The sequence below is a fragment of the Flectobacillus rivi genome (assembly GCF_030056655.1).
In the GTDB taxonomy this organism is placed as follows: Bacteria; Bacteroidota; Bacteroidia; order Cytophagales; family Spirosomataceae; genus Flectobacillus; species Flectobacillus rivi.
The window spans coordinates 1-57,671 of record NZ_JASHIE010000021.1; the positions used below are offsets into that span (position 1 = coordinate 1).

General features: G+C 37.4%; 36 protein-coding genes (1 of these 36 running past the window's edge). 17 read left to right on the top strand and 19 right to left on the bottom strand.

All coding sequences use genetic code 11. The annotated features are described in order from the left end of the window. Positions 1–88: 88 nt before the first annotated feature. The gene (locus tag QM481_RS23035) at positions 89–379 is read right to left on the bottom strand and encodes a hypothetical protein (protein WP_283383524.1); all 291 of its coding nucleotides are present in this window, start codon (positions 377–379) and stop codon (positions 89–91) included. 239 nt (positions 380–618) lie between these two features. Between QM481_RS23035 and QM481_RS23040 the strand changes: the two genes are divergently transcribed. Both QM481_RS23040 and QM481_RS23045 read left to right on the top strand, forming a co-directional pair. Beyond that, positions 619–1,374: an SDR family NAD(P)-dependent oxidoreductase gene (locus QM481_RS23040; protein ID WP_283383525.1), complete on the top strand. Its 756-nt coding sequence runs from the start codon at positions 619–621 to the stop codon at positions 1,372–1,374. A gap of 76 nt (positions 1,375–1,450) precedes the next feature. Next, positions 1,451–2,365 carry a helix-turn-helix domain-containing protein gene (locus QM481_RS23045; protein ID WP_283383526.1) on the top strand — a complete coding sequence of 305 codons (915 nt, stop codon included), beginning with the start codon at positions 1,451–1,453 and terminating at the stop codon, positions 2,363–2,365. Between the two features lie 268 nt (positions 2,366–2,633). On the opposite strand, the gene QM481_RS23050 is transcribed toward QM481_RS23045, so the two are convergent. Continuing rightward, positions 2,634–2,957, bottom strand: a complete 324-nt coding sequence (locus QM481_RS23050; RefSeq protein WP_283383527.1) for a hypothetical protein — start codon at positions 2,955–2,957, stop codon at positions 2,634–2,636. 251 nt (positions 2,958–3,208) lie between these two features. On the opposite strand from QM481_RS23050, the gene QM481_RS23055 reads away from it, so the two are divergent. Beyond that, a complete protein-coding gene (locus tag QM481_RS23055) occupies positions 3,209–3,334 on the top strand; it encodes a hypothetical protein (protein WP_283383528.1) in 126 nt (41 codons plus the stop codon). Positions 3,335–3,409: 75 nt separating this feature from the next. Here QM481_RS23055 and QM481_RS23060 read toward each other — a convergent pair whose 3' ends face one another. From QM481_RS23060 to QM481_RS23085, 6 genes are all read right to left on the bottom strand, one after another. Then, a complete protein-coding gene (locus QM481_RS23060; RefSeq protein WP_283383529.1) occupies positions 3,410–3,574 on the bottom strand; it encodes a hypothetical protein in 165 nt (54 codons plus the stop codon). A 466-nt stretch (positions 3,575–4,040) separates the two neighbouring features. Continuing rightward, a complete protein-coding gene (locus QM481_RS23065) occupies positions 4,041–4,259 on the bottom strand; it encodes a hypothetical protein (protein ID WP_283383530.1) in 219 nt (72 codons plus the stop codon). Between the two features lie 137 nt (positions 4,260–4,396). Next, positions 4,397–5,035: a hypothetical protein gene (locus QM481_RS23070; RefSeq protein WP_283383531.1), complete on the bottom strand. Its 639-nt coding sequence runs from the start codon at positions 5,033–5,035 to the stop codon at positions 4,397–4,399. Positions 5,036–5,419: 384 nt separating this feature from the next. Continuing rightward, complete coding sequence (locus QM481_RS23075) at positions 5,420–9,016, bottom strand: VCBS repeat-containing protein (RefSeq protein ID WP_283383532.1); 3,597 nt, start codon at positions 9,014–9,016, stop codon at positions 5,420–5,422. A 559-nt stretch (positions 9,017–9,575) separates the two neighbouring features. Next, positions 9,576–11,372, bottom strand: coding sequence for a RagB/SusD family nutrient uptake outer membrane protein (locus tag QM481_RS23080; RefSeq protein WP_283383533.1), 1,797 nt, complete (start codon positions 11,370–11,372; stop codon positions 9,576–9,578). A 64-nt stretch (positions 11,373–11,436) separates the two neighbouring features. Further along, positions 11,437–14,619 carry a SusC/RagA family TonB-linked outer membrane protein gene (locus QM481_RS23085; RefSeq protein WP_283383534.1) on the bottom strand — a complete coding sequence of 1,061 codons (3,183 nt, stop codon included), beginning with the start codon at positions 14,617–14,619 and terminating at the stop codon, positions 11,437–11,439. A 1,851-nt stretch (positions 14,620–16,470) separates the two neighbouring features. Here QM481_RS23085 and QM481_RS23090 point away from each other — a divergent pair. From QM481_RS23090 to QM481_RS23105, 4 genes are all read left to right on the top strand, one after another. Then, positions 16,471–19,257: a DUF1553 domain-containing protein gene (locus tag QM481_RS23090; protein WP_283383535.1), complete on the top strand. Its 2,787-nt coding sequence runs from the start codon at positions 16,471–16,473 to the stop codon at positions 19,255–19,257. Between the two features lie 75 nt (positions 19,258–19,332). Then, a complete protein-coding gene (locus tag QM481_RS23095) occupies positions 19,333–20,814 on the top strand; it encodes a DUF1501 domain-containing protein (protein ID WP_166550595.1) in 1,482 nt (493 codons plus the stop codon). Between the two features lie 248 nt (positions 20,815–21,062). Next, positions 21,063–22,136, top strand: coding sequence for a twin-arginine translocation signal domain-containing protein (locus tag QM481_RS23100; protein WP_283383536.1), 1,074 nt, complete (start codon positions 21,063–21,065; stop codon positions 22,134–22,136). Positions 22,137–22,377: 241 nt separating this feature from the next. Beyond that, the gene (locus tag QM481_RS23105; protein WP_283383537.1) at positions 22,378–23,829 is read left to right on the top strand and encodes a c-type cytochrome domain-containing protein; all 1,452 of its coding nucleotides are present in this window, start codon (positions 22,378–22,380) and stop codon (positions 23,827–23,829) included. A gap of 248 nt (positions 23,830–24,077) precedes the next feature. On the opposite strand, the gene QM481_RS23110 is transcribed toward QM481_RS23105, so the two are convergent. After that, positions 24,078–24,605 (bottom strand): hypothetical protein, encoded by a 528-nt coding sequence (locus tag QM481_RS23110; RefSeq protein WP_283383538.1) that lies wholly within the window; start codon positions 24,603–24,605, stop codon positions 24,078–24,080. A 478-nt stretch (positions 24,606–25,083) separates the two neighbouring features. On the opposite strand from QM481_RS23110, the gene QM481_RS23115 reads away from it, so the two are divergent. Then, positions 25,084–25,770: a DUF4397 domain-containing protein gene (locus tag QM481_RS23115; protein ID WP_283383539.1), complete on the top strand. Its 687-nt coding sequence runs from the start codon at positions 25,084–25,086 to the stop codon at positions 25,768–25,770. Between the two features lie 244 nt (positions 25,771–26,014). On the opposite strand, the gene QM481_RS23120 is transcribed toward QM481_RS23115, so the two are convergent. From QM481_RS23120 to QM481_RS23155, 8 genes are all read right to left on the bottom strand, one after another. Beyond that, positions 26,015–26,239 carry a ferredoxin gene (locus QM481_RS23120; protein WP_283383540.1) on the bottom strand — a complete coding sequence of 75 codons (225 nt, stop codon included), beginning with the start codon at positions 26,237–26,239 and terminating at the stop codon, positions 26,015–26,017. Further along, the gene (locus QM481_RS23125) at positions 26,232–27,479 is read right to left on the bottom strand and encodes a peptidase U32 family protein (protein WP_283383541.1); all 1,248 of its coding nucleotides are present in this window, start codon (positions 27,477–27,479) and stop codon (positions 26,232–26,234) included. The genes QM481_RS23120 and QM481_RS23125 overlap by 8 nt, the downstream gene beginning before the upstream one ends. Before the next feature lie 325 nt (positions 27,480–27,804). Then, complete coding sequence (locus QM481_RS23130) at positions 27,805–33,174, bottom strand: T9SS type A sorting domain-containing protein (protein ID WP_283383542.1); 5,370 nt, start codon at positions 33,172–33,174, stop codon at positions 27,805–27,807. A 52-nt stretch (positions 33,175–33,226) separates the two neighbouring features. Further along, a complete protein-coding gene (locus QM481_RS23135) occupies positions 33,227–38,638 on the bottom strand; it encodes a T9SS type A sorting domain-containing protein (RefSeq protein ID WP_283383543.1) in 5,412 nt (1,803 codons plus the stop codon). Positions 38,639–38,804: 166 nt separating this feature from the next. After that, positions 38,805–39,932, bottom strand: a complete 1,128-nt coding sequence (locus tag QM481_RS23140; RefSeq protein ID WP_283383544.1) for a lactonase family protein — start codon at positions 39,930–39,932, stop codon at positions 38,805–38,807. A 240-nt stretch (positions 39,933–40,172) separates the two neighbouring features. Beyond that, positions 40,173–40,790 (bottom strand): PepSY-like domain-containing protein, encoded by a 618-nt coding sequence (locus QM481_RS23145; RefSeq protein WP_283383545.1) that lies wholly within the window; start codon positions 40,788–40,790, stop codon positions 40,173–40,175. A 104-nt stretch (positions 40,791–40,894) separates the two neighbouring features. Next, positions 40,895–42,133, bottom strand: a complete 1,239-nt coding sequence (locus QM481_RS23150) for a metallophosphoesterase family protein (protein WP_283383546.1) — start codon at positions 42,131–42,133, stop codon at positions 40,895–40,897. Between the two features lie 80 nt (positions 42,134–42,213). Next, on the bottom strand, positions 42,214–43,035 hold the full coding sequence (locus QM481_RS23155) for a DUF3667 domain-containing protein (protein WP_283383547.1): 822 nt from the start codon (positions 43,033–43,035) through the stop codon (positions 42,214–42,216). A gap of 577 nt (positions 43,036–43,612) precedes the next feature. Between QM481_RS23155 and QM481_RS23160 the strand changes: the two genes are divergently transcribed. From QM481_RS23160 to QM481_RS23200, 9 genes are all read left to right on the top strand, one after another. Further along, positions 43,613–44,815, top strand: a complete 1,203-nt coding sequence (locus QM481_RS23160; protein ID WP_283371991.1) for a pyridoxal phosphate-dependent aminotransferase — start codon at positions 43,613–43,615, stop codon at positions 44,813–44,815. Positions 44,816–45,048: 233 nt separating this feature from the next. Beyond that, positions 45,049–48,825, top strand: a complete 3,777-nt coding sequence (locus QM481_RS23165) for a DUF3857 domain-containing protein (protein WP_283383548.1) — start codon at positions 45,049–45,051, stop codon at positions 48,823–48,825. A 152-nt stretch (positions 48,826–48,977) separates the two neighbouring features. Then, positions 48,978–50,267: a sodium:proton antiporter NhaD gene (gene nhaD, locus QM481_RS23170; RefSeq protein ID WP_283383549.1), complete on the top strand. Its 1,290-nt coding sequence runs from the start codon at positions 48,978–48,980 to the stop codon at positions 50,265–50,267. A gap of 344 nt (positions 50,268–50,611) precedes the next feature. Next, complete coding sequence (locus QM481_RS23175; RefSeq protein ID WP_166550578.1) at positions 50,612–51,310, top strand: ABC transporter ATP-binding protein; 699 nt, start codon at positions 50,612–50,614, stop codon at positions 51,308–51,310. 88 nt (positions 51,311–51,398) lie between these two features. Continuing rightward, positions 51,399–52,334 (top strand): HlyD family secretion protein, encoded by a 936-nt coding sequence (locus QM481_RS23180; RefSeq protein WP_283383550.1) that lies wholly within the window; start codon positions 51,399–51,401, stop codon positions 52,332–52,334. Continuing rightward, entirely contained in the window at positions 52,331–53,470 is a 1,140-nt protein-coding gene (locus QM481_RS23185) for an ABC transporter permease (RefSeq protein WP_283383551.1), read from the top strand. The genes QM481_RS23180 and QM481_RS23185 overlap by 4 nt, the downstream gene beginning before the upstream one ends. A 391-nt stretch (positions 53,471–53,861) precedes the next feature. Then, entirely contained in the window at positions 53,862–55,184 is a 1,323-nt protein-coding gene (locus QM481_RS23190) for a TolC family protein (protein WP_283383552.1), read from the top strand. 5 nt (positions 55,185–55,189) lie between these two features. Continuing rightward, entirely contained in the window at positions 55,190–55,594 is a 405-nt protein-coding gene (locus QM481_RS23195; RefSeq protein WP_283383553.1) for a hypothetical protein, read from the top strand. A gap of 180 nt (positions 55,595–55,774) precedes the next feature. Then, the gene (locus QM481_RS23200) at positions 55,775–56,428 is read left to right on the top strand and encodes a MarR family winged helix-turn-helix transcriptional regulator (RefSeq protein ID WP_166550573.1); all 654 of its coding nucleotides are present in this window, start codon (positions 55,775–55,777) and stop codon (positions 56,426–56,428) included. A gap of 272 nt (positions 56,429–56,700) precedes the next feature. Here QM481_RS23200 and QM481_RS23205 read toward each other — a convergent pair whose 3' ends face one another. Both QM481_RS23205 and QM481_RS23210 read right to left on the bottom strand, forming a co-directional pair. Next, positions 56,701–57,348 carry a hypothetical protein gene (locus QM481_RS23205; RefSeq protein WP_166551628.1) on the bottom strand — a complete coding sequence of 216 codons (648 nt, stop codon included), beginning with the start codon at positions 57,346–57,348 and terminating at the stop codon, positions 56,701–56,703. A gap of 255 nt (positions 57,349–57,603) precedes the next feature. After that, positions 57,604–57,671: the end of a c-type cytochrome gene (locus QM481_RS23210; RefSeq protein WP_283371980.1), read on the bottom strand. It continues 355 nt past the right edge of the window; 68 of the gene's 423 nt are visible here — the last part of the coding sequence; the start codon falls outside the window, past its right edge — the gene reads right to left on this strand; the stop codon is at positions 57,604–57,606.

Below are 57,671 nucleotides of genomic sequence, written 5' to 3' on the forward strand. Positions count from 1 at the left end.
ACACCCTTCTTGGGCTTCGTTCCGCTACGCTACACTCAGCCCAAGAAGGGTTAAAAACATAATCAAAGTAGACAGATTATGTATATTTTTAAACTGTACTAAAAATGGGAAGCCGACAATCTTGTAAAGTTTTTTCATCATATACATAAATACGTAATTGCTTTGTAGATGACGTTGAAAACATACTATCCCAATATCGAGAACCACCAATTGGATGAACATATTCACTATGAGGTTCTCTTCTGGGGTAGAAAGTAAATTCAGCGTTTTTATTTAATGGATATTTTGCATCATTAAATAATATGTCAAGCTCTTCATTAGTCACAACAAAGAACAACGTAACATCGCAGCTATTTTTAATGGTTAATCGAGTATCCATAGTCTCGCAACCAATCAAAAAGGAAAAGCTTAAGACTAATATCAATAGGTTATTCGAAATTCGATACATTTTGCTAGATGATTAGAATACTTTAACAAGATACTGCATGACAAAAAGAGATTGATGGTATTATAATTGATTAACATCGTGTAATTCATTTTGAACACAAACAACTCCATTTTGAACACATCCCAACTCTTTACACTTCAGACCTTTGTACCTCACAAATAAACAAAGCAATGAATAATAAATTAGAAAACAAAGTGGTAGTGGTAACGGGTGCATCTAAAGGAATCGGTGCTGGAATTGCCAAACAAATGAGTGCATCTGGAGCAAAAGTAGTAGTAAATTATGCTTCGAGTAAAGAAAGTGCTGATGCAGTGGTTGCCGAAATAGTTAGCGCGGGCGGCAATGCGGTTGCCATTCAAGGAGATATGTCAAAGCAGCGCGATGTAAAACGTCTTTTTGAAGAAACCATAAATCTTTTTGGTGGTTTAGATGTTTTGGTAAATAACGCAGGTGTTTACGAATTTGCCTTATTAGACTCATTCTCTGAGGATTCGTACCGACGAACTTTCGACCTAAACGTTTTAGGTGTACTTCTCTCATCTCAAGAAGCAGTCAAGCTTTTTGGAGAAAACGGCGGAAGTATCATTAATATCAGTTCATTTGCGGGAACAAGACCAGAGCCTTACTCAGTTGTTTATGCGGCTTCGAAAGGTGCGGTTGATTCCATTACTTATGCTCTTTCACAAGAATTAGGTTCAAAAAAGATTCGAGTTAATTCTATACGTCCAGGGGGTGTTTGGACAGAAGGAGTCGCAAAATTAGGACCTACCAAAGAGTCAGAGTCGATACAGTCTGTTGTTGACAGAAGTGCTTTGGGACGCATGGCTACTCCAAATGATATTGGAAGTATGGCCGTATTTTTTGCTTCAGATGAATCGAGCATTATCACTGGACAAACGGTTGAAGTTTCAGGTGGTTTTAAGTAAAACAGTATTAAAAGTCAGAATGCGATAGCAATAGAGAAGTCTCATCGCTTCTCTATTTTCCTTATCATTTTACAAAATGGAAAAAAGCCACAGAAATATTCAAATCATCAATTCTGTTTCGGAATTGCATCGTTTGATGTCATTGCCCAAACCTTTACATCCTCTCATTACCTTTATTGACCATTCTACAGTTACGGCTATACGTGATGAAGAAAAGCCAAATTTGTTACTCAATTTTTATAATATTTCCATTAAAAGAAGTTTTAAAGGACAGTTAAAATACGGCAAAAACTACTATGATTTTGATGAGGGGACAATGTCATTTATGGCACCTAACCAAGTAATCAACATTGATAATGAGGAAGATAGAAATAAAGATGGCTGGTCATTATTATTCCATCCTGATTTAATTAGAGAATACCAATTAGGAAAACTTATCAAAAACTACGGCTTTTTTTCATACTCAGTCAATGAAGCGCTACATCTTTCGGACGAAGAAGAAATGACTGTTGAAGCGATTATTCAGAATATTCAAAAAGAGGTAAATGCAAGGGTAGATAATTTCAGTCAAGATATTATCGTATCAAATCTCGAATTGCTTTTGAGCTATTGTAACCGTTTTTATAGTCGTCAGTTTATCACTAGAAAAATGGCTACGAATGACCTTCTAACCAATTTTGAACGCCTATTAGAAAACTATTTTGCTGATAATAAAGATATGACATTGCCAACCGTCGACAAACTTGCAAGTGAACTGAATGTATCCTCCGCCTATTTGAGTGATATGCTTAGAAATTTGACGGGACAGAATACCCAGCAACATATTCACAATAAATTGATTGAAAAAGCCAAAGAGATCCTCATAATGACCGATTTAACCGTAAGCGAAATAGCTTATCAATTAGGATTTGAATACTCACAATCCTTCAGTAAGCTATTCAAAAGTAAAACTAATTTCACACCGATTGAATACCGACAGAGTTATAATTAGGAGATATCCTTTTGAAGAATTAAAGCTATGTTTGAAAACATCTTCTTTAACTAATAAAATTTCTGTCCTTGATAGGATTGGAAACCTTAGATGAAGTAAGTACTGGCTTGGAAGCTAGTACTAGCGGGGTCTGCTTTAAGTAAAGAACCAGCCTTACTTACACATATTAAAAGATTCTGGCGGTTGAATCCAGTCAATAAATATTTTTTTGCCTTTCTCTATTAGCATATTATCCTTAGAGTAAAAAAAACAGCTATCTGCTCTTTCTTCATAAATCTCCTATGTTTAAGGTATTCATGCCTGTTGATTTAACTATTGCTCTTTTGTTATCAATTATACACAAGTAATCATCAAGACTATCTGATGGATTAAATCTTTCAATATCAGAACTAATCAAATCTAAACAAATATATCCAGAGTTATGATCAATCTCTTTTTTTGCAATTATTCTACCTCGAAAATTAAATTTGTAAGTACTCAAATAGTAATCACTATTTTTTTTCTCAGGAGCAATAATCAGAAGATATACACAAACATAAAAAAAGCATATGATAGCTATTATCCAATTATATTTTTTTAAAAAAATTATCATGATTTTCTTTTTTTAGATATCCCCAATACTAAAATCCTAATAAGTTAGATACAGGATTAAAATGCATTAGATGCATTTCGAATAATATCACTCCATGAACGCTGAGAAGTTGGAATTATTGGAGTTAAAAGTTGTGAGATTCCCCCAGTTACAGCTAATCCAAATTGCCCCCCAAAGCCAACTCCTACACCTGCTCCAAAGACTACATTCCCTCGCTGGTCTAAGTGAAAAACACTTAGACCAGCGAGGGAATGCTACGCTTAACCTACGACTTGACGGAAGCCCTATCTGTACCTTTTGTTTGTGGTGTACTTCATCCTTTTTGTGTTGCTGACGCATGTGTTGTTGGTCTTGACGCCCCCGTGAAATACTACTAACAAAGGCGAAGTAACGCTTTGTATTTGAGTGCAGTCAAAGACTGCTTTTATTTGTGGGTCTAAGTGAAAAAACACTTAGACCAGCGAGGGGAGAGTCATCGTAATTACGATATTTCCATCTTTATCTTGTTCTCTAGTAATGGTACAATCTTTACCAGTTGGGTCGTTCAAAATAATTGGATTATTAGCCATATAACTATATCCAGACAACGGGTAAAATTTTTCCGCTAATGGATCCACTATTAATAATTGAGGTCACTGAGACCAGTGCGATTATTACTTATTTATACCCAAATAAATACCATAGCTAATAATAAAAAAGTATGAATATATTAAATAGATTATTGCTATCATGGATAAAATTATTTTCTTCGTTTTTGATAAAGCAAGAATAATTTGGTCTATCTTTTCAAATGGCATGTGTCTAAAATACCGTATGTATAAAGGTATCCCAATTATTAGAGATATTCCAAAAGCTATTAATAGTTGATTCAATCTGCTTTTAATCATGAATTCAATTATTGCATATTTAGTCATTGAAGAATGCAATAATACTACTATTAGCATTACATTCATTAGAACTGAATTAACCATTAATATTAAACCACTTCCCTTAAAGGTTTCTTTTTCTCTATTTTTATAAAATAGGCAACATATATAATAAATACTATCTAGAACAATCATAAATTCTTAATTAAAAATATTTCTAATTTCCAACTGCTTTTATATTCTCTATAAGCATCTTTCCATTTATATCTATAGCTGCAGAATCGATATGTTGACCAATGTCTTTACCAGTAGTTAAAATTGTAGCGCTATTAAGTAAAAAATACCCCCCTGCAATAGCTGTACCAAATCCTAATAAAGCTAAGCCAGACATAGCCAAGTCTAAAGAGTTAGAAATTGAAACGCCATTTACAGACATATCAACAACTGAAGTTGCTATACCTAAGCTTCCTATAGTTTTACTTGCATATTTTAATACAGTACTTATTTGACCTGCCCCTATAGCATTTATTGTCTCTAGAAGTAAGTATTGGAAGCTAGTACCAGCGGAGGATATTATCTTTTATTGTTTATCGCCAGCTTTTGGGTCACTAGAACAAGTGAACCTTGTAAAAATGAATATACAAAATCTGTTTTTTGAGTACTTGCTTCTAAACGATAGGGGATAAATAAGGTATCTATTTGTAATAATGCCTTGGTGATTTTACGTGATGATTGCTCTGTAATTTTAATTGACTCGTTTGACTCTGTATTGCCCAAATAAATCAATTTTCCTTTTTGCAAATTCTTTTTTAAAACCTCAAAACCTCCTTTTCTAAACAATTGATTTGATGTGTACATTCCACTCACTGTAAATGAGGTTTTGCTGTATTCATTAAAAATTATTAAACTATCCAAAAAACTAAACCGAATAGTGTCATTATCTGCAGAAATAAATATCATGTTCTTATTAAACTTCTTATTCACATCAGGCTTAAATAACATTGCTATTTTTTTATTTGTCTTGTTGGTAAATCTCAAGCGTATAGGAAACATAAGTACTTCGGGAGGAAACATAATACTGTCCACTTCTAGCTCTAACATATTCGCTTCGTCATAGTAAGGCGCTGTTACTACACTTCTGTTTTTATTACAATTCCAAAGAAGAATCATCAACAAAGGAAACATTGATATTAAAGTACCTTTAATTTTCATAATCTCTAAGTGTTTTTATAAACCATTATTGGGGAGCAGGAGATGGTTTGCTGACAAGTTTTATAATTCATCTGCAAACTAATCACCTTTGCATATTCATTATTAGGCATACCCAACCTTTTTTATGGTGACTTCCAACTTCTTGGGCATAAATGATTTGCCAAATTCGTTTTTTAGATTCTTGACTTATCCTATTAGAATGAGTATACTTTTGATTGTCATATATCAAAGTATTGGTAAATTCTTTGGTATCTCCTGAATAGGTAAACATACTGTTATTATAACCAAACTTTGAAATATCGTATAAAAAAAGGCGTTCGAAATGAATTTCTCGAACGCCCTTTTCTATAAACGGTAAATAAACTCCTAGCATTTGAGTACTTTTTAGTAAACTCTCTTTTGATGATGGTAGTTGGTAATCTCAATTTGTTTTACGCTTGAGTTAAGATACAGATTACGAGCCGATTGAGACAAATAAGTATTACCATAATAAAACTCTTCTTTTCGCTTTTTACCATTTTTCAACCAAACAATAGCCGATTGGTCTTTGGCTTGTAAAGGAATGATTTTCGTTGGTTTTTGTGATAAAAGCACTTCCCTTAAAGCTCCTCTATTTTGCGAACTCAATAATCCTATTTGCGCCTTCGCTGTTGGAATCATTACCAAAGCTTTGGTATCTCCATCAAGACATAAGCCTGTTTTGGCTAATGGTAAAGTACTAAAGTTGCCCTTCCCATCTCCTAGTAATACTTCTCCCATCCCTGCATCTAATCTACCAATACTGATTTCATTGCCATAATCATTGCCACTGAGTAATAAGTCCAAATTACCATCGGCATTCCAGTCGGATACTAACATGGCATTGACACTCGAAAATTGCGCTACATTTGGTAAAGCTTTCAGCTTGAAAGAGCCATTACCCAAGTTTTCAATGTAACTTGTTTTTGTCCAATTAGCAGTCAATATCGTAGCGGTACTCAATTCGCTTGGGGTAAGTACTTCATGGATAGTAGCTTTGGCATATTTATGATACTTATCAAACCGTTTTCGAGTCTGAATCATCTGTTTCACCATATCATCACGTGTATTAAATGGAAACTCTTGACGCTTGCCCAAGGTGTCTTTGAGATATACCGTCGGAATAGCATCATAACTTCCATCAGTATTAAAATCGCCATGATATAGCCTTACTGGCATATCGTCGCTAGCGCGATAGAGGGTATTTTCACCTTGGTTTCCTAATACATAATCCGTATCACCATCATTGTCAAAGTCACCAGCTACAATACTATTCCAAAAGCCTTTATAGTTTGCTAACTCTGTATTCGAAGTATTCTGAAGGCGTCCTTTATTATTTTTCAAAAAGGTTGGCGACATCCATTCTCCTGCTAGTAGCAAATCTTCCCAACCATCATTATCATAATCTGTCCACAAGGCGTCACATACCAATCCTATATCTTTCAAAGCAGGCGCCATGGTCGTTGTCACGTCAGAAAATTTCAATAATGGGGCTTCGTTACGAAGGATGTAGCTATTGGTGGCTTTAGGGTATTTATTGGGTTCAACACGCCCACCAATAAAGAGGTCTAGGTCGCCATCGTGGTCAAAATCACAAGCTTTAACACAAGAGCCACTTTTCAAGAAACTTGGTAAAATACCATTTCCTAGTACAAACTTTCCTTTACCTTGATTAATATAGATATGGTCTTGATAGCCATTATCACCCACAGGCAATTCATTACTTCCACTTACAACATATAAATCTAAATCGCCATCATTTTCTAAATCGAACAATAAGGCTCCCATTTCTTCCCAATTCTTATCAATCGCTTTTTCGGGTAGTAAGTCTTTTTTCTCGAAACTTCCGTCTGGTCTTTGTAACCCAAACACTCCTTTACGACGAAGCGATCCTCCCATATAAAAATCCTCCAAACCATCTTGGTTGACATCGCCAACGGCTATGCATGGTCCCAATTGAGACAATTTATGTGGAATGAGTTTTTGAACATTAAAGTCTATAAAATCCTCCTCTTCATGCACAAAGTCTTTACCGATTTTTTCTTGGTTTTTCGTAAAAAGAAAGTCAGTATTCGGTTCCGATTTTATAGCTGGCTTGGCTTGAGACTCATACACCACAAGTTGTTGATTGGCTGGCACATTCGTTATCGTTTGCACCAATCCACTTGACCAAGTAACTACTAATTGGCCAATTTTTTTATGAGAACCTAGTCCAAAATGCGCACCAGTTTCTACTGAGGATAAATAACCTCGGTAAGGTGTATTTTCATAGAATTGTTGTTCTCCTTTACCATAAATAGCCTTCACAGTCGCACCTAGTCCATTTTTATTAGAAGCATTGCCTACAAATTTGAGACGCAGGTAGTTACTTTTTTCTGGTAATTGTTGGCGTACATTATTACAAAAAACCGAAGCCGAATCATTGATATTGTTAATGATATAATCCAAATCGCCATCGTTATCCAAATCCGCATAGGCAGCGCCATTTGAAAAACTTGGTTCGGTGATTCCCCAAGATTCTGTCACTTCTTCAAATTGTAAATTACCTTTGTTGCGATAAGCTTTATTCTTAACTTTTACCGAAGGAATTAAATCCAACAACTGCACAGGAGCAACATAAGCACCCACTTCAGCACGGTATACCATAAAATCTTGATCAGTAATATCTTGCGGAAAACCATTGGTAATAATTACATCTCGTAACCCGTCATTATCAAAATCGGTCACCAGTGGCGTCCAACTCCAATCAGATTCTGCCAGGCCCGTCAGCAAGCCTACTTCGCTAAATACTGGTCGGTGGGTATAGGGGTTTATCCCACGATTGAGCTGAAGGGTATTGCGAGGATATTGGAATACATATCCAAACTTTTCGTTGTTTTGATAGGCTTGGTAATTGTTACCTAGTGTCATCATCTTTTTACGATAATTATCCTCAGGCATCATATCCAAAGCCAAAATATCAACCAAACCGTCGTTGTTAATATCTGTCACATCATTCCCCATCGCAGAGTGTGAGGTATGCTTAAAATACAAAGCGGCTTCATCTTTAAAACCAATATGTTTACCATTTTCATGCTGGTTGATATACAGCAGGTCATTGGTCAGGTAGTCGTTGGTGATGTAGACATCTTTCCAGCCATCTTGGTTGATATCAGTAATATTGATCCCTAAACCAAAACCTTCAAACAGAATTCCTTCTTTGTGTGAAACATCTGTAAAAACGGCATGCTTCAGCGTTGGATTCCAATCATTGCGATATAATTTATCTGTCAAAGGCGAACTTCCATCTGAAACACGAGGGTGATACATATTAGGAAAACGAACATCCGCCATCTCATTTACGGCGATATACACGTCCAAATCGCCATCATTGTCATAATCAAAAAAAGCGGCTTGGGTAGAATGTGTTGTATCGGCAAGCCCATACTCTTGCGCCATTTCCTTAAAATGCGGAATTCCTGCCCTATCTACTCCCTGATTGACATACAGCAAATTAGCTCGCTGACCAGCGGTTTTTCGAGCAGTTGTACAAACATAAATATCCATCAAATTATCTTGATTGATGTCTACAACCGCCACACCAGAGCACCAGCGACCTTCGCCTGTCACCTTTGCTTCTTTGGTAATATCTTTAAAATGTAGTTGGTTCGTTTTGGAGTCGTTGAGGTATAGCTGGTTAGAAACGTGGTTGCCTGTGAAATACACGTCCACCAAACTATCATTATTAAAATCGGCCATAGCCACTCCTCCCCCATTATTGATATATTCGAAAGTCAGAATATTCATAGTATCATTTTCAGAAATACGATTCGAAAAATGAATACCAGAGTCTTTGGGGTCAATTTTCTTAAAAAGCCCATCTTTTGATGCACTTCCACAAGCATAAAGCCCTAGTAAGCCTAAGCCTACTAGGGTGATTAAATATAGAAAACGGTATGCAGTTACGGTAGAGGTTTGAGGCATATTATAAGTAAAAAAGTTATTAGTTAAATTAGTAGGCAAAATTAAAATAAATTTTACCCGCTTTAAGCTCTAGGCTTTATGCGGTAGGCAAAAAGTTAAATAGTATTTCTCATGAAGTAATAGAAACTTTTTTGCCTAATGCTTACGGCTTATAGCCTAGAGCATATTAATGCAATTTTATTTTGCATTAATACTTAAGTAATCGTGCAGAATAAGATTTAATAAATTTTAAATGTAAGATATTGATAATTAAAGTTTTATATTCACAATTTACAACTCATAATTCAGCACTCATACTTAAGTTTGTACGCAAAATAAAGTTTAAAATTGTGCTTTAAGCTTTCAGGTATCGGCTTTCGGCGGTGGGTTTTGGAAAAAGCATGGCTGTGGGTAATAAAAAACATTTTAACACTCTGTGCCTGTTGCCTTATCCCTAAGACAAAAAACTTAAATATAATTTTGCACTAACACTTGATTAACAATTTTATATACAGTAAAAACAGAGATGGCACAGGGTACCATCTCTGTAAAGACACCATTTTTCAGTTATCAATCCAATCTATTTATAAGCTGGGTCTTGAGTAAGGGTTGGTTTACCATCCTTCTCAGAGCGGTCGATTGCTTCTTGAGGAATTGGGAAAAACTCATGTTTACCTTTTACAAATACACCACCTTTTTTGTAAACACGTTTAGTGCTTTCTACGGCATTGTAAGCATTCAATGTTTCGGCAGCAATACCCCAACGCACTAGGTCGAAGAAGCGGTGACCTTCCATCGCAAACTCCAAGCGAGTTTCGAAACGAACTGCCTTACGAGCCGTAGCTTGATTTGACCAAGCAGATGCATAAGGCTTCACATTGTAGTTGGCAGCAGGAACTGGAGCACCTTTTGAATCAAACACCAATGTGTAGGCATCACGAGTAGCACCTTGCGTAGCCTTCTGAACAAAACCAGCAGGGTTGGCAGCACGAGCACGAATTTGGTTAACCAAGTCTCTTGCTCTTTCAAGGTTACCTAATTCTACCTCACATTCAGCTAACCACAACAAAATCATACTATAACGCATAATGCGGTAGTTGTTACTTGTAAGGTTTGCCCAGCCATTTACACCAGTAAAGGCTTTTGAAGGAATGTGTTTTTTCGGAGAATAAGGACCAGCATACGTTTGGTCACGAATGAAGTCACTACTATGAATTTTGTAGTCAATAAACAAAATACCACGACGGCCAACAGTATGATCTAAACGAGGGTCTAGCATACCTTCATATGGAGTAAATGGATCTTTTATATCAACTCCTTGGTCATTCTTTACGTCAGAATCATTGAAAGTATCCAATAATGGCAAGCCATTAGCATCTGTTTTATAGGCATTTACCAAGTTTTGAGATGGTTGATAAAAACCACAACATCCCCAAGGCGATGTATATGGGTGAGCCAAACCTACACCAGCATCAGCAGCATCACCACTAGCACTTGATGATGCATATTGAATTTCGAAGATAGACTCTGCGTTATTACGAGTATTAGCATCATGGTTGTCTCTGAAATTATCCATCAACTTAAATTTACCACTCGCTACAATCTGATCTAACAATGCTTTAGCTGCTTGTAACTTAGTAGTATTTGCTGCCCCTGTAGAAACATTCCAGCCTTGGTACATGTAAGCTTTTGCCAAGAAAGCCATCGCAGCCCATTTTGTTGGGCGACCAACTTGTGCCTGAGTCGCAGGTAAAGCATCCATCGCAGCCTTGAAATCAGCTTCAATAAATGGCCAAGCATCTTTATCATTTGGTACTTTGGTACTTTCCAAGTCGTTCAAATTATAGATATTCTCGTCGATATATGGGATATTCCTCCACATTTTTTTAGCTTCAAAATGGAAAAGTCCACGTAAGAAACGAGCCTCTGCTACAATTTGTTTACGACGATCATCGCTAACATCCTTTACATTTTTAAGGGTATTTATCACATCATTTGAGCGTGCAACCCCTTTAAACAATCCTCTCCATTTATTTTTGATATGGTTATTGGTAGATTGAAAGTCCCACTTTTCAATGAACGACTGTTCTGGTTGGTCACCCGCATCAGTACCTTTATAGGCATCATCAGAGGCAATTCCACCAAATACCCAGCTTTGAATATCGTTATTCCAAGCATCTTGTCCATCCAAACCTTGGCCATCAATCATGGCATAAGCACCCAAGAGGATACCTTCTACCCCTTTGGCTGTTTGGAGAGACGATGGGCTATATTGACCTTGTGGCTCACGCGTCAAGAATTCATCACTACAAGCCGTAGCAATACCAACAACGAGACCAGCCGACAAGCACAGTTTTATAATATTTTTACGTTTCATATTTTTTCTCTTTTGGTAAAAAACGAACATTAGTTTTCTTACAAATCAGATACCGTCATCGTGCCTAGAATCCTAGATTAACACCCAAAATGAATGTTCTAGAAACTGGCATATAACCACCATCAAAGCCTAAAGTGTTATCTGTTCCTGTTTGAATTTCAGGGTTTAAACCAGTATACTTTGTAAATGTTGCCAAGTTTTGTGCTTGCAAATACACCTGAGCATTGTCAAGACCTAGCTTGCTACCAATTTTACGAGACAAGTTGTAAGTAAGTTGAACGTTTTTGATACGGAAATACGAACCATCTTCGATAAAGTAGCTTGATGGACGGCTACTGATTTGATCGTTAGCATCCATGATAGGTACAGTACCTGACTTGTTGGTTGGCTGCCAAGCATCATACAATGCACGTTTCGAACGGTTACCTTGGAAAGTGTTGAAGTCAGAGAAATAACGAGTATAGTTGAATACATCATTACCCTGAGTACCGTTGCAGAAGATAGTCAAATCAAAGCTTTTATAACCAAAATTGAGGTTCAATCCATACGTAAAGTCCGGGTGTGGATTACCAATAATAGTACGGTCATCCTCCGTGATTTTACCATCGCCATTAATATCTGCAATCTTGAATTTACCTGCCTTATTATAGTCACCATAAGCTGGCCAAGCTTTAGCTTCATCATCAGACTGGAAAATACCCAATACTTTATAACCATAGAAAGAAGAAATTGGTAAACCCGCTTGCGTCACTGTAACAGCAGGTACACGCGAACTATAACCAAGGTAACGTGTGTTAGGGCTAGCATCTAATTTATCTACGTTGTTGCGATACGTAGATAAATTAGCACCAATTCCATAGCGGAAATCACCTACCGAGTTTTTGTAGTTTATCCCGAAATCAATCCCTTTATTTGTCATCTCACCTACGTTAAATGCTGGCGCCGTTGCATCACCTGCTGTAAAGGTAATAGGTGTTGTGAATAACATATCAGTAGTCTTACGGTTCCAAATATCCAATTCAAAAGTCAATTTGCTACCCAATAATGCGGCATCCAAACCTATGTTTGTTGAGGTTGTTGATTCCCATTTTGCATTCGGGTTACCAAACGCACTAGCGTCATAACCAATCGTTGGTGTAACTTGATTTCCATCGATAGGATAACCAGCGTGGTAAATATCAGAGCGATAGGTAGTGTAGGCATTGTACTTACCAATTTTTTGGTTACCTGTTTTACCCCAACCAAAACGCAATTTCAAGTCATTGAAAAACGGTAGTTGATCTTTGATAAATTTCTCTTCAGATAAACGCCATCCAAAGCTGGCCGCAGGGAAAAACGCATTACGTGAAGCAGATAAGAAACGAGACGAAGCATCGTTACGAACAATCAACTGAAGTAAATATTTACCTTCATAAGAATAGTTAAATTTACCAAATTGTGAAGACAATGTATAGTCATTACCTACTGATCCATAGTTAGATACCTTTGTTGGGTCTCCAAGATCAAGATAGCTCATAATAGGCACAACCTCGAAAGCATAACCATTACGACTAGCACCAAAATACTCACCAAATTGCTTGATTGATTCTAACCCAATGTAAGCATCAATTTTGTGAGATTCATTAAAGGTCTTGTTGTACGACAAGGTATTTTGCCATACCCATTGGTAATCATAATTGGTACGTGAGGTAGAGCTATTGTTAAAGCTACCTTCAACATATTCTGGGTTTGCACGACCTAATTCTTTCTTATTCTCAGTGGTAATATCTACCCCAAAGCTAGTTTTAGCAGTAAGGTTTGGCAAAATGTCAAACTCCATAAATACGTTACCAAATCCACGCATACGATACAAACGGTCATCTTTTTGACGGTACAATGTAGCATAAGGATTGGAATTATTCCCCAAATTTAAACCACGGCTACCTGCAAAGTTGCCAGCGATATCGTAAATTGGCAACAATGGGTGGTGTTTGTACGAACCTGAAACAGCGTTTTGTTCTTCATTGTTATTATATCCACCTTTACGGTTATCAATTGATACCGTGAAGTTTTCACCAACTCTCAAGCGTTTTTTCAGGGCTGAAAATTCGGTGTTAGTACGCAATGTATAACGATCATAACCGATGAATTTTACCACACCGTCTTGGCTAAAATAACCCAAAGACAAAGCATAGCGGCTATTATCAGTACCGCCAGATGCGGTTAATTGGTAGTTTGAAATTGGAGCCGTTTGGGTTAGCTCACCCCACCAATAGGTATCTGCTGATTTAGTGATAGCATAAATGTTATCTGGTGTCAGTGAATATAACTTAGGATCTACCTCAGGTGTACCAGCTTTCCCTTTACTTGGATATACATAATCAGGGATTGTTATTTCACCATTTGGACCAAAGGTATATTGACCATGTTGGGGATCTTTATTTGCATATTTATCTGCCAAATATAGATACTGACCTAATTCTTTGGCATTCAAAGATTGTACATCATTCGACACTTTTTGGCTACCATAGTAGGCACTGAACGTAATTTTTGGTACACCTGCTTTTCCTTTTTTCGTAGTGATGATTACTACACCATTGGCAGCACGCGAACCATAGATAGATGCAGAAGATGCATCTTTCAAAATTTGAATAGTTTCAATGTCATTTGGATTAAGGTTACCCTGATTTTCAGTAGGTACACCATCGATAATGAAAAGAGGGTCGTTGTTACCAATCGTACCGAAGCCGCGGATACGAACGGTTGCATTACCTCCTGGCGTAGCATCGTTCACGATACTCAAACCAGAGGCACGACCTTGTAATTGTTGAGCAAACGTAGTTGCAGGAACAGACTGTAAGTCTTTAGCATTCACTGTAGTTACAGCACCTGTAATATCTCGTTTTGACTGTGTACCATAACCTGTTACAACCACCTCTGTTAGGTTGGCTACATCTTCTGATAATCTTACTGTAATATTGGATTGAGATCCAACTCTAACTTCTTGGTTTTGAAAACCCACAGACGTAACAAGTAATACATCGCTAGCTCCTTTAACTGCGATAGTAAACTCTCCGCCTGCACCCGTAGCAACCCCCACCTTAGTGCCCTTTACCATAACTGAAGCTCCAGGTAAACCTTGTCCGTCGGCCGCTGACAAAACTTTACCTGTTACTTTTCTTTCTTGGGCTTGGGCAGTCCAAGTAATCAAAAATAGACAACACAGGGCAATGACCCCCGCTAGTTTTTGTAGTAATTTGTTGTTCATAGAAATAGTGTTTGGAAAAATGTAACAATGATATTGAAGCGATTTTTTGTTGCTTAATATACCTCCTTTCTTTGCTTAAACGTTTAACTGATTATTTATAAAAAAAACTTTTTCAAAAAGCTCTACACCAATGACTCAAAGTGAAACAATAAGTATATACGTAGTCCATCATAGCAAAACAAACGTCTTGCTCAATTATGATAGGGTTGCTGGAAATGTGATTGTATGCTACAGTAGCCTTGGTAACTCTATGATTTAGAATTGGTTTAAATTGTTGGTTTTGAATAAAGCATATAAGTGCCAGTCTGTGCGTATAACACACAGAAACATGAGAGCATTTTATCGATCTCCTATGCTAGAAAGCATACGCCAATAACATAACACCATGACTATCAAGGCATTTGTTACATTCATAAAATAATTTAAAAATTCAGAAGCTAATAGATAAAGACTATCACTCAACGGACATGAGCAAGCCTATGGGAGCTTCACTTTCATATTTGTTTTTTGTGTGGGTATTAGAAGACAGCTTTTGAGCTTTTGTAATGGAAATTATAGAGCAAAAGAGAGCTAATCAATCCAACAACCGATATACATGTTTTTTGGAATAATTGTTTAACATCCACTAAGAGCGGCCCTTCCTAGGAGATTGTTTAAAGTGGGTGATTGTACTTATTTATAGAAAACTGATTTATAACATTCATTTTTTGTGAAAACAACACAGAGATGTGTTAAAGGAGCTTGAGAATTTAACCACGTAAAGTGCAACGACGAGTTAAATAGGTCATATTTCACGGTGTAAATTTTAAAATTATTTCTTAATTAAAAAAATAAAAAATTGTTTTTTTAAGATATTTTTTTGAATCGTACAAAGTTTTTAACAATTGCTAATAAAGCAGGATAGGCTTTATTATGATAAGCCTACTTTGCATTTCTAATATTTGTACTATCGTAGAAATTCTTTTACAAGAAGTGTTCTATAGTGTTATACGTTTCAAAAGTCTGTTATTTTCTTAATAAAAACTTCTAGTTTACGTCTCCAGCTCAAACCCACTCTTTCTAAACTTTACTATCATGCCTTTTAAGGAATAGGCGTGTATTGTCTATCAATTTAGCGTTTATCCATTTTTCTAAAATCTCTCAGTGGTATAGCCATATCTATCGTAAAAACTCAACTATAATAGTCAATTTCTTTGCTTCAGAGTTTGCTGTTTTAAGGAATAGGAGGTTACTCATTCAATTAGATTGCTGAATGATGCTGTAGAAGCTTTTTCCAACAAATCTATCTTTTCTCTGCGATAGTTGTTCCTCCATAATATTATCCATCTTTTTCGTTAAAATTGCTATTTAAATCAAATCATACAAACACTAAATTTGCATTGAAACTAATATCTCTTTTTAAAAAATACGGGTATAAACGCTAATGAATTTTCAGAGAAGTAAAAGATGTAATACACTTATGTCTCTGCTTCTTAATTCTGCTGTAATGAGAATCAAAACCTTGTTATCTTAATAAAAGTCTAAACGCCATTTACAAACAATGTTATTGCTCATATTCAAGTTTATACAATTCCGTAATTTATCCATCTTAAAATTATTTTCTACCTTAAAATCATATTGATAAAAGCCTGTTCACAGCGCTATCACTGCACTTACAGACAGTATTTAAAAATTTTATTTTCTACTTAGAGTATAAAAAAATCATTATTCATTACAATTATGTAAGAGCTATGAGATGATATATTTATTTTTCTCTGACCTTACACTTCTACATCTGTATTAAGCCTTTAAACCCAACATTTACTCACACGCTTATTCCATAAATTAACTCATTACGGAATTATAACTCTTATGAATACCAATAAATTACTCTTCATTAGTGGCATCATTTTAATCGGAGGATACTCTGTATACTCTTTTTGGGGAGGAAACAACACCGTTGATTACAGCACAGAAGTTAAACCGATTTTAAATAAACACTGTATTTCCTGCCATGGTGGTGTAAAAAAGCAGGGAGGATTTAGTCTATTATTCAGAGAAGAAGCATTGGGTAAAACAGAATCAGGAAAGCCTGCGATTATCCCAGGCGATGCCAAACATTCTGAGTTTATCATCCGTCTGACGCATAAAGACCCAGAGGAAAGAATGCCATTGAAGAAAGAACCTCTGAAAAAAGAAGAAATAGAAATCTTGACAAAATGGGTGAACCAAGGTGCTAATTGGGGTGAACACTGGGCTTTTGTCAAACCAGAAATGCCTCAAGTTCCTAACAAAAGCTTTTTTGCAGGTTTGTTTAATTGGTTTTCTCAAAAATGGGAAAAAAATGATATTGACTATTTTATAAAACATAAGCTTGATGAAGAGGGGCTCTCTCCTTCGAAACAAGCCGAAAAATCTATTTTACTTCGCAGAGTTTGCTTAGATTTAACTGGCTTACCTCCTACCGAAAAGCAATTACAGAGCTTTTTGAATGACAACTCAGAAAATGCTTATGAAAAAGTCGTGGATTCTTTACTGGATTCGCCTCAGTACGGCGAGCGTTGGGCTGGTATGTGGCTAGACATGGCAAGGTATTCAGATACCAAAGGTTACGAAAAAGACGAAGCTAGGAATATCTGGCAATATCGTGACTATGTCATCAAGGCTTTTAACAAGGACATTCCTTACAATCAATTTATCAAGGAACAATTAGCAGGTGATTTACTAAAAAATCCTTCTGAAGAACAATACATCGCCACGGCATTTCATCGCAATACCGTCAATAATGATGAAGGAGGTACTGATGATGAAGAATTTAGAAACGCCTCGATGGTTGACCGCGTCAACACGACTTGGGAGATGTTTCAGGGGACTACTATGGCTTGTGTACAATGTCACTCTCATCCTTATGACCCGATTCGACATGAGGACTATTACAAGTCAATGGCATTTTTTTACAATACTCGTGACGAAGATATTCCTGACGATTCGCCATATCTCCGACAATTTAACCAACCAGAAGATAAGGCAAAGCTTACCCAGTTGAAAAGTTGGTTGAAAAGCAATTTTGGCACAGCCAAGGAGCAGGAACTATCCCACTATTTGACTTTTCTAGAACCTAAAATTCACCCACACGCAGGAGACCAATTTATCAATGGCGCTTTAGCAGACAATAAGTATTTGGGCGTTCGTAATGGAGGCTCTGTTCGCTTCAAAGCTCTACCTGTAGAAGGCAAACGACAGTTATTAGTAGCCTATGGCAACAAAACTGGCAGCCCAACTTTTATGGAAATACACCTTGGGTCACTGACAGGCAAACTCCTAACAACTATCAAACTAGATACCACCCAAAAAGGCGGATGGACCAATTCGTGGGATTATCAACTATATGATTTACCTGCCATGAGTGGTCGTCAGGATTGGTATCTTGTTTTTAAAAATGCCAAAGTAAAACCTGATCAAAGTACTTGTGTCATAGGAAGTTTTACTTTACTACCCGAATTTCCTGGAAAAGATAGAGCTGATTTTAGTCAAAGAAAAAAGGATTTTCTAGCCTTAATCAGTGCCAGCACCGAAAACACACCAGTGATGCTAGATTCTCCCAAAGAGTTTACTCGTCAAACTCACGTTTGGGAGCGGGGTAATTGGTTGGCCAAAACACAGGTGGTAGAGCCAGATGTCCCTGCCATATTTGGTGGATTACCTAAAAATGCCCCTAAAAATCGTCTCGGACTAGCCATGTGGTTGGGAAGTGAAGAGAATCCATTAACTGCTAGAGTAGCGGTCAATCGCTTTTGGGAACAAATTTTTGGCATAGGGCTAGTCGAAACCTTAGAAGATTTTGGCACACAAGGATTCACGCCTATGCATCCAGCGTTGTTGGACTATTTAGCAGTGAAATTTATGACCGAGTACGAATGGAAACCAAAGCGGTTATTAAAAGAAATGGTCATGTCGGCTACGTATCAACAAGATTCTAAAGCTACACCAGATTTGTTAGAAAAAGACCCGATGAACCGACTCTTAGCCCGTGGACCAAGAGTTCGTCTATCTGCTGAACAGATTCGAGACCAAGCCTTGCTAGTAAGTGGTTTATTAAGTCCGAAAATGTATGGAAAAAGCGTAATGCCATATCAACCAGATGGGATTTGGAATTCGCCTTATAGTAGCATGGCTTGGAAAACTAGTGAAAAAGACGATCAATATAGAAGAGCCTTATATACCTATTGGCGACGTTCGACGCCCTATCCTTCAATGATTACTTTTGATGGTGCTAATCGTGATATTTGTTTGGCAAGAAGAATCCGAACCAATACGCCTTTGCAGGCTCTTGTCACGCTAAATGACCCTGTGTATTTGGAATGTGCCAAACATTTAGCCCAGAAGATGGACCTGATTCAAGGCTCGTTTGACTCGCAAATTAGTAATACTTATCAATTTGCTATCGGTAAACCCATCTCTGAGAGAAAATTAGCAGTGTTTAAAAAGCTTTATACAAATTCACTACAGGCATATCGAAAGAATAAAAGTGAGGCAGAAAAGCTTCTCAATATTTGTCCTGATGATAACATAAAACCCAAAAATATTCCAGATTTGGCCGCTAAAACCCTTGTAGCTAGTACCCTACTAAATCTGGATGAGTTTATTATGAAAGAATAATATTAATTGGGGATTTGTGATTTCGGAGGTCGGATTTTTTTGAAACCTAAAAGCTTTTGTTCATTGAATAAACGTATGAAAAATTTACAGCAAGAACTTCTTTTTGAAAAACTTCGCTACGAAACCCGTCGGCATTTTCTCAAACAATGCACTACGGGCTTGGGTATGATGGCGATGGGCTCTTTTCTGCAAAGTTGTGGAAGTACTCCTCAAAATACTGTGGCGAGTGCTGCCAATCCGCTAGCACCTAAAATGCCTCATTTTGCTGGAAAAGCCAAATCTGTCATTTACTTGCACATGGCAGGCGCACCTTCGCAACTAGAGTTATTTGATTACAAACCCGATTTAATGAAATTGGATGGTAAAGACTGTCCGCCTTCATTTTTGGAAGGGAAAAAGTTTGCCTTTATTCGTGGTGTTCCGCAAATGATGGGACCACAAGCCCAATTCCAACAAGTAGGTCAAAGCGGTGCATGGGTTTCGGATAAAATGCCGTATTTACAATCTGTGGCAGACGACATTTCTTTTATCAAGGCCATGTACACCGACCAATTTAACCATGCGCCTGCGCAATTGCTACTTCATACAGGTTCGGCTCGCTTGGGGCGCCCAAGCACTGGCACTTGGGCAACGTATGGTTTGGGCTCTGAGAATCAGAATTTGCCTGGATATATGGTGCTTACTTCTGGCGGAAAAAACCCAGATGGAGGCAAAGCCTTATGGGGCAGCGGATTTTTACCTTCGGTGTACCAAGGCGTTCAATGTCGTAATCAGGGCGAGCCTGTTTTATATATTTCAGATCCAGCAGGTATGAGTCGTGATTTACGCAAAAGTACCATAGATGCCATTACTGAAATCAATAAAGAATCTTACGAAGAATTCCACGACCCTGAAACTTTAGCTCGCATTTCGCAATACGAAATGGCTTTCAGAATGCAAACTACTGTGCCAGAAGTGATGGATATTACCAAAGAACCAGCCTATATCCACGAAATGTATGGCACGCAATTAGGCAAAGAATCCTTTGCGAACAACTGCCTATTAGCCCGAAAATTAGTAGAACAAGGTGTACGTTTTGTACAACTTTTTGATTGGGGCTGGGATTCTCACGGTGGAGGTTCGGAAGATTCTGATGTGGCAAATGGTTTGACCAAAAAATGTTCGACCGTCGACAAAGCGATTACAGCTTTAATCCAAGACTTAAAACAAAGGGGGTTACTAGACGAAACTCTCATTGTTTGGGGGGCAGAATTTGGGAGAACTCCTATGGCCGAAAACCGAGAAGGCAAAGCAGCAGCCTTCAAGGGAAGAGACCATCATACTGAAGCTTTTACAGTTTGGATGGCAGGCGGAGGCATCAAGGGTGGTTACTCGCATGGCGAAACTGACCCTGTGGGCTATGTGGGCATCAAAGACCGCACCTCGGTTTTTGATTTACAAGCAACTATTATGCATTGCTTGGGCTTCAACCATGAGGAATTTACCTATCCATTTCAAGGAAGGAATTTTAGATTAACCGACACCAGTGGAAAAGTCATCCGTTCGGTTATAGCTTGATTGGGCTGTAGGTATTAACATTCTGGTGACTGGACAAAATTAGACTAGCCTATATCTATAATTCTCAATTATTACTGTACGAAGAATTTCCAAACTATTTCAGATTTGGGATTTCTGATTTCTGAAATAAAAAAATAGAAGATTACACTTCCGAAATCCGATATCCGCTATCCGAAATAGACAGTTTTAGAAGCCTTCGTACAGTATTGATTCGCAATTCGTAATTTACCATTAACATACTATCATTTATGTACGAGCATCAATCAAGAAGAAATTTCCTCAAAACCAGCACCTTAGCTGTAGGAGCAGGTTTAATCACCAATACTAGTTTAGGCAATAAAACATCTCAAAAAATGGAAGAAATCATCATTGGACACAATTCCCACAAATACAAAGTAGTAGCAGGATGGGGCGTATTAGATGCTGCTAAAAACCCCGTAAACGACTGTCATGAAATGGTAGAAGATGCCAAAGGTCGTTTGATTATGTGTACCAACGAAACCAAAAATAACATCTTGATTTATGATAAATCAGGAAAATTATTGGAGGCTTGGGGCACAAGCTATCCTGGCGCACATGGACTATCTATCTCTAACGAAGGTGCCGAACAGTTTTTATTTATTTGTGATAACAATCGTCACCAAGTCATCAAAACTGACTTGAAAGGGCGTGAAATCATGAAATTGGAATATCCCAAAGAAACGGGGGTTTATGAATCTCCCAACCGTTTTGTGCCTACTGAAACAGCTATTAACCCTGCCAATGGCGATATCTATGTAGCTGATGGTTATGGTTCTCAATACATTATTCAATATGATAGCAAAGGAAGATACATTCGTCATTTTGGAGGGTATTCAAGTGAATATACTGATGATAAATTTGATACTTGTCACGGTGTTTTAGTAGATACACGTGATAAAAAGAATCCAACTTTATTGATTACAGACCGTTCACATACCTGTATCAAAAGATTTACACTCGATGGAAAATTCTTAGCGGTCTATCATTTACCGGGCACTTTCGTATGTAGACCCGTACTACATGGCGACTATATTTTTGCAGCAGCCTACAGAAGCTCCGACCAATCTTGGAATAACTCAGGTTATATTCAGGTTATGGATAAAAATATGAAAGTAATCTCAACTCCTGGTGGGTCTGAGCCAACTTACAAAGATGGTAAGCTACAACGTCAGTACAAAGACGACCCTCACAACGTGTTTATGCACCCACATGACGTATATGTAGACTCTGACGAAAACGTGTATGTTCCTCAATGGAATTCTAAAAAAACCTATCCCATCAAACTAGAAAGAATTGTTTAAGAGTGGTGAGTTTTGAATGCGGAATGAGGAGTGATTTTTAGAGCGATGGGGGCTGAGTCGTGAATTGTGAATCATGACCAATAACATCTTACTTTATTACTTATCATACTTAAATATTGGGCTTTCGGTGGTCAGCTATGTACATTGGTCATAAAGCAAAAAAATATTAAAATATTTTGCCTAATGCATACGGCTTACAGCCTAAAGTCCACGTTTACAGGATTTTCCAAATTAACATATAATGATAGTATTACAAACCAATGCCTCTTCGGATTGGGCCATTTTTCTAGGGCATTTTCACCCTGTTGTGGTTCATTTACCTATTGGAATGTTGGTAATGGCGGCCATTTTAGAATGGTTTTCTGGTAGAAAAAATTTACAGACTCTTCAGCCAGCCGTTGCCCCTATTCTTTTTACGGGCTCACTTACAGCTGTGCTGTCTTGTATTTTTGGCTATTTGCTTTCCTCCTCTGGCGAGTACAACGAAGATACGCTCTTTTGGCATCAGTGGTTAGGTATCGCCGTAGCGGTTATTTCCTTGTTGGCGTGGTACCTAAAAGTATATTGGCAGCATATTGCTACAATGAAAAAAGTCTATCTCCCTACCCTGTATATCATGGTTGCCTTTATTACCATCACGGGGCACCTTGGGGGAAATATGACACATGGTGAAGATTATTTGTATGCCAATACACCTGAGCCTTTTCGCTCGATGTTTGGACTACCTAAACGAACAGCTACTGGAACAGCCACAAGGGAAATAGAGAATATCGATGAGGCGTTAGTCTATCAAGATATTATAGCCCCAGTCATGGAGCAAAAATGCTGGTCTTGCCATAATGCCAATAAAATCAAAGGAGAGTTGCGCATGGATCAGCAAGACTTACTCTTGAAAGGAGGTAAACATGGTGCTATTATCAAAGCAAATGATCCTGCCAATAGCGAGCTTATAAAGCGTTTATTATTGCCAGAGGAAGACGAACATCACATGCCTCCAAAAGGCAAAACGCCACTTACTGAGCAAGAAATTGCACTATTGCATTGGTGGATTCAACAGGGTGCGCCTTTTGACAAAAAGGTTTCCCAATTAAAACCTGATGAAAAAGTAAAGCCCTTCCTGACATCACTATCAAGTGGTGACAATCCTCAAGCAAATGGTGAAAGTATTTCAGCCGTTTTTAAAGAAAGTGTATCGGCAGCCAATGATGAGGATATTCAAAAACTCCGTGCCTTAAACGTGGTTATTATGCCAGTTGCCAACGGACAGCATTTTCTACAAGCCAACTTTGTGAATGCTCCTAACTTTGATGATGCGCAAATCAATTTACTGAACAACTTATCAGAGCAAATCATTTGGTTAAAATTGGGGCGTACAAAAATAACGGATAGGGCTATGGTGGAGGTTGCAAAGTGTAAACATCTTACGCATTTACACTTAGAGCATACAGCCATTACAGACGCAGGTTTAGCACAATTACAAGAGTTACAATATTTGGAATATCTTAATCTATTTGACACTAAGATTACCGATTCAGGCATTCAATCTTTAGCTAAATTAAAGTCCCTAAAAAATATCTATTGCTGGAAAAGCAAAGTCACCAAGACAGGTATTCAAGCATTGAAAAAAGCCTTACCGCATGTTGAAATACATACAGGTTGGGAAGAAACCACGCAAGTTTCGACGAAGGAATAGAACTGAATTACCATTAATCCTGAATTTTAAGATTGGGGTTATTCTCTAAGTTATCATCAAAAAAGCAGTCGGAAAATATTTTCCGACTGCTTTTTTGATGATAACTATGCTAGATTTCACTCAGCTTAAGACGCAATCATTGCGTCTCTACTGCCAGAATACAAATTTTAAATTAATCACTCATTCATTCAATCACTAAATTAGGGATGACTCATGTTTGCTAAACAGTTGTCTTATACAAGAAAAAGCTACACAAAATCTTCCATCTTAAAATTAGTCACTTTGAAAGGCTTCTTTAGGTTTTTAATAGTTTTCTCATACTTCTCAGGGCTATATTTATCGAAAGAACTCGTTATGATATTCTTTAAATAAAAGCTATTGTTTTCATAAATAAATTGGAAGTTCTTTTGAACATAAAACCTTGAACCATACTCTATTGATATTTCAAAGCCAACATTTGTTTCCTTAATCCAATTTACGGAGAACCCCTGCGCTACATCAGGAGTTAAAAAAAATATTTTACCTTGGGTTACATGATCTTTTTGAATAAGCAATTGTCTTTTGCCTGTCTTGTAATCTTTAATATCCAGCAAAGCGTATTTTAATTTTTTCAATACAATTATAGTTGTATCAGCACTCTTCAAACCATTGTCGTTGTTTACTGCTATTGGAGTAATTGCTTTATAATGAGCACTTGACGCGAAAGTTTCGCAATGCATATTCAATTGATTACAAGTTGTGAGAATAAAGCTCAAACAAATGCTTAAACTGACCATGTGATGTTATTGTGTTTTAGATATTTTGTGTTGTAGATTACCTGAGCAAGTTGAACTAATAGGCGAATTATTTTACACTTTATTCAAAGTCTTTTTTATTTATAATCTTACCCTTCTTCCATAACTCATAAGTCATCAATTTACCATTATGGCTGTAGTAAAACCAATTCTCCTGAGTAGATTTTCGTGTGATTCTAGGAGTATTTAAACTAATCTTATACATATATTATTCTTGTAAAAAGCAGTTAGAACAAATGATTCAAAGCTAATACAATGCTATCTCCTGCAACTTTGAGTGCTACAATATCTTGAAAATGGCAGGCATTTCCAAATTCTGTCTGAAGGTATAATTTTGCTTAATCTGCCACTTTAAGAATTAGCAACATTGGCACTTGTTAAAGAATGTTAAATCCAGAAAAGGCTTACAACCATCCTCTGAAGTCATGCCTCATTGAGATAAATTTAAACCTTCTCTTTTATGAAATTTACACACATCTCTTTTGCTCTTGTGGCAGTATTGTCTGTTTCTTGTAAGAAAGTTTACGAGGTAAATCCCAACGTAGAACCCAAACCAGCTAAGCTATCGGTATTCAACGCCTGTACAGATTGTGGAGCAGTAAGTTTTTACCTAGGTACCAAAAAGTTTCTTGACAAGGATATTGACTTTATGACTGAGCTTGGCTACCAAGATTCCCCAACGAATAAAATGGAGTTAAGTTTTAGTGCTAAAGGTTCGACAACTACCATGGCAAAAAAAGAAATTACCTTATCAGAACAAGGTAACTACACCGCATTTGTGGCTGGCACTAAAGCCAATCCTTCTATTATGGTTTACAATGACGATTTATCCAAACCTAGTCCTAAGTTTGCTCATATTCGTTTTGCCAATTTTATGGCCGAGAACAAGGGTTTACATTTGTATGTGAAAGGTCAGAGCACTCCTTTATTTTCCCAAACGGGTTTTGCTGGAGTGCAGACATTTGAAGCTATTACGCCAGGTTCTAACTATACATTTGTAGTGAAAGATGCAAGTAATGACTCTCTATTATTCCAACTCGACAAGATATCGATTGCTACTGGTAAAATTTATACCCTTGTAGCAAAAGGAAGTTTGACAGGTACTGGAAATCAGAAAGCTTCTTTATCCTTGATTACCAATAAATAAGAAATTACAATACGCCGTAGGTATGACACAATCTAGTATTTTTTGTCATATCTACGGCATTTTAAAATAATATCAAGGATTAAAACCATTTACTAAACAGTCCCTTAAATTCGAAACTAGTACTGTATGAAGATTTTGGTTTGTGATTGCACAAAAAATGAAATACTGGTAATTCTGTTGAACAACATAAAAGCCTTCATACCATTTAAATTGTCATGATTCATTTATCATTCTAAGAACCTTTCTATCTCACAATCTGAATAACCTTTACGGGACAAGCTTCCAAGGCTTGTTCATTCTCGGGGAGTTCGTCCTCGGTAAGTTGAACTTGATAAATCCCTTTTTTTTCGATAGCACCCAGCAACACCGCCTTACCATCTTTTTTGGACATGCGCCAACGATGATAGGCTATTTCAACACAGGCATTACAACCAATACAACGATTTCGGTAATGAATCAACTTAAACATGAGCAGATATAATTTTATAGAGTTTATCAGATGGACGTATCTTTTCAGCCACTCGTATCGCTATGGTTTCGCCCCTACCCGCCTTTATGACTGGACTTCCCTCATGATTTCGGATTTCCTCCGCTACGGCCTCCACGTATCCTGTGGTTGGTCCAGTAATAATCAATTGGTCACCTATATTAATTTCTTGACTTTCAAGTAAAAACTCACCCACTCCGATTTTTTCAAAATACTTCACTCCTTTTCCTAGATATACCTTTTTCTGAGTAGCGACAGAACCGTATTGGTTACTCCACTCGCCCATTTTACGACCTAGGTAATACCCATCCCAAAAGCCCCGATTATATACTTTGCTTAGTTCTGCTTTCCAATGTTCAATCTTTTCTGGCGTATAAGTACCTTCTGCGATAGCATCCACAGCCTGTCGGTAACACTGCGTAGTGGTAAATACATAATCGGCAGCACGTCCACGGCCTTCAATTTTTAAGACCTTCACTCCTGCGTCAATGATTTTGTCCAAAAAATCAATGGTACATAAATCCTTTGCCGACATAATATATTCGTTATCGATTTCGAGTTCAATTCCCTCTTCTTTATCAATGACTGTATATTCTCGACGACAATTTTGGATACAAGCCCCACGATTTGCCGAAGCATTATGAGAATGTAAACTCAAATAACATTTTCCAGAAACAGCCATACACAAAGCCCCATGCGCAAAAATCTCGACTTGTACCAAGTTACCCGATGGACCAGTAATCTGATTTCGTTGAATATTTTTTACGATATCTCCAACCTGTTTTAAAGTCAACTCACGAGCCATCACCACCACATCGGCATAATCAGCATATAATTCGACAGTTTCGATATTGGTAATATTGGACTGTGTAGAGATATGGAGTTCCATCCCTTTTTTGCGACAGTAATTCATCACAGCCAAGTCAGAAGCAATCACAGCCGTGATTCCAGCATCTTTAGCTTGATCGATAATTCTTCGCATCAAAGAAATATCATGGTCGTAAATAATGGTATTGAGGGTGATATAACTTTTAACCCCGTGTTCGGCACACACACGAGCCACTTCGGGCAGGTCATCGACAAGAAAGTTGTTGGTTTGGCGGGCGCGCATATTAAGTTGTTCAACCCCAAAATATACCGAATTAGCCCCTGCTTTGATAGCGGCCATCATCGACTCCCAAGAGCCAGCTGGAGCCATGATTTCTATAGATGATTGTGTCATTTTGCAAAATTCTTTGAAAATCTATCTCAAATGAGATACGATATAGACCTGTCTTTTGAAAAACAAGTCTTCCTGAAAACCCGCAAAATTAGGCATAGAGTTATTTCTTCTATATAATAAAAGTAGGTATCACAAACTGATAAATATCAATTTTGAATACCTACTTTTATATATTAACACGGGTGAATAAATTCACCCGCTAAATGGAATAACTGCTTAAGAAATCGTCATATTGATACTCTTAAACGCAAAAAAGTGTTAAACTTCAATCTAAGGGGCTTTTTTTCCTTAGACGAATAGAGTTTAAACAGCTACTTTTCGCTCATTACTCCTTTATCACCTTACGGCTAAAAGTTTTATCTCCAACGGTCATTTGCAGAAAATAAACGCCTGCTGGTAATGTACTAATATTCAATTGACCTTCATGCGCTTGGGAACGTGTTGTATTATGCTGAACCTCTAGCACTCGTCCTTGGGTATCACTTAAGCGCAAATCATAAGAAGCAGGCTTATCGGTTCTAACTTTCCAGGTCAAATAATCTGAGGCAGGAACGGGATACACCTCCACATGAATACCGCTTTCTTCTTCTATACCTAAAACCAACACAGTTACTTTGGCTGTTCCACTTACTGTACCTGTACCGCAGATATTTTTCACCTCTGAAAGCGCATAAGAGGTCGTTGATAAAGGATTTACCGTAATCTCAAATGGTGTTTTCTGAGCGGTAAATTCTCGTCCATCCGACAATTTAAAAGTCCATGGAGCATGAGAACCCAAATCCACCTTCAACTTAGCTTCCTTGCCATAATCAATCGATTGGTCGCCTGAGATACTGGCTGTAGCGGGGATGTTGGTGTATAATCCGACAAACACACTTGGCGAGTATTCGTAGCATCCATCTTTTTGTACTAATACTCTATAACGGCCAGTTTGAGTAGCTTGGTAAGAAAAGGATATCGCATTGGGGATTTCTTCATTATTTTTCTCCCATTGATAAGACAGTCCTATTTCTTTGCTAGCCTGAAAAAGTAATTTATCTATCCCACAATATGACATGGAGTCTTTTGGCGAGATAGCACTTAGGAACCTTGTTTTAGAAATATTGAGTTTATCAGATAAACCTTGGCAAACTCCATTGGCAGTTTTTAGTTCAGCTTTGAGTTGATAAACACCTTCTGATTGAGTAAATAAATTAGGACTGGTACCAATCACCTGATTATTTTTTACCCATGAATAAGAAAGTAGTTTGGAGTCTATCGTGTTATTATTCACATTGGCCCGAAGATTTATTAATTGATCTTGACAAAGCGAAGAATCTATTCCAACAATATCTGTTTTTAACTTATTAAGTTTTATCGTAATTGGCCCAGTAGTCATAACGCACCCTGATTTGTGAGAAATTTTCAAATGGTATATCCCCTCCTGATTAGTCGAAAATCCTTTCACAGAATCTTTATCAAAGGCGGTTTTAACTTTTACTCCATTTCTAAAAACCTCATATTGATAAGGTCTCATTTGAGTATCCAACCCTCCTATTTTAGCAAATGGATGTATTTGACTTGCACAACTCGTCAAAAACGTTTGATTTTTGAGAATACTATAGGTTACTAACGCTTCATCAGAGTCATTAAATTGGAAAGCACTCAATTCATTTACGATACCAATCGTAACGACTTTAGATAACATAGAACAAGTTCTATCATCGGAATATTTAAGTTTCAGTAACGCTTGATACTTTCCTGGCTCGGCCAAACGTGCTACTCCAAACGTATAATTGGTGCCATCTATCCTACTAGGTGCTACCAAACTGGTCTTCTCCGTAGTTACTCCATTTTCATTTTCGCTACGATAAATCTCTACCCCATCTTTGTACCAGATTTGACTATATCCAATCAATTTCGATGAGGTTGGATTCCAAAATCCATTTCCACTAATATTAAAGCTTAGCATAGCTACATCTCCCTTACAAAGAGAGTAGTTGTTGGTTGAGTCATTGTTAGTAGTAGCATCATATACGGGGAGTTCAAATGGTTTATTTAGATAAGCCGTTTTTTCAGATATTCCGAAACAATCTCCAAATTTTACACGTACTTGGTAATTTCCTGTTTCGCTTAATACTAATGAGGAAGCTGTTGCATTCGGTATAATCTGATCATTTTTATACCATTGATATGCGTATAATGCATTTGGGTTGTTTACTTGAAGTATATACTCAGGCTTATTACAGTTATAAAAAGCACTTACTTCATTCTGATTTAATGATGTTATTATGGAAAGTGCCTTGGTTGTATTCTCTTTCACTTCAAAAGTATCAGATATGGACTCACATGAATTCAACTTCATTTTCACTTGATATAAACCACTTTCTTTAGCTTTAAGCTCAGACCCACCATTTTCTGAAATAGAACCGCCTATCTTTATCCACTCATATCGGGCAACAAAAGCTGGTACAGGATTACGTCTAACATTGAGAGTAGTATAATCACAAGAGATAATTTGGGAACCTTCAATATAGGGTTTAGATAATGTTTTTAACTTAACCGATACCGATTCTGACTCCCACATGCATCCAGATGGCATTTTTTCTACTACTTTATAAATACCAGCTTTGGTAACTTCATAATTAAGTGAAGTGGCTCCCGTAATCAAAGTATCATTCAAGTACCACTGTACCAGATTAGTCTGTGTGTAAGCGGCTCTTAGATGCAATGTGTCACAACCAATGTAATTATTGTGAGTAACCTCTTCTCCATCGCTTAGTAGATTAATAACTGGGTAAGTATTATATTCTCCAGGACCATACCTTACATTGAGGTATTTGGGGGTAGACTTCAAAGTACCATCTTCAGATTCAATCCATATACGAGCTTGTCCTTTGATTTGCGGCACGGTTATCTCAATAGGATTTGTTCCTTGACCTATTACCTTCCCTTCCTCGGACAAAACTTTGAAGGTAGTACCAGCAGGTACATTACCTAAAACCTTGAAAGGTATTGTAAGCTTTGTTCCATAACACGGTGGAGAACTCGTTAAATTAGACAGAACATCCTGATCTAGCACAACCTGACTGCATTCAGAAGGACTAATGGTTACTGTAGTTTTTAAGGTACTAGTACATATTGTATTGTTTGAAAAACCTGTAATCAAATACTCTCCTTGTTGCGCTGCGGTAAATTTGTTTATGATGATAGGATTTGTATAACTATAACGATTATTTAGATCAAGGTTATTAGGACCTTTCACTTGGTAATATTCGACATTCTCAAAATTTTGACTGAGTGCTGATTGAGGTTTTGGAAAGATAAATTCACCATTTTCACAAACGGTAAAAGAGGTTGGATAGTGCATATCCAGAGGTTGATTGACGTCGACAGTTACGGTGGCTGATGCCACACAAGTATTTCCATTATTAATTGTAACAGTATAAACTCCTGCATGGGAGTCATTTACATTAGGTATTACAATATCGTTTTGTGTAGCTGTAAATCCATTCGGCCCCACCCATTTAAAATCCTTGAAATTACTAATCTTAGGAATCGACAAGCTACTGCCGTGACAAACACTTAATTTGCTTGGGACATCCAGTCCAATTGCAGTCGGCATTGACATTACAGAGCAATAATCGTTTAGTATCTGCACTTGATACTTGGCAGCATTGGCACCATTTAGTGTAATTTTAGGTAAGGATGCCACCTTCATTAAGATGTCATTTTTGTACCACAAATATTTGGAGTTCGTCTGGATTGGAATTTCTAGCGAATATTGCCCTTGTGAAACACAAGCCACCTGAATTGGCACATTTTGAGCCTTATCTATTTCAACAACCAGTGTATCTGTAGCGTATGTGCAAAACATATCAGTATATTCAATCCAATATTTTCCAGCTTCGCTAATCAACAGTTTACAACCAACTATTTTACTGTTATCTATAATTTTGCCATCTTTTTTCCATACTTTCTTCAGATCTGTTGAAGCGCATCGAGGATCTATCATCGGGTAGCTTGTTCCTTTGCATAAATGTATCACTCCTTTGTTCTCAAAGTCGGAGTCTACGCTCTCCATCTTTATATCATTCAGCGTTATGGTATCACTATAAACCACACAGCCATTGATATTATTCATAGCTTTGAAGCGGTAAAGACCTTTTTGGGTTAGGTTTTTAGCCCAATATCCTCCCCATACAAGCGTATCATTTCTATACCACTGTAGAGTCCATTCATTCTCGTTAGGAAAGTACGAATTGATATACATAGTTCTATTGGTCCTCTTGTAAAGACAGGCAAATGGATCGATAGTATCCATAACATTGATTGCTGTCACACTTTGCTTTCCTTGCTTTACGATTAGAGTATCTCTTGAAATACATCCACCTTGTTTCACCTCTAAAGTATATGTCCCTACTTCATTGTATTTGATTATATGGGCATTTCCATTTACCTCCAATTTATTCTGTAACACCCCATCTTTAAAAAAGCTAGCATTACCTTGTGCCAAAAAACTGACCCCAACAAAACTAGGGTAGTTGTTACAAATCAAAAACTCTTTGCCATAGTAGTTAGGACCTCCAGCAAAAGCGTACAAATCACTTAAAACGTTATCGCTCAAGATTACTTCCTGCTTAGCTGAAGTACCCGAACACAAACCATCACTAAGCGTATATCGATAAACGCCAGGTTCTTTTACTGTTAAATCATACCAATTTTGACCTACCAGAGGCTCGTCATTCTTAAACCATTGAATTTTCCAAGTTTGTGTATTATAAACGTCTTGATTGTAAACACTGGAATATAGAGTAACTTCGCCATCATTTTTGCACAATTTGATTGGAGTACTTGAACGGTCATAATTATATGAAACATTAAAGGACTCTACTGTTTTCACAGCAAATGAATTTGTTGTGTATTCACAATCTTTTGTTTTAATAATGGCATAATAGGAAGCAGTTTCTGATACATATATAGAAGCAAAAGAGGAAATTTTCTGACCATTTTTATACCAACTCACCTGATCGGAGCTAGCAAAATTGGTTGTATCGACAAAAAGTTGCGGTTTAGCGCCTTCACATAAATTAATAAGAGTTGTTCCTGATTTATTAATATCCGCATTAATATACCCTCTATCATCGAATGCTTTTTCTCCAAATTTTAATTTTACAATATTTTCATAAAGACAATCGGGTTTTGAAAATTTTACAGATGTTGAATCCTGAACGATACAATTATATTTATCTTTAATTTTAAGGCGATACATTCCTTCAGACTTCTTGGTAATACCTTTTAAGACAGCAAATACATCATTTGATGTAAAATTATTCGCCCCGGTCCACTCATAACTCAGTCCATCAATGTATCTATTAAAATACGTCTCAAAATACAATCCTCCGCCAACAACCGTCTGACTGATTGGCGTTCGACCAGACAAATCCTCTTGACCGACAATAACATTTAGGTAGGTAATTTTACCATCGATCGTGACATAATATACTCCTGAGCTTGCGAGAGTAGTTTTTTCAATAACTGGATTTTGAAGAGTGGAACTAAACCCATTTGGACCACTCCATTGATACTTTGTACCTCCAGAGGCTGTAAGCGTCAGTGTTTTCCCAAGGCAAACAGGTGAGTTAGATGACGCTTGTTGTCCATAGAGCCCACAAGAAGCATATAATAATAGAAGAATAAGGTAAAGGTGTTTCATGATGTTTTAACTTTTTGGATAATAATCTATATGTACAGCTACTTTTCGCTCATTACTCCTTTATCACCTTACGGCTAAAAGTTTTATCTCCGACGGTTAGTTGTAAGAAATAAACCCCTGTAGGTAATGTACTAATATTCATTTGACCTTCGTGCGCTTGGGAACGAGTGGTATTATGTTGTACCTCTAATACTCGTCCTTGAGTGTCGCTTAGGCGTAAATCATAAGAAGTAGGTTTATCGGTTCTAACTTTCCATGTCAAATAATCTGAGGCAGGAACGGGATATACTTCCACATGAATACCGCTTTCCTCCTCCATACCTAAAACCAACACGGTTACCTTGGCTGTTCCAGTTACTGTACCTGTACCGCAGATATTTTTCACCTCTGAAAGTGTATAAGAGGTCGTTGATAAAGGATTTACCGCAATTTCAAATGGCGTTTTCTGAGCGGTAAATTCTCGTCCATCCGACAATTTAAAAGTCCATGGAGCGTGAGAACCCAAATCAACCTTCAACTTAGCCTCCTTGCCATAATCAATCGATTGGTCGCCTGAGATACTGGCTGTGGCTGGGATGTTGGGTAGTTGCCCAATTTTAACAGATGGGCTCATATCCCAACATTTTTCATCGTAAACTAAGCTTCGATAAACTCCTAATTTATTTACTGTCAAAGATGCGGTCGTGGCATTTTCGATTTCTTGTTGATTCATTTGCCAATGATATCGTAATCCTTTTGCTTCTGGCAATTTCAATTCTACCGTTTTACCTTCACAGAAATACGCAGAATCAGCAGGAGTAATGGGCAAGGATAACTTAGGTTTGTATACAACTATTTTTTTTGATTCGCCTGTACAATTTCCTGAAGATACTTTCAACTGATAAATACCCTCAGAGACTTGTTTCACATGCGCATCTGTATTCTTGATTGGACTATTGTCCTTATACCATACGTACTGATAGTTTTTTGAAAACTGGTCTGAAGCAGCAACATATATCGATGATTCAATACCATCATCTATTGTGTTACAAATTTTCAGAGAGTCATTCGTAATATAAAAAGGGAAATCAGATCTTAGCTCAACCTTGATTGAATTAGGATAATAATTGATTGGTTGTGTTTTAGCAACACAACCTGTTACATAATTTACAATCAAGCGATAGGTCGCCTTTTCTGAAATCGTAAACTTATTTAGTGTATCTAAGGATGTGGTTGTTTTGACTGTTACATTATTTTTCTGGATCGTGTATTTCGCTACATTAACCCTTCCCGTCGTTGATTTTATATATTCCTCAAATGGTCTTATCTCATTAGAACATCCTCTCAATTCTCTTACGTTAGGATACAAAGCGGTACTTAAGCCTGAATGAATAAATCGAAGACCAACGGTATCTTTTGCCCAGACTAGCGTAAGGTTTTTTGAAGAAAAATCACAACTTGAACCATCTTTAAATTTTGTACTCACCACCACTTTATAGGTACCAACTTCTTGAAGCCCTGCCTGACCCCAATCATAGGAGTAAGTGGAAAAAGTATTAGTTGAAAAAGACGAGGTGGTATTGGTATTATTTTCATATTTATGGACATAAATAACTTGATTGTCTTTATACCATGTTTGGGTACCACTTACCAAGTTTTTCTCTTGCGCCGAAGTAAGATTATTAAACATCGAAAAACTTAGGTTTATACCACTTCCACTACAAATACTGATGGTATCTGGCTGAATACTATTGTAACGGTTTAGATCATCAGCTAACGTAGTAATAGAAAATTCAATAGTGGGTGGTACTAATGGATTATTAATCACGACCTCATTTGATAACCCAAAACAATCTCCTGAGCTTACTTGAAGCCTATATCTCCCCGACTCAGTTACTGGCAAATTCTCAGTGTTTACATTAGGAATTTTAACATCATTCTTTAACCAAGAAAACACGATACTTTTGGGTTCTATTATACTCGAATAGAGAACATAATTGGAGGAATTACAAGCAAGAGGTTGTGCTACTGCCATATCTCCCAAATAAATAGAAACAGGTATTAGTTTATCTTTCCGGGTATTAATTTGCAAGGTTTCAGAATTTGAACGACAGGCACCCAGAGACATCGATACCTTATACACACCTTCCTTGTTAATTTCTAAAGTTGGCGATTTTGTTGTGGCAATAAGCGTATCATTCCGACTCCAAGAATAGCTTGCATTATTATATGAGCTGGCTCTAATAGTCATCCTCTCTCTGCCACAATACAAATAGTTATCGTTATTATAAGTGTAAACATTAATGGGTGGATAAATATATTGAAAGCTAACATTTACCTCCTCACTTTTTAACGAACAGCCCGAAGCAAATGCTACTTGAACAGCATATTGCCCTCCTTTATTCTGTTTGACAGTATAGTTTAAATCCTTTGTCGTGGTCAAAGTTTGATTATAAAACCATTGAGTATTTGATTTGTCCAGCGCTAAAGCAGATATATTAGTAATCTTCAATACCAGCGAGTCACATCCTGAAAAATTGGTTTTACTAATCAGTTCACTCTCTAAGGATGGTAATAATTGGGGTACACTATTTTTATCTACTGAATTGATGGTAAGGGTTCTTCTGGAAGAAACAACTCTTCCATCTGATGTTTCAACCCACACATTGGCTACATCAAACCATTGAGGAATCGTAATTTTAATGGGACTACTTGTTCCAGTACCTACAGTGATAATGGTACCATTTTTCTCCATTTTAGCCACAATCGGTTGATTAGAAGGAAAATCTCCTATCAAAGTGAAAGGTAAATCAAATGTTCCATTAGGACAAGGTGGCTTAAGGGAGTTGAGGGTTTGTTGGTCTATCTGGAGGTCTTTACAAGTAGATACAGTTTTTAATTGAGTAGTAACTTTCACAGGACACGACGAATAAGGGGAGTAACCTACCAGCGTGTAAGTCCCTTCATAGGTCTTGTTATAAACAGGAATTGTAACATCAAAGGTATTTAATGTACCCTTCTGATTGATATTTGGCCCGTATAACTCGTAGGTTTCAGCAGGAAAAGATACATTCTTATTTTCGGGTAAAGACAAAGGATTAGGAAACTTAAAAGTAAATCCTTCACAAGCCTCTAGAGTCGAAACATAAGTCATTGTAGGAACGGCTGATACATACACTGAAACATCTGCTGTAAGAGCACAAGCAATATGGGTATCCCATGCTTTCACTGTGTAAACACCACTGTTGGCAAGTGAAGGATTAGATATTTGTAGTTGTGCATTTGAAGAAGTAAAACTATTTGGTCCACTCCACTGAATATTTTTTAAATTGGTTTGTGCTGACAAAGTGAACGGTGTGCCAGAACAGGCCGTTATCATACTTTTTTCGACTGCAAGTATATTCTTGACATTCAAAAAAGAAGAAATGGAAGGACAGCTTCCTTGTGTATATGCCACAACTTGATAGCTATTATTACCTCCTTGACCTATTGGTAAATTTGGCGAAGTAGTTGCGCCTAAATAAACTCCCTTTGAGTACCAAAAGAAGGTATTTGCAGTACTAGAACCAGCGTTTAGTTGCAATGAGGTTCCATTACAGCTCATACTTAATATTGGCTGTGCTAGTGTTGGGGTAATTTCAACTGTTACTGTATCTGAGTAATTAGTACAATCTTGTAACTGCCATTCTACCCAGTACTTCCCTCCTTCACTGACTGTTAAGTTACAAGGATTATCGGTATCTGGCGAAATAGTTTTACCATCTTTTTTCCATGTTTGAGTAATATAAGTGCTCTGACACTCTGGGCTTGAAAGTGTGTATTCATTACCTGTGCAAATTTTTATATTCTTCTTTTCAAAAGTTTTATAGACAAATGGTGTTTTAGCTGGAGAAATAGTTAATAATTGACTTTGAGCCACACAACCAGTCTTGCTATTTTTAGCAATAAACTGATATACCCCAGGTTCTCTCATGGATGTCCCATAGCCAGTTTTAAACTCTTGTCCATCTTTATACCAAATACTACTCCAATCACCACCAATATAATCTTTCATATAAAGATAGGACGTAGCCTCATTAGGGTTTTTGCAAATGTCAAAGTTCATTATGCTATTTCTAATGGGTACTGCAGTTGCTTTACTTCCTTTCGTAATCGTTAATGTGTCGTAAGCCTCACAGGCACCATTCTGTACCTTCAGCACAAAAGTTCCAAATTTATCATCAGTTGAAACGAGGGTCTCCCATTCAGAATAACTTCCAATGAGTTTTCCGTCTAGAAATAACTGCTTTGCTCCTGCTCCTTCAACCCACAAATAAGTGTAATCTGACCAGTCGTTACAAACCAAAAACTCTCTGGTGTCATATTTATTAAGAAGGCTAGTTCTAACAGATAGATTAGCCTCTATCTTATTAGTCTTTTTTACGACAAAACCTTCCGATATACCTGAGCAAAACGCATCACGTACTACTAATTTGTACGTACCCTCATCTGATACCGTAATACTTGATCGAGATGTGTTGTCGATAGGTTTATCATTTCTTAACCATTGCCAATTCACATAGTTTTGGTCTACAGTTTGCCCATCAGCACTACCATTCAAAGTTATTGAGCCATTTTTATCACAAATAATATTGCTATTGACACTGGTCGTTATTAAAACTGATGTATTGGCTGTTAGCTTGATATTAATGGGAGAAGAAACATACCTACATGCACCTTTGGTCACAATGGCGCTATAAGTTCCATCAGTATCTATACCAATTGTTGGTGACCCTATTGAAACTTGCTGTTGATTTTTAAACCAAGTAACCTTCACATCACTTCCCCAGTAGGTGGTATCGATGGTTAATTTATCAAATGTATTTTTACAGAAAGTGTAATCACGAGGAGATGATGATGCTATATAAATTTCCTTACTTGTACCAGTCTGACTTGACTGAAGAAATGCTGTTAATGAATAAGGACAATCTGCATTTGTGAGTTTGATATTAATCGAGTCCTTTTGAATACAACCGTAATCATCTGTTATTTTCACTTTATATAGTCCTTGTACCTTCTCATTGAAGCCCTTAAATACAGGAATCTTGTCATTGCTACTAAATCCATTGGGGCCTGTCCAAGCATAGGTTATATAGTCGGATTCTAACCCTGGAACAGAGATTAACGACAATTTTGCGCCTGTAATTTCTTGAAACATGTATCTTGGATACTGCGGGCGTTGCCCCACAACTACTTCTTGAGTAAAGCTTTTTTGGTCAATGATTACAGTATATCTTCCAGAGGCTAATGCAGTCGCATTGGGTATCGAAGGATTTTGGAGATTTGAAGAAAAGCCATTGGGTCCTGTCCAACTGTAAGAGCTTCCTCCACTGGCAGTCAGCGAAACTGTACTCCCAATACATACAGGTGAATTTGATGAAGCTTTTTGAGCGGAAACTAACTGATAGTTAAATAGTAGTAAAATAATTAGGTAAAGGTGTTTCATAATATGATGTTGAATTTTAGACTACAAAGAAATGAAGTTTTTCACTCGATAAAAAACTTATTCTTCACTCAAAATCAAAAAAGGCTTAGTGATATCAATCACCAAGCCTCTCGGTATAATCGCAGTTAATTTTACGTTACTTTATCGTATTGGGAAATATTATCCCCTACAACGCATCTGCAAATTTTAAACATACAGGCATCGACACTTCTATTGAGTAGCCTGTGTATTTGAGCTTACCTGTTTTTTTATCTCTACTAAATACAGTAACATTATCGCTGTCCTGATTAGCAACTAATACATAATTACCTGTTGGATCAATGGCAAAGTTTCTTGGAGTTTTACCTTCCACTGGTGTATTATCTACCCAAGTGAGTTTACCTGTTTTGGCATCAATGGCATATACCGTAATGCTTTCATGTGCACGATTGGAAGCATACAAAAATTTACCATCAGCTGAAATATGAATATCTGCATCCCACTTGAGTCCTGTGTAGTCAGACGGTACTGTCGAAATCGTCTGTATGGGTTTCAAGGCACCTTTTTCATAACGATATGCCGTAACTGTTGCCGTTAATTCTTCAATAACGTAAGCGTATTTATTGTTAGGAGAAAATACAAAATGGCGCGGTCCTGAACCTGGTGTCGAGCTGGTAAAGGCTGGTTTACCAGGGTTTAAAAGTCCTTTTTGTGTATCTAACTTATAGGTATAAACTTTATCCACACCCAAATCTGGCACAAAAACATCGGTATTATTTACTGCAACATTCACAGAGTGAACATGTGGTTTTTCTTGACGATTTTTATTTACCGAACTCCCTGTGTGTTGAATAGTCTGTGTGGCTTTCCCTAGCGTTCCATCTGATTCTACAGGGAGAATACTCAAACTTCCTCCTCCGTAATTACCTACCATAACCCATTTGCCTGTACGGTCGGTAGTTACATGGCAAGAACCTGGCCCTCCCGCTGATTGTGAATTGAGATACGATAATACCCCTTGTTTTCTGTCAAATCTGAAAGAATTTACCGTGCCATCGCCATCGGTTTCTCCTACCGAATACACCATTTCTTGGGTTGGTGAAACTGCTACAAAGGAAGGATTTTTGACACCACTAACCGAACTAGCATATTGCAGTTTTCCTGTCGCTGGGTTAAAACGATACACATAAATGCCTTTACTAGTTTTGGCAGTGTATGTGCCCACAATCATGTAAAATTCTTTAGATGCTGTTTGGGCTAGGACATTGACCATGGTCATCATGGTAAGTCCGACGAGTAGAAATAGTTTTTTCACGGGATAGCTGAAGGTTTGAAATAAAATACTTTGATAAAACGAAGTTAGTATTCTGAAAGTAAAATATTGTACTTTAACCAATAAAAAACCACGCTCTCACAACGAGAGCGTGGTTATGTACATTACACAAATTACACTTTTAAATTATTTTATCTGCCATAAGCTGTTGGCGTTATGCTGTAAGCAATCATTGAACATTAGGTCATTTTCAAATCTTCAAATTCCCTAATTTTCAAATGATCAATGTCCTCTGCCTTTTCCTTTGCCACGACCACCATTCATTGGAGGAATATCGGCTACTTTAACAAAGTTACCAGCTGAATCAAATATCAAAACAACTCTGGTTGTATCGTTTGCAATACCTACAAACAAGTTACCATCTGCGTTTGTACCTGCTTTTTTGATGGTATAACCTGCGTAGTTTTTAGTCACATAACTAGTTACAGAAGCTGACAATGTCGAAATATCTACGTCTGTCAGTTTTGCTTTATTTCCATATCTTTCTATAACTTGAATAAAGTTACCGCTTGCGTCAAACAATAAACCTGTATGAGTTTTATTTACAAACACACCAACAACATATTGCCCTAATGAGTCTTTCGCTGCAAATTTCACCTGAGCACCAGCATAATTTGTACTAATATAAGAAATAACTTTGCTAGGTAAAGCGGTAGAATCAATAGGAGTTAGTTTGCCTTTACATTTAGTTTTTGTAGTCGAATCAGCAGCAGTACGTGCAGCTGACACTTGGATTGCCTCTAAATCACCATCACTTGAAGGCGTAGCATCTTGTGATTGACAAGCCACCATATAAAGGCCAACGACAGCCATCAACAATAATAACAATTGTTTTTTCATGTGTACTTATTGGTTTAACTTTTATGAGATTAAAAAATATAGTTGAAACGTTTCATAAGTACATGACTGCTGGTCGACAAAAACCGTTGCCTACTCGACAAAATTTATTCAAAAATCTCTACTGATTGTATTTCTTTAAAAAGCTCCATCAATGATTCGCTTGGGGCTTGACCTTTTCCTTCTTTGCTATTTTTAAAATATTCTACAAAAAGCTCTTCCATGCTTTTGTTATCAATACTCACAATTTTGGAAGTCCCATCATTTCCCTTTTGCAGATTTTTCACTTCAGGAATAATAGGCATCATCATCGGATGCGCCTCCATTAGCCTTTTCTTATCTGCCGATTCTAAGTAACTTTCTGTTACCATCGTAATCTGAACAATAGCATCTTGGTTGTCTTCCAACCAAGTCATAGCCTCCTCTATTTCGGTAAATTTGTTTCGCAACAGTTTTTTACCCTTAGTCAATGCCACTGGCGTAAGACTCACAGGCTGACCAGCTTCTGCTTCTACGACAACAACATACTTCGTCTGATTAGCTTCCGAAAAACTATACGCCAAAGGGCTACTCGAATAAATAATCGGACAAGGCTCTATATCAATCGTTTGGAATCTGTGTAAATGTCCTAAAGCTACATATTGAGTCTGAGGAGGAATATTTTCAGAGAAAATAGCTGATGCTCCTCCTACATGGAGAATCGGTTTCTCATCATCTGGTTCCTCTGGCTGTTCTCCTCCATTTTTCATCATAAAGAGGTGTGTCACCAAGAAGTTAACCCCTTTTTCGTCGAAATATTGGTCTGCCAACTGCTTCCAATGCTGTGCCAAATGCTGGCGGAGGCTATCTTCTGTATCCTCCACTCCCAAATAGGTTTTCAAGCGCACCTCGTTGGCGTATGGTGTCAAAATCAAACGTAGAGGCGTTTGCTGCTTGGGTAATGCCAACTCAATATATCCATTATCTACATGCAATACCTCAATGCCTCCCTCAGTAGAGAACGGACGCAAATACGCGTTTGGATACCCCACAAACACGATTCCACAAGCACGGGCTAAAGCATCGGGCACTTCGATACGCTCAGGAGAATCATGATTTCCTGCAATGGCAATCACGGCTCGTGTACCATTTTTGGACAATCTGTGTAAAGTTGAATACAACAATTCGGTGGCTTCTGAAGAAGGATTAAAGTTATCGAACAAATCACCCGCTACAATCACGGCATCTACGTCCTCTTTGTCGGCAATCTCAACGATTTCGGTTAGTACCTCTCGTTGTTCTTCCAAACGAGAGAACATATCCAATCTTTTACCCAAATGCCAATCTGCTGTATGTAATATTTTCATTTTCAAAATCAATTATATTTTATGAGGCTGTGGGCTATGGTTTTGCACAATACATCGAACTCAAACCTCAGCACTCTTACTTATTTTCCATCTGTCACAGCATTAATTAAGGAGGTTTTATCCCCTACAAGCGAGAAAAAGAATCCTCCAAAACCAGAAATCACGGCAATTACGATAGCCGCTGCGAATATAGAAAGTAATGTTTTTCCAATCGCTGACCAAGTGCTTTTCTCCTCGAAAAACTGCTTATATGCCCAAATCATATATACCATACTTATGAGGGAAGATATCATGGATTGAACATAAAAACCAACAATACTATTTTTCAAAAAAAACAAAAATGGAAACAAAAGTAACTTAATCAGCTCAGAATGTGAAAGTACAAAAAGATGTAAAACAATGCCTTCAACCCAGTTGTATCGTTCTTTTCCTAAAATTTTAATCGAGAAAAAACCATACAATATAATACTAAACATGAGTTGATAGGTATAGTTTTCAAAAGCAAAGTGTAAGGCTTTTTTGACAAAAGGCATCACAGCTTTTTGTTCTTTGGATTTCATATTCTGGAACATAATTCCCATATTGAAAAGATCGTCCCAATAATGTATGTAGATCCAAGTTGCTACCCCGCCTATCAATAACAGATAATTGACAGGATGAAAATGATTCACTCTTTTTCCCTGCACATACTCACGTACCGAATGCCCTGGACGGGTGCTCATCATTTTTAAGGTATATAACAAGCCTCTATTGAAATAGGTAAAGGCATTGAGCAATTCCGAAAATATGTCGTTGAAAACAAGTCTTTTGGTAGTAGCTTTTTGTCCACAATTAGGACAATAGTGCCCGTGGTATTCGTTTTGACAGTTTTTACAATGAATTAAATCGTGCGAATGACTCATACAAATATAGGTTTGGCTAATAATGGAGAGGGTGAAAATGGTGAGTTGCAAGTTCGTACTGTACGAAGGATTGAGTTATTGATTTCAGATATCGGATGTTGGATTTCGGAAATATAGCCTACTCTTCACCTGCAAAATACTGAATTCTTTGTCAATGAGCAATCAGAAAAACTTGAACACCCCATTGAAGCTTTTTAAACTTTTTCGTTATGGGTGAATAAATTCACCCGCTAAGCGGAAAAGTTGCATATTGTTAGCCATTCACCTAGCGCCTCACCCCTATCCCCTAAAAAAACACTCAAACACTCAAACACTCTGTGCCTTTGTGCCTGTTCACTAAAACTAAAACCTATCCCCTAGTGCCTATACCCTATCCCCTGACTCCCAAAAAATTACCATTTCAGCAATTTAAGTATCCTTTTTTTATCAAGTTTACAAAAAATAAAAGCCAATATTAATTAATCAAAAAAAAGTTAGTTTAAGCAATCTCCTTCAAGTAACTTTGTGCAATTTTGGGGGTGACTGTAATTTGCTCAAATCTTCCTCGTTTTTTTCATAATCCGAAACAACAAAAACAATGTCTGTCGAATTATTATCAAGTCGAATCAACGCATTAGAAGAGTCGGCTACGTTGGGAATGACCAAAAAAGCTCGCGAATTGGCAGCTCAAGGTCACAAAGTGATTAGTTTATCTGTAGGTGAACCAGATTTCAAAACACCAAAGCACATTTGTGATGCTGCTAAGGACGCTATCGATGCTGGTTTTCACGGTTACTCACCAGTGGCTGGTTATCCTGACTTGCGTAAAGCAATTGCCGATAAATTAAAACGTGACAACAACCTTGAGTGGGGTCCAGAAAATATCGTAGTTTCTACAGGAGCAAAACACGCATTGGCAAATGCTATTTCGGTATTGGTAAACCCTGGCGAAGAAGTAATCATCTTTGCTCCTTATTGGGTATCATACTCTGAAATGGTAAAATTAGCTGAAGGTACTTCTGTAATTGTAGAAGGTGCTTTTGATAATAACTTCAAAGTAACTCCAGAGCAATTTGAAGCAGCAATCACACCTAAAACGAAATTGGTGATGTTTGCTTCTCCAAACAACCCTACTGGTTCGGTATATACTGAAGAAGAATTGAGAGCTATTGCTGCTATTGTTGAAAAACATCCAAATATCTTCGTTTTAGCTGACGAGATTTATGAATATATCAACTTTACAGCGGGTGGTCACTTCTCAATCGGTTCTATTCCAGCTATCAAAGACCGTGTAATCACTGTAAATGGTGTTGCAAAAGGTCATGCGATGACTGGTTGGAGAATTGGTTTTACAGCATCTGCAAAATGGATTGCTGAAGGTCTTGAGAAATTACAAGGTCAAGTTACTTCTGGTACTTGTTCAATCGCTCAGAAAGCTGCTACTGCTGCTTTCAATGGTCCTTTGGATGAGGCTTACAAAATGAAGGAAGCTTACGACCGTCGTCGTCACCTTGTAGTTGGCTTGTTACGTGAAATCCCAGGTTTCAAAGTAAACATGCCAGACGGAGCATTCTACGCATTCCCAGATATTAGCTACTACTTTGGTAAAACAGATGGCAAAACAATGATCAACAATTCAGATGATTTCTGTATGTGGTTGTTGGCTGAGGCTTTTGTTGCTACTGTAGCTGGTTCGGGCTTTGGTGCTCCAAACTGTATGCGTATTTCAACTGCTGCTGCTGACGAACAATTAGCAGAAGCTTGCGAAAGAATTAAAACTGCTGTTGCTAAATTGAAATAAGGTTTTGCAACTTACTAATACTATTAATCCTCAGTGTATTTCAGATATACTGGGGATTTTTTTATGAAACACTTGTTTTACAACTACCCTATCTCTTCTTGTTCATTTAAAAGCCTTTATGATTATTTTAGGTTTATCTCTCTCTGATGATGTGAGATTTGTAAAAAATCTGTATTTTCCTCCTCTGAAATAAGAACCACCAACTAATAACAAAACCTTTTAACAACACTTAGATGAACATTTTCTACTCCAAGACTAAGTTTTCCTTTATTCTTCTTGCCACACTATGCTTTTCTTGGTTAAGCTATGGTCAATCAACGACCAATCAGATAACTACCGCTTGGCAAGCTTTCTATCAAAACCAACGTCTCGAAGCCCAAAAACAATTTGAAATTGCTAGTCAAAATCCTAATACTAAAGCCGATGCGTATTTAGGCTTAGGGCTACTCAACTGGTACGATGAACAACGCGACAAAGGATTTGACTACATGGTCAAGTTTTACGAAAGTAGCCCTAATCCATATCCATACCTGTATTCGTTATGGTCTTCGGAAGTTTTATATGGTAGCGCCAAACCTATTCAACCTAAACACGTTGATTTTTTGCAACGTATTATCAAAGACAACAAAGCCCCTGGAACCTTACGTGCTATGGCGCACGCAAGCCTAGGAGATTATTATCAAAAAACGATGAATATTGAGGCTGCCAAAGCCGAATATCAAAAAATCGGGGCTATTGATAATTGGGCAGTATTAGGCACTTTTGAAAATACTTCAGGTAGCGGCTTTGATAAAGATTTTGGTGTTTTGCAAAATCCAGACTTAAATGCTACTTACAAAAATAAAGTACAGGCCAAAATAACTTGGTTTAAACCTCCTGTGGAACGCCTCGACAAATGGTTTGACTTTGACCAATTGTTCGATACTGATAACTCCTTGATGTATGCACAATCATTTGTCAATAGTCCAAGTGACCAGACTGTATATTTACGTGCAGGATGCTCAGGCTCTATGAAGGTTTGGGTAAACGACCAGCTAGTGATTAATGAATCAACTGAGCGAAATTGTGACCTTGATATCTATACTTACAAAATCACCTTGAACAAAGGATATAACCGATTCTTGGTTCAGATAGGACAAAGTATCTCGGGACGCGCTAACTTCATGCTTCGTTTAACCGACGATAAGGCTACTCCAATCGTAGGGTTTTCATCGACTACTCAACCGCAGGCTTACAATAAAACCACTAAAGTTGAAGAGAAAAACTTACCATTTTTTGCTGAAAACTTTTTTGAAGACCTCATCAAAAAAGATGCAAAAAGTGTGGCAGACTACGTGCTGTTAGCGAGTGTTTTTAATCGTAATGATAAAACTTACGAGGCAAAAAAAGCTATCCGTAAGGCGCGTGAAATTATGCCGAATAGCACGCTCATCAGTCGTATCAATACAGAAATTTCTATACGAGAAAGTAATCGTACCGAACTTGCTAAAGACGCAGAGTTTATCAATAGCAATGACCCGACCTCCAATTTTAGTTTAACCTATCAGCTAACCACCGCTATGAGTAAACAGGATTATGTGGAAGCGGCTAAGGTAATTGAAGAGTCTAAGAAATACTTTGGCGTAAATCAAGCAACAGATTTGGGAGAACTATTAATCTACGCCCGACAAAACCAAATGGATAACCTCTTGAAGGCTGTAGATAAAGTGTACAAGCTATATCCTAATAGCTATGAATGTATTCAGATGTACTGCTTGGTTCAGATTGGCGTGCACAAAAACACGCAAGCGGCGATTGATGCTTACAAAGCTTATTTAGACAAAAATTACAATCTCACTGGTATTCGGGAGCTCGCAAAGCTTTACTATCAAAATGGAGACAAAGCTGCGGCCTTAGAATTATTTAAAACTGCCATTAAAATGGCGCCTCACGAAATTAGAAGATATACAGACCTTGTCAATGAATATTACTCTTTGGCAGACTATCAAAATGCTTTGAGCCTTCAGCAAAAAGCACTAGAGTTTGTACCTTATGAGGGTTCTTATTGGCAAGATTTAGGAAAAATATACCGTGAGTTAAACAAAACCCAAGAAGCAATACAGGCATATAAAAAAGCCTTAGAATACTCTCCTACCCTGTTTTCGGCTCATAAAGCATTACGTACTTTAGAGAATAAATCTGATTTATTTGCGAGTTTCTCACAAGTAAATCCAGAGGAAGTTTTCAAGAAATCTCCTACTACCAAAGAGTATCCAACCGATAATAGTGTGATTTTGGTGGACAATAAACAACGTATTGTGTATCCTCAAGGAGCCAGTGAAGAACGTGTCGAAACAATCATTAAAGTCCTTACCCAAGAAGGCATCGATGCTTGGAAGGAATATGAAATTCCTTATAATTCGAATACACAAACTTTAGAAATCGAAAAAGCTGACTTGCTAAAAGCCGATGGCACAAAAACCAAAGCCGAAACCAACGATAACCAATTGGTGTTTGCCAGCCTTCAAGCAGGAGATGCTATCCATATCGTTTACAGGCTCGAAAATTATACCTCTGGTATGCTGGCAGGGCATTTTAGCGATCGTTTTTACTTTAACATTGGGTATCCTATTGTATCCTCAAACTATAGTTTATTGATTCACAAAGATCGCCAGTTTCAGTACAAAACCCACAACTTCAGTTTAGAGCCAAGTATCAAAACGGTAGATGACTTTAAACTGTATTCATGGATAAAAGAAAAAACTCCCGCCATTGAAGCTGAATATTATATGCCTCCACTCGACGATGTGGCACAATTGTTAGAGGTATCAACTATGCCAAGTTGGCAATTTATTGGCGACTGGTACAGCGATTTGGTTTCGATTAAATCCAACTCAGATGTCGAGGTTCAAGATGCTGCTAAGGAGATTTTTCAAAATCAACCTAAAAACTTGACGACTATTCAAAAAGCGAAACTGATTTATGAATACATTGAAAAGAATGTTAATTATCTCAGTGTAGCCTTTATGCAAAGTGGATTGGTACCACAAAAGGCCTCTCAAACCCTCAATAACAAACTGGGCGATTGTAAAGATGTGTCCACTCTATTTGTAGCACTTTGTAATGAAGTAGGCATCAAAGCAAATTTGGTATTGGTTTCGACACGTGACAATGGTTTGTATGGAATGCTTTTGCCAAACATTCAGTTCAATCACTGTATTGCAAGTTTGGAAGATGGAGGCAAAAAATATTACATTGAACTTACCGATAACAAAAACCCTTTTGCAGCAGGTTCATATATGCTTAGAGGCGCCAATATCTTACCTATTCCACGCAAGGATACGCCAGTTAGTACAACATTACAACAATTAAAAGAGGCTGTTCCATATACTGATGCGATTGTTCGCAAAACTACAATGGACATTAATCAACGTGATTTGACTATCAAAATTGTTTCGAAAAAATCAGGAAGTTTAAGTAGTGAATCTCGACACTCAAACATTGATTTGAGTCAGGAAGACCGTGAAAAGCAATTGACTACTGCTTTGTCGGAAGGGTTTACAACACCTGTAAAGGTCAATAACCTTTCATTTGAAAACCTTGATAATTTGAAAGATTCTGTCATTACTAAATATTCTTATTCGGTAAAAAATCAAATCAACGAGGTGGCTGGCATGAAGATATTCTCATTGCCTTGGTCGGAGAAAATTGCCACTTCTGATTTTATTGCTTCCGAAACGCGTGTTTTTCCTTTTGAGTTGTGGAAAATTAATGCTGCAACCTTGATGAGTGAAGAAATCACTTTGACTTTACCTGTAGGCAAAAAACTAGCTGAAATCCCTAAACCTGTAAAGCTCAGTACCAGCTTTGCTGATTATGAAATGACCTACACTGCTATCAGTGGCAAAGTTGTGGCAAAACGTGTTTTAATAATCAAAAAAGACCAAGTTGACGCCAAAGACTATAAGCTATTTAGGGACTTTTTCTTGCAAGTAATCGAGGCAGATACCAAACAATTAGCAATCAAATAGTCACTTTGGGAGTCTATTTTACAAAAACGTTGATACGTTAATTTTACTAAAAAATACAATACTCCAATAAAGTTTTTATAGCTTTGAGTCGTTTGAAAAATATTCATTTCAAACGACTCAAAGCTTTTTTATTTTATCAGTAACAAATATCCATGCTATCAGGAATCGTTATATTATTCACTCTTGGCTACTTAGCCATCGCTCTCGAACATCCTATCAAAGTCAATAAAACAGCAACAGCATTACTTACAGGCGTGGCTTGCTGGACGGTCTATGCACTCGGAAGTGCCCACGAACCAGAAAAGGTAGTCAACGAGCTTTCACACCATTTAGGAAGTGTTGCCGAAATCCTTTTCTTCTTATTAGGTGCTATGACCATTGTGGAGCTCGTTGATGCCCACCAAGGCTTTAAACTTATTACCGACCGTATTACTTCTAAAAATAAAGTAACGCTTCTTTGGATTTTAGGGTTAATTACGTTTTTCCTTTCAGCTGCCTTAGACAACCTAACTACAGCTATTGTCATGATTTCGGTGGTTCGAAAACTCATTAAAGAACCAGAGACGCGTAAGCTTTTTGCAGGTATTGTAATCATTGCCGCCAATGCAGGTGGAGCTTGGTCTCCGATTGGGGATGTTACTACCACCATGTTGTGGATTGGAGGACAAATCACAGCGAGTAAAATCATGAAAGGGCTATTTTTACCAAGCTTAATTTCTTTGTTAATTCCACTGTTGTTTATGACCTCTCGACTCAAAGGAAAAGTAAAATCTTTACCTGCCGAAGAGGATGTCCATTCGTCCGAAAATGCACATCAACTCATTGTAGAGGCTCAAAACTCAACCATTATGCTTGTTCTGGGGCTAGGAAGTTTATTATTTGTACCAATTTTCAAAACTATAACACATTTACCTCCTTATATGGGAGTTCTATTAGGACTAGGAATCGTTTGGGTTGTTTCCGAAATTTTACATAGTGGAAAAGACGAAGAAGAACGTAAGCCGTTTTCGGTAGCACACGCACTTAGTAAAATTGATACCTCAAGTATTCTATTCTTCTTGGGGATTCTTATTGCCATTGCGGCCTTAGAATCAACGCATTTGCTTACAGACTTGGCGATGTGGATGGATAAAACTATTGGTAATCAAGATATTATTGTCACTACCATTGGTTTAGCTTCTGCCGTGATCGACAACGTTCCCTTAGTGGCTGCGTCGATGGGCATGTATGATTTGGCTCAATATCCTGCTGATAGTAAACTTTGGGAATTTATGGCATACTGTGCTGGTACAGGCGGGAGTATCTTAATTATAGGTTCGGCGGCAGGTGTAGCAGTTATGGGTATGGAAAAAATTGATTTTATCTGGTATATGCGTAAAATCAGTCTTCCAGCTCTATTGGGTTATTTTGCAGGAATTGCTGTATTTTTGTTACTTTATTAGAAGCCAAAGCTTCATTTCTTCATTGCGCTATACATTTTGATTCAAATGTATAGCGCAATTTTTATTTAAAAACATACTTAGTATCGCTCATGGAAAAGAATCTACTAGTTCAAGACTTAGTCTTGGACTCACTTTTTTAAGCAGTTTTAAAACTGAAAATCAATCGTATACAATTCCTGCATTCAATACCTTTTAACACTTCCTAAAACTTCTTCAAACAATTTACCAGTCCCAGAGGTTTTATATATGTTTTTGAACTATTACAAAAAATATAGTACGAAAACACATATAAAATACTAATAATTGTATTACTTTTGACAAAGTAAAATGTTATCGTACTATTTATGGAAATTGTAGCAAGTGTATCTAATGCCTCAAAGCAGTACAAAACTGGCGATACAGTAATTACTGCCCTACAACCTTCTAGCTGTGAATTCCGAAAAAATGAGTTAACACTCATTATAGGCCCTTCGGGTTCTGGAAAAACTACATTGCTATCACTCCTAGGCTGTGTGATTTTCCCGAGTACGGGCGAGGTTACTATTTGCGACCAAGTAATCAATGGGCTTAATCAGAATCAACTTGCTAAGGTTCGCCTTCAAAATATTGGATTCGTTTTCCAGAGCTTCAATTTATTGGCACCACTCAATGCCCTCGAAAATGTCATGCAACCACTATTATTATTAGGCATTTCTAGAAAAGAAGCACGTCAGCGCGCTACAGAGGCCTTACGCAAGGTCAGTATGGAAGACCGTATGTATAACCTTCCGAAGATGCTGAGTGGTGGACAACAACAAAGAGTTGCCATTGCTCGTGCGCTAGTAACCAACCCTCCCTTGATGCTATGTGACGAACCTACAGCCGCCCTCGATACCAAAAGCGTATCTGTAGTCATGGAAGAGCTCAAAACACTCTCGACTTCAGGGAAATCTGTGGCAGTTGTTACCCACGATTTACGATTAAAAAAGTTCGCAGATAGAATTATTTACGTCAATAACGGCATGATTTCCGACCATCAGGAAGAGGAAGATATGCTTCTTTAACTGACAACTAAGGTTTGTTACGTATAACAAAAAGAGTTTGATTTTATAGAAATATGCTTTTGTACTTTCATTCAAAATAACTTTCCAAATGAAGCATTACATACTATTGTGCCTATCAGTAGCTCTACTGATGAGCTGTAATAAAGACCAGTCAAAAGAATCATCTAATCAAAAACAATCCAATCCTAAAGCTCCTACAAAATTGGTAGTAGCCATCGGAAGAGTAGAACCACAAGAAGGTATTATTAAGCTATCGGCACCTGTGGGAGGTATTGTCAAAAAAGTCATGAAAGATGATGGTGACAAGATACAACTCAATGAAGTTATTTTACAACTCGATGACGATACCGAACAAAATAAAATCAGTGAATTGAAAGTCAAAATAGCGACTCAACGTACCCAAATAGACATTTCACAATCGAAAGTAGCAGAGGTTACGGCCAATCTAAAAAACAAAAAACTACTTTTGGAAAGAGCAAGACAGCTGATTGCTAAGGGTGCCGAAACCCAACAAGTTTACGATAATTTAACAACAGACCTAGAGGTTTTGGAAGCCAATCTCAGCGCTGCCAAAACGCAAGTACAATTGGCAAATAGTGAGTTGAATGAACTTCAAACACAATTACAAACCCTTTATCGTGAGGCTAACAAAAAGATATTCAGAGCTCCTTTTTCGGGTATAATCCTTGACCGAACCGTCAATCAAGGCGAATCTGTTAGTCAATTTGCCAGTTATGCAGAGGTGGCTCCTCAAGGAAAGCTTATCATCAGAGCCGAGGTAGATGAAATGTTTAGTAGCAGTATCAAAATTGGTGACGCTGTCGAAATCGTCAATATTGGTAGTAGCAATGTTATTGCAAAAGGACAAATTTCGTCGATGGCTCCTTACTTGAAAAAGAAATCGCTCTTTTCTGAAAAAGCAGATGACCAAGAAGATCGAAGAGTTCGTGAAATACGCATTTCCGTAGTTGATGATAAAAACTTAGTAATCAATGCCAAAATTGAATGTAACATCAAGCTATGATACAAACGGCCTTTAAATTTATCAAATACGACACCGCCAAAAGTATTGGCGTAATCGTGGGTATTGTGATTAGTATTTTCCTGATTGGTCAACAAATTGGTATCCTTGGCTTCTTGACAGGGCTAATGGGAGGACTCGTAGAAAACTCCCGTAAGGATATTGCCCAAATTTGGGTCATCGATAATATTACCCGCAATGCCAATGAACTTGGCAAGCTAGACGAACGGTACGTTCGAGAAATTAGAAGTGTTGATGGGGTAGCCAATACTTACCCAGTAGTAGTATCAAATGGTCTAGTAAAATTCAAAAACGGAAAAACAGCCTCTGTTTTATTAATTGGAAGTGAAGCACCTGTTTTTGTGGCAGGCCCAAATCCTGTAAAGGTTTTTAAAGGAAAAATTAATGACCTTGCCCAAGACCAAGCTGTGTCGGCAGAATTCTTTGACCAAAAAACCTTTGACGCAGAACTAGAAGTAGGTACAAGAGTCGAAATTAATGGAAAGGAAGCCCAAATTAGCCTGCAAACCAAAAATGCCAGAGGCTTTGCAGGAGCGTTCTTTTACACTACACTCAGCAAAGCACGCTACTATGGTGGATTTCCTGAAAATAAAGTCAGCCTCGTCGCTATTAAAGTAAAACCAGGCTACGATGTAGCGTCGGTCATCAAAAGCATTAATACCAAGTTTTACGGTATTCGTGCTTGGGATGCCAACGAGCTTCAGGCTTCCACGATTAGCTTTATCACCATCTCATCCAATATTGGTACAAGTATTGGGTCGTTGGTTGTTTTTGCTATCATCAGCGGCTTCTTTATAATTGGGCTCACACTGTATTCGGCGGCACTCGACCGTATCAAGGATTATGGAACTCTCAAAGCCATTGGTGCAACCAACAGTTATGTGCGAAATTTGATTTTACTCCAATCCTTCTTTTTTGCCATCATTGGTTTTGTAATAGCCTTTGCACTTTTACTTGGTTTCAAAAAAGGGGTAGAAAATGCTGGGTTAGCGATTAACTATTCGACATTGGAGATATTGGGCTTGTTTATCATTACCCTATTTATCTCAATGGGTGGTTCTTTGTTTGCCATCAAAAAAATCAATGGAGTCGAGCCAGCCTCGGTATTTAGAGGATAGCGGTGAGTTTTCAATTGTGAATGGTGAATTAGGGTTGTACGAAGGATTTCTAATAATTGCGGATTTGGGATTTCGGAAATAAAGTAAAACACCTCTATTTTTTTACACTTCCGAAATCCAACATCCGATATCTGAAATAAACAGTTTTCATATTCCTCATTACAGCGCTAATTCACAACTCATCATTCACAATTATTAGTGTATGAAGGATTTTCAACTATTGCGGATTTGGGATTTTTGATTTCGGAAATAAAGTAAAACACCTCTATTTTCTTACACTTCCGAAATCCCACATCCAATATCCAAAATAGACAGTTTTCATATTCCTTCGTACAGCACTAATTCACAACTCATCTTTCACAATTCATCATTCGACATATCTTGATATTTTATGAAATCAATACTAATCATCATTCATCTGCTTTTGGGACATTCAATGTATGCTCAAATTACACTCAATGAATGTATCGAAAATGGTTTAAAACATAAACCTAATATCAAAACAGCCCAAGCAGATCTTGCTGTGGCTGCGCTAAAAAGTTTGGATGCTCAATCTAAATTTTTGCCTCAAATTGCCTTAGCGTATGAATACCGCTACAACCCGATTATCTCCACACAGATAGTCCCAACGGGGTTATTTAGCGGTACGCCAACTTCGGAAACACAGGCTATTCGTTTTGGTACCAAATGGCAACAAAATGCAGGCGTTACTGTGTATCAGCCCTTGATTGATTTGTCACTAAAAAGTAAGATTAAGGAAAGTAAAATCAATGAGTCTTTGGCAAATTGGGATCTCAAAAAAGCAGAAGAAGATTTTGTCTTTGAAATAATCAAATCCTATAGCCAAATACTTCTTTATCAGCTTCAAAGTCAAGAGTCCGCCTCTGATTCTGTTCGTAGTTATATCTCTATGTCTATGTTAGAGGCAAAGTTTAAAGAAGGAAAAGTATTAAAAACCGAGTTGAATACAGCCAAAATCAATCATAACAATAACCTTTCGGCATTTCAGAAGGCTTTTTCAAACTTGATTAATGAAAAAATTTACTTGAACTATCTTACCAATATCAGTCTCGAAAAGCTATTATCTGATTCATATACTCCTATCAACGATATTATGGACAATACGCCCAATAATGCCGCATTTGAATCAAGTATTGATTTTCAGAAATTCTTAACAAAAGAACAACTGCTCAATCAGCAGATTCAAACTGAACAAACCCAATATCGACCAACATTGGGAGTTCAAGGATTTATTGGCGCCAACCAATACACACAAAGCATCAATCCCTTTATGGCTAATTCATGGTTTGGCAATAGCTACGTAGGATTAGCGGTAAAACTGCCCATTTTTGCACCTGACAAATCCATTAATTTGAGCAAACAACTCCAAAAACAACTTACAGTAGTCGAAAACCAGAAGGAAGAATTTAAGTCTCAAAAAAATAAGGATATTTTACAAAACACCAATACCATCGAAAGGCTACAGAAAGAGATTGTTTTTGCCGAAAAAAACATCGCCCTTTTAAAAGAAAACCTAGATATTTATCAAGCTCGACTTCAAACAGGACAGCTTGAAGCCTCAGAGTTAAATACGCAAGAAAGCGCTTTACAAAAAGCCCTTGTGCAACAGTTACAACTCAAAGAGCAACTCAATAAGACCTTTATGGATAGGCTATATATTAGTGGTAACCTTCTCGAAAAATTCAAAAAATAAATCACATGACTCTCAAACCTGATACCATCAAGCACAGCATTCTAATAACTCATTCATCGATTGAGTCTTTTGGTTTCGAGTTAAAAACCTGGAATTTTGATGCTGACAATTTTAGTTTATCATTTTCCAAAAAGAATATTTTTCCAAATGATGATAAAAGCTTTTCGATTGACGCTTTACTGCTTCAATCCCTTGAGCTATACAAACGATTTGTAGAATATGGCGACCATTTCCAGCTCACTAATTTTCACTGTATTAATTTGATTATAAATAAGCAGTCTATCCATGATTTCATTATTGAGATAGATTGGTTATCTACCCCAAACACCCACCAGAAATTTCTTGAGGCTTATTGCTACAATGAATCTGGACAGCTTTTGGGCAAAGGCACTGCCCTGTTGAATAAGTAATAATTACGTACCTTTGAGAAAAAAAATTATCCGTTTTAAGCTCTAGGCTTTATGCTATAAGCAAAAAGAATCAAAATATTTCATACGAAATTACTAGCTCATTGCTTACAGCTTATTGCCTAAAGCTCAATAATGCCAGTTTGCATTATTACGTATCACTTCATAACGGTTTTGAGACCCATGAATAAGCAAGTTTTAATTGAAGTAATAGAACATCTCGACAAATTTCATTCAGAATATAAAGGTGGGGATGATTATACCATGGATGATTTCTTGGGGTATCTCAACACACAACGTCCAAGTAAAGATATTGAGATGCGTAAAGTGGGCGGCGACCAAGCGCAACATTTAGATACTGTACGACAAGAGAGTAACAGCGATGTGGCGATCTTGGTAACATTGTTGTTTCGTTATGCCAAAGGATATATCAAGAAAGCCTTACAAGACAGCATCATTCAAACTGCTGACGAATTTGCCTTTTTGATTACTCTTATCACTTTTGAAAGCCTGACCAAAACCGAATTGATTTCGAAACAGGTCATGGAAAAAACGTCTGGAGTGGAAGTAATCAAGCGCTTGGTTGGACAAGGGTTGATTCATGAATTTTCTGATTTGACAGACAAAAGAAGTGTGAGGGTAAGTATAACAGACAAGGGTAAAATGGAGGTAATGAAAGTGCTTCCAGAAATGAGTAAAGTCTCTCGAATCGTAGTAGGAAATTTAGTGCCATCAGAAATTACGACACTCTCCTATCTCATGAAAAAGCTCGATTTCTATCATAACGACATTTTTATGAATAACAAAAATGCCAGTCTGGACGAGTTACTGAAATAGGGGTTAGGGGTTAGGGATTAGGGATTAGGGATTAGGGATTAGGGATTAGGGATTAGGGATTAGGGATTAGGGATTAGGGATTAGGGATTAGGGATTAGGGATTAGGGATTAGGGATTAGGGATTAGGGATTAGGGTAAATAAAATCCTACACGCCATCTACTCACTTCTAACCTACTTTTTCTCACTTTTTTCAAAAAAACTATACCCTCACCCCTATCCCCTAAAAACACTTTGTGCCTCTGTGCCTTTGCCCCTGTTCACTTAAAAAAACCTAATCCGAAATCATACGTTCATCACTTTTCACGGTAAACTTAAACTGTCTTTCGCCACCAGGAGAACGGAGTTTGACGATATAACTTCCAGAATTTAAAGGGTATAGCGATTTCAACACAACACTATTAGCATCAGAACTAGCTTCTTGTTCACAAGGAACGCCCAAACCAGACTCTGTACCTACTAATGCCGTAACGTTGGTATTACTTTCTACGGTAACTGTAATCACATTGCGATCATTTTGTCTAGCAACAATAACAGGCGATGTAATTTTGGCTGCAATCGAGGTATAAACATTAAACTGCCCGTCTTGCTCATATTCTACAATACGATAATATTCTGAATAACGAAGGATTTTGGAGTCAGTAAACGTAAACTGTAACCTTTCATCGGCCATGTTTTCTTTTACTGGAATTTCACGAATGTCGAAGAAAGTGTCGTTGTCTTTACTTCGTTGTACAATGAATCTTGCAGGACGATGCCCCTCTGTACTTACCCAGCTGAGTACGGCTCGACTATCATCATTTACTTTTACATCAAATAGAACATCGCGACTCGAACGAGCTTTGATTTGAGACTGTGCACAAAAGGAAAATCCCATGACAAGGAGACCCATCATAGCAAAAGCTAAGGAAAACTGTTTCATAGAGGTTGTTTAGGAAATAAAGTTTGGGTTCAATAAAGATAGGCATCTGCTACAAATGGCGGGATAGCAAATATTATTTCAAATTTAGCACTATTTTAATAATATTCTTACATAAAATTATAAAATTTCAATATTTAGTTGCAAAAAAAGGCTTTAATTCAAAAGTGTCTAAACTCTAAAAAAGTTTATAACTAAAGAATTAAAGCCTTAACAGAAAAGCTATTTTACTGAAAATCAAGCATTTTACTAAAAATATTATTTCTTAGCTCTTTGCATTTTTACCATGGCAGGAGTAATAACGCTTGCTTTATTACCAAAACTTT

Bases quoted from the DNA above. Each gene is read 5' to 3' on its own strand.
- QM481_RS23035 (WP_283383524.1), bottom strand. From the start codon at position 379: ATGGATACTCGATTAACCATTAAAAATAGCTGCGATGTTACGTTGTTC.
- QM481_RS23040 (WP_283383525.1), top strand. From the start codon at position 619: ATGAATAATAAATTAGAAAACAAAGTGGTAGTGGTAACGGGTGCATCT.
- QM481_RS23045 (WP_283383526.1), top strand. From the start codon at position 1,451: ATGGAAAAAAGCCACAGAAATATTCAAATCATCAATTCTGTTTCGGAA.
- QM481_RS23050 (WP_283383527.1), bottom strand. From the start codon at position 2,957: ATGATAATTTTTTTAAAAAAATATAATTGGATAATAGCTATCATATGC.
- QM481_RS23055 (WP_283383528.1), top strand. From the start codon at position 3,209: ATGCTACGCTTAACCTACGACTTGACGGAAGCCCTATCTGTACCTTTT.
- QM481_RS23065 (WP_283383530.1), bottom strand. From the start codon at position 4,259: ATGTCTGTAAATGGCGTTTCAATTTCTAACTCTTTAGACTTGGCTATG.
- QM481_RS23070 (WP_283383531.1), bottom strand. From the start codon at position 5,035: ATGAAAATTAAAGGTACTTTAATATCAATGTTTCCTTTGTTGATGATT.
- QM481_RS23075 (WP_283383532.1), bottom strand. From the start codon at position 9,016: ATGCCTCAAACCTCTACCGTAACTGCATACCGTTTTCTATATTTAATC.
- QM481_RS23080 (WP_283383533.1), bottom strand. From the start codon at position 11,372: ATGAAACGTAAAAATATTATAAAACTGTGCTTGTCGGCTGGTCTCGTT.
- QM481_RS23085 (WP_283383534.1), bottom strand. From the start codon at position 14,619: ATGAACAACAAATTACTACAAAAACTAGCGGGGGTCATTGCCCTGTGT.
- QM481_RS23090 (WP_283383535.1), top strand. From the start codon at position 16,471: ATGAATACCAATAAATTACTCTTCATTAGTGGCATCATTTTAATCGGA.
- QM481_RS23095 (WP_166550595.1), top strand. From the start codon at position 19,333: ATGAAAAATTTACAGCAAGAACTTCTTTTTGAAAAACTTCGCTACGAA.
- QM481_RS23100 (WP_283383536.1), top strand. From the start codon at position 21,063: ATGTACGAGCATCAATCAAGAAGAAATTTCCTCAAAACCAGCACCTTA.
- QM481_RS23105 (WP_283383537.1), top strand. From the start codon at position 22,378: ATGATAGTATTACAAACCAATGCCTCTTCGGATTGGGCCATTTTTCTA.
- QM481_RS23110 (WP_283383538.1), bottom strand. From the start codon at position 24,605: ATGGTCAGTTTAAGCATTTGTTTGAGCTTTATTCTCACAACTTGTAAT.
- QM481_RS23115 (WP_283383539.1), top strand. From the start codon at position 25,084: ATGAAATTTACACACATCTCTTTTGCTCTTGTGGCAGTATTGTCTGTT.
- QM481_RS23120 (WP_283383540.1), bottom strand. From the start codon at position 26,239: ATGTTTAAGTTGATTCATTACCGAAATCGTTGTATTGGTTGTAATGCC.
- QM481_RS23125 (WP_283383541.1), bottom strand. From the start codon at position 27,479: ATGACACAATCATCTATAGAAATCATGGCTCCAGCTGGCTCTTGGGAG.
- QM481_RS23130 (WP_283383542.1), bottom strand. From the start codon at position 33,174: ATGAAACACCTTTACCTTATTCTTCTATTATTATATGCTTCTTGTGGG.
- QM481_RS23135 (WP_283383543.1), bottom strand. From the start codon at position 38,638: ATGAAACACCTTTACCTAATTATTTTACTACTATTTAACTATCAGTTA.
- QM481_RS23145 (WP_283383545.1), bottom strand. From the start codon at position 40,790: ATGAAAAAACAATTGTTATTATTGTTGATGGCTGTCGTTGGCCTTTAT.
- QM481_RS23150 (WP_283383546.1), bottom strand. From the start codon at position 42,133: ATGAAAATATTACATACAGCAGATTGGCATTTGGGTAAAAGATTGGAT.
- QM481_RS23155 (WP_283383547.1), bottom strand. From the start codon at position 43,035: ATGAGTCATTCGCACGATTTAATTCATTGTAAAAACTGTCAAAACGAA.
- QM481_RS23160 (WP_283371991.1), top strand. From the start codon at position 43,613: ATGTCTGTCGAATTATTATCAAGTCGAATCAACGCATTAGAAGAGTCG.
- QM481_RS23165 (WP_283383548.1), top strand. From the start codon at position 45,049: ATGAACATTTTCTACTCCAAGACTAAGTTTTCCTTTATTCTTCTTGCC.
- nhaD (WP_283383549.1), top strand. From the start codon at position 48,978: ATGCTATCAGGAATCGTTATATTATTCACTCTTGGCTACTTAGCCATC.
- QM481_RS23175 (WP_166550578.1), top strand. From the start codon at position 50,612: ATGGAAATTGTAGCAAGTGTATCTAATGCCTCAAAGCAGTACAAAACT.
- QM481_RS23180 (WP_283383550.1), top strand. From the start codon at position 51,399: ATGAAGCATTACATACTATTGTGCCTATCAGTAGCTCTACTGATGAGC.
- QM481_RS23185 (WP_283383551.1), top strand. From the start codon at position 52,331: ATGATACAAACGGCCTTTAAATTTATCAAATACGACACCGCCAAAAGT.
- QM481_RS23190 (WP_283383552.1), top strand. From the start codon at position 53,862: ATGAAATCAATACTAATCATCATTCATCTGCTTTTGGGACATTCAATG.
- QM481_RS23195 (WP_283383553.1), top strand. From the start codon at position 55,190: ATGACTCTCAAACCTGATACCATCAAGCACAGCATTCTAATAACTCAT.
- QM481_RS23200 (WP_166550573.1), top strand. From the start codon at position 55,775: ATGAATAAGCAAGTTTTAATTGAAGTAATAGAACATCTCGACAAATTT.
- QM481_RS23205 (WP_166551628.1), bottom strand. From the start codon at position 57,348: ATGAAACAGTTTTCCTTAGCTTTTGCTATGATGGGTCTCCTTGTCATG.